General features: G+C 31.7%; 39 protein-coding genes and 1 other RNA gene (1 of these 40 only partly in view). 16 read left to right on the top strand and 24 right to left on the bottom strand.

The genetic code is table 11. From position 1 onward, the window contains the following. Nucleotides 1-110: 110 nt before the first annotated feature. The 3 genes from GGR97_RS13820 to GGR97_RS13810 form a co-directional block, all read right to left on the bottom strand. Entirely contained in the window at nucleotides 111-1,829 is a 1,719-nt protein-coding gene (locus GGR97_RS13820) for a phospho-sugar mutase (RefSeq protein WP_167899122.1), read from the bottom strand. A 65-nt stretch (nucleotides 1,830-1,894) separates the two neighbouring features. Continuing rightward, the gene (locus GGR97_RS13815; protein ID WP_167899121.1) at nucleotides 1,895-2,848 is read right to left on the bottom strand and encodes a glycosyltransferase family 2 protein; all 954 of its coding nucleotides are present in this window, start codon (nucleotides 2,846-2,848) and stop codon (nucleotides 1,895-1,897) included. Nucleotides 2,849-2,855: 7 nt separating this feature from the next. Further along, nucleotides 2,856-3,371 (bottom strand): DUF4199 domain-containing protein, encoded by a 516-nt coding sequence (locus GGR97_RS13810; protein WP_167899120.1) that lies wholly within the window; start codon nucleotides 3,369-3,371, stop codon nucleotides 2,856-2,858. 143 nt (nucleotides 3,372-3,514) lie between these two features. Between GGR97_RS13810 and ffs the strand changes: the two genes are divergently transcribed. Beyond that, nucleotides 3,515-3,612: signal recognition particle sRNA small type (gene ffs / locus GGR97_RS13805), an RNA gene on the top strand. Between the two features lie 84 nt (nucleotides 3,613-3,696). Here the strand turns inward: ffs and GGR97_RS13800 are convergent. Together GGR97_RS13800 and GGR97_RS13795 are read right to left on the bottom strand one after the other, a co-directional pair. Next, nucleotides 3,697-5,235 carry a DUF4955 domain-containing protein gene (locus tag GGR97_RS13800; protein ID WP_167899119.1) on the bottom strand — a complete coding sequence of 513 codons (1,539 nt, stop codon included), beginning with the start codon at nucleotides 5,233-5,235 and terminating at the stop codon, nucleotides 3,697-3,699. Between the two features lie 6 nt (nucleotides 5,236-5,241). Then, nucleotides 5,242-6,102: an RluA family pseudouridine synthase gene (locus GGR97_RS13795; protein ID WP_167899118.1), complete on the bottom strand. Its 861-nt coding sequence runs from the start codon at nucleotides 6,100-6,102 to the stop codon at nucleotides 5,242-5,244. Between the two features lie 175 nt (nucleotides 6,103-6,277). On the opposite strand from GGR97_RS13795, the gene GGR97_RS13790 reads away from it, so the two are divergent. Next, nucleotides 6,278-7,588, top strand: a complete 1,311-nt coding sequence (locus GGR97_RS13790; protein WP_167899117.1) for a DEAD/DEAH box helicase — start codon at nucleotides 6,278-6,280, stop codon at nucleotides 7,586-7,588. A gap of 57 nt (nucleotides 7,589-7,645) precedes the next feature. Here the strand turns inward: GGR97_RS13790 and GGR97_RS13785 are convergent, their stop codons facing one another. The 10 genes from GGR97_RS13785 to GGR97_RS13740 form a co-directional block, all read right to left on the bottom strand. After that, nucleotides 7,646-8,593, bottom strand: a complete 948-nt coding sequence (locus GGR97_RS13785; protein ID WP_167899116.1) for a DMT family transporter — start codon at nucleotides 8,591-8,593, stop codon at nucleotides 7,646-7,648. Nucleotides 8,594-8,611: 18 nt separating this feature from the next. After that, nucleotides 8,612-9,922: a DEAD/DEAH box helicase gene (locus GGR97_RS13780; protein ID WP_167899115.1), complete on the bottom strand. Its 1,311-nt coding sequence runs from the start codon at nucleotides 9,920-9,922 to the stop codon at nucleotides 8,612-8,614. Between the two features lie 97 nt (nucleotides 9,923-10,019). After that, complete coding sequence (locus GGR97_RS13775) at nucleotides 10,020-10,724, bottom strand: ZIP family metal transporter (RefSeq protein WP_167899114.1); 705 nt, start codon at nucleotides 10,722-10,724, stop codon at nucleotides 10,020-10,022. Nucleotides 10,725-10,804: 80 nt separating this feature from the next. Continuing rightward, entirely contained in the window at nucleotides 10,805-12,367 is a 1,563-nt protein-coding gene (locus GGR97_RS13770) for an NAD(P)/FAD-dependent oxidoreductase (protein WP_167899113.1), read from the bottom strand. Between the two features lie 136 nt (nucleotides 12,368-12,503). Next, nucleotides 12,504-12,950 carry a KTSC domain-containing protein gene (locus GGR97_RS13765; protein WP_167899112.1) on the bottom strand — a complete coding sequence of 149 codons (447 nt, stop codon included), beginning with the start codon at nucleotides 12,948-12,950 and terminating at the stop codon, nucleotides 12,504-12,506. 237 nt (nucleotides 12,951-13,187) lie between these two features. Further along, on the bottom strand, nucleotides 13,188-14,135 hold the full coding sequence (locus GGR97_RS13760; protein ID WP_167899111.1) for a tRNA dihydrouridine synthase: 948 nt from the start codon (nucleotides 14,133-14,135) through the stop codon (nucleotides 13,188-13,190). A gap of 84 nt (nucleotides 14,136-14,219) precedes the next feature. Continuing rightward, nucleotides 14,220-14,855 carry a hypothetical protein gene (locus tag GGR97_RS13755; RefSeq protein ID WP_167899110.1) on the bottom strand — a complete coding sequence of 212 codons (636 nt, stop codon included), beginning with the start codon at nucleotides 14,853-14,855 and terminating at the stop codon, nucleotides 14,220-14,222. An 80-nt stretch (nucleotides 14,856-14,935) separates the two neighbouring features. Beyond that, nucleotides 14,936-15,574, bottom strand: a complete 639-nt coding sequence (locus GGR97_RS13750) for a hypothetical protein (protein ID WP_167899109.1) — start codon at nucleotides 15,572-15,574, stop codon at nucleotides 14,936-14,938. 85 nt (nucleotides 15,575-15,659) lie between these two features. After that, nucleotides 15,660-16,826: a tetrahydrodipicolinate N-succinyltransferase N-terminal domain-containing protein gene (locus tag GGR97_RS13745; RefSeq protein ID WP_167899108.1), complete on the bottom strand. Its 1,167-nt coding sequence runs from the start codon at nucleotides 16,824-16,826 to the stop codon at nucleotides 15,660-15,662. 78 nt (nucleotides 16,827-16,904) lie between these two features. Further along, nucleotides 16,905-17,945: a substrate-binding domain-containing protein gene (locus tag GGR97_RS13740; protein WP_167899107.1), complete on the bottom strand. Its 1,041-nt coding sequence runs from the start codon at nucleotides 17,943-17,945 to the stop codon at nucleotides 16,905-16,907. A 168-nt stretch (nucleotides 17,946-18,113) separates the two neighbouring features. On the opposite strand from GGR97_RS13740, the gene GGR97_RS13735 reads away from it, so the two are divergent. From GGR97_RS13735 to GGR97_RS13710, 6 genes are read left to right on the top strand one after another with little or no spacing between them, the layout of a single operon-like run. Next, complete coding sequence (locus tag GGR97_RS13735; protein ID WP_167899106.1) at nucleotides 18,114-19,514, top strand: sulfatase; 1,401 nt, start codon at nucleotides 18,114-18,116, stop codon at nucleotides 19,512-19,514. 45 nt (nucleotides 19,515-19,559) lie between these two features. After that, nucleotides 19,560-20,972 (top strand): glucuronate isomerase, encoded by a 1,413-nt coding sequence (uxaC, locus tag GGR97_RS13730; protein ID WP_167899105.1) that lies wholly within the window; start codon nucleotides 19,560-19,562, stop codon nucleotides 20,970-20,972. A 10-nt stretch (nucleotides 20,973-20,982) separates the two neighbouring features. Then, the gene (locus GGR97_RS13725) at nucleotides 20,983-21,948 is read left to right on the top strand and encodes a TRAP transporter substrate-binding protein (RefSeq protein WP_167899104.1); all 966 of its coding nucleotides are present in this window, start codon (nucleotides 20,983-20,985) and stop codon (nucleotides 21,946-21,948) included. Nucleotide 21,949: 1 nt separating this feature from the next. Next, nucleotides 21,950-22,450: a TRAP transporter small permease gene (locus tag GGR97_RS13720; protein ID WP_167899103.1), complete on the top strand. Its 501-nt coding sequence runs from the start codon at nucleotides 21,950-21,952 to the stop codon at nucleotides 22,448-22,450. Further along, nucleotides 22,450-23,748 carry a TRAP transporter large permease gene (locus GGR97_RS13715; protein WP_167899102.1) on the top strand — a complete coding sequence of 433 codons (1,299 nt, stop codon included), beginning with the start codon at nucleotides 22,450-22,452 and terminating at the stop codon, nucleotides 23,746-23,748. The genes GGR97_RS13720 and GGR97_RS13715 overlap by 1 nt, the downstream gene beginning before the upstream one ends. A 28-nt stretch (nucleotides 23,749-23,776) precedes the next feature. After that, entirely contained in the window at nucleotides 23,777-25,969 is a 2,193-nt protein-coding gene (locus GGR97_RS13710) for a glycoside hydrolase family 2 protein (RefSeq protein ID WP_167899101.1), read from the top strand. Nucleotides 25,970-25,988: 19 nt separating this feature from the next. Here the strand turns inward: GGR97_RS13710 and GGR97_RS13705 are convergent, their stop codons facing one another. Then, nucleotides 25,989-26,378: a DUF2721 domain-containing protein gene (locus tag GGR97_RS13705; protein ID WP_167899100.1), complete on the bottom strand. Its 390-nt coding sequence runs from the start codon at nucleotides 26,376-26,378 to the stop codon at nucleotides 25,989-25,991. 155 nt (nucleotides 26,379-26,533) lie between these two features. Here GGR97_RS13705 and ychF point away from each other — a divergent pair, with 155 nt between their 5' ends. Beyond that, nucleotides 26,534-27,625, top strand: coding sequence for a redox-regulated ATPase YchF (gene ychF / locus GGR97_RS13700; protein WP_167899099.1), 1,092 nt, complete (start codon nucleotides 26,534-26,536; stop codon nucleotides 27,623-27,625). A 171-nt stretch (nucleotides 27,626-27,796) separates the two neighbouring features. Continuing rightward, nucleotides 27,797-28,249 carry a DUF1569 domain-containing protein gene (locus GGR97_RS13695; RefSeq protein WP_167899098.1) on the top strand — a complete coding sequence of 151 codons (453 nt, stop codon included), beginning with the start codon at nucleotides 27,797-27,799 and terminating at the stop codon, nucleotides 28,247-28,249. Between the two features lie 60 nt (nucleotides 28,250-28,309). On the opposite strand, the gene GGR97_RS13690 is transcribed toward GGR97_RS13695, so the two are convergent. Beyond that, complete coding sequence (locus tag GGR97_RS13690; RefSeq protein ID WP_167899097.1) at nucleotides 28,310-29,977, bottom strand: sulfatase family protein; 1,668 nt, start codon at nucleotides 29,975-29,977, stop codon at nucleotides 28,310-28,312. Between the two features lie 137 nt (nucleotides 29,978-30,114). Then, nucleotides 30,115-31,200: a T9SS type A sorting domain-containing protein gene (locus tag GGR97_RS13685; protein ID WP_167899096.1), complete on the bottom strand. Its 1,086-nt coding sequence runs from the start codon at nucleotides 31,198-31,200 to the stop codon at nucleotides 30,115-30,117. Between the two features lie 281 nt (nucleotides 31,201-31,481). Here GGR97_RS13685 and GGR97_RS13680 point away from each other — a divergent pair, with 281 nt between their 5' ends. The 5 genes from GGR97_RS13680 (at nucleotide 31,482) to GGR97_RS13660 (ending at nucleotide 39,242) form a co-directional block, all read left to right on the top strand. Beyond that, nucleotides 31,482-32,378 (top strand): DMT family transporter, encoded by an 897-nt coding sequence (locus tag GGR97_RS13680; protein WP_167899095.1) that lies wholly within the window; start codon nucleotides 31,482-31,484, stop codon nucleotides 32,376-32,378. Nucleotides 32,379-32,475: 97 nt separating this feature from the next. Further along, nucleotides 32,476-34,332: a DNA topoisomerase IV subunit B gene (locus tag GGR97_RS13675; protein ID WP_167899094.1), complete on the top strand. Its 1,857-nt coding sequence runs from the start codon at nucleotides 32,476-32,478 to the stop codon at nucleotides 34,330-34,332. Nucleotides 34,333-34,368: 36 nt separating this feature from the next. Next, on the top strand, nucleotides 34,369-36,945 hold the full coding sequence (locus GGR97_RS13670) for a DNA gyrase/topoisomerase IV subunit A (protein ID WP_167899093.1): 2,577 nt from the start codon (nucleotides 34,369-34,371) through the stop codon (nucleotides 36,943-36,945). Nucleotides 36,946-37,219: 274 nt separating this feature from the next. Further along, nucleotides 37,220-38,365, top strand: coding sequence for an MBOAT family O-acyltransferase (locus GGR97_RS13665; RefSeq protein WP_317165755.1), 1,146 nt, complete (start codon nucleotides 37,220-37,222; stop codon nucleotides 38,363-38,365). A gap of 1 nt (nucleotide 38,366) precedes the next feature. Beyond that, complete coding sequence (locus GGR97_RS13660) at nucleotides 38,367-39,242, top strand: hypothetical protein (RefSeq protein ID WP_167899092.1); 876 nt, start codon at nucleotides 38,367-38,369, stop codon at nucleotides 39,240-39,242. A 13-nt stretch (nucleotides 39,243-39,255) separates the two neighbouring features. Here the strand turns inward: GGR97_RS13660 and GGR97_RS13655 are convergent, their stop codons facing one another. The 6 genes from GGR97_RS13655 to GGR97_RS13630 all read right to left on the bottom strand — a co-directional run bounded on the left by GGR97_RS13655 (nucleotide 39,256) and on the right by GGR97_RS13630 (nucleotide 45,176). After that, entirely contained in the window at nucleotides 39,256-41,136 is a 1,881-nt protein-coding gene (locus GGR97_RS13655) for a DUF5060 domain-containing protein (RefSeq protein WP_167899091.1), read from the bottom strand. Between the two features lie 102 nt (nucleotides 41,137-41,238). After that, nucleotides 41,239-42,360: an ABC transporter substrate-binding protein gene (locus tag GGR97_RS13650; protein ID WP_167899090.1), complete on the bottom strand. Its 1,122-nt coding sequence runs from the start codon at nucleotides 42,358-42,360 to the stop codon at nucleotides 41,239-41,241. Between the two features lies 1 nt (nucleotide 42,361). Next, the gene (gene cobC / locus GGR97_RS13645; protein WP_167899089.1) at nucleotides 42,362-42,901 is read right to left on the bottom strand and encodes an alpha-ribazole phosphatase family protein; all 540 of its coding nucleotides are present in this window, start codon (nucleotides 42,899-42,901) and stop codon (nucleotides 42,362-42,364) included. Beyond that, complete coding sequence (locus tag GGR97_RS13640; protein WP_167899088.1) at nucleotides 42,898-43,650, bottom strand: adenosylcobinamide-GDP ribazoletransferase; 753 nt, start codon at nucleotides 43,648-43,650, stop codon at nucleotides 42,898-42,900. Before GGR97_RS13640 ends, cobC begins: the two co-directional genes overlap by 4 nt. Next, nucleotides 43,650-44,666: a nicotinate-nucleotide--dimethylbenzimidazole phosphoribosyltransferase gene (cobT, locus tag GGR97_RS13635; protein ID WP_167899087.1), complete on the bottom strand. Its 1,017-nt coding sequence runs from the start codon at nucleotides 44,664-44,666 to the stop codon at nucleotides 43,650-43,652. The genes GGR97_RS13640 and cobT overlap by 1 nt, the downstream gene beginning before the upstream one ends. A 6-nt stretch (nucleotides 44,667-44,672) precedes the next feature. Further along, a complete protein-coding gene (locus GGR97_RS13630) occupies nucleotides 44,673-45,176 on the bottom strand; it encodes a bifunctional adenosylcobinamide kinase/adenosylcobinamide-phosphate guanylyltransferase (RefSeq protein ID WP_167899086.1) in 504 nt (167 codons plus the stop codon). 89 nt (nucleotides 45,177-45,265) lie between these two features. On the opposite strand from GGR97_RS13630, the gene GGR97_RS13625 reads away from it, so the two are divergent. Further along, nucleotides 45,266-45,272, top strand: the 5' end (the start) of a protein-coding gene (locus GGR97_RS13625) for an ABC transporter substrate-binding protein (protein ID WP_167899085.1). The gene runs 914 nt beyond the window's last position; 7 of the gene's 921 nt are visible here — the first part of the coding sequence; its start codon is at nucleotides 45,266-45,268; its stop codon lies off the right edge, out of view.

The following is a 45,272-nucleotide window of genomic DNA, read 5'->3' as shown; positions in this document are numbered from 1 at the left end:
GGATAAAGAACCAGAGGTTACTCTTCCTTAGATGGTCAAAAATAAATGTTTTTTTTCAGTTTTTACTTGGATTTTAAAACAGTACCTTTTTTTGTTATAATTGATAAACCTTATTTAAGGTTTAATGTTTCTATAATGTTTTGAATTTTTTCATCAAGTTTAGCTTCTACTTGTTTAGCTTCTTTAGGATTGTTTAATTCTCCTTTAACTCCAAAGTAAAATTTAATTTTTGGTTCTGTACCACTAGGTCTTACACATAGTTTAGTACCGTCTTCTGTATGATAAATTAATACATTAGATTTAGGTACATTAATACTAGTTTCTTCTCCAGTAAGTAAGTTTTTTTGAATTGATGATTCATAATCGCAAACAAATTTAACTTTAGAACCTACGATTTCTTTAGGAGGATTTGCTCTAAAATCTGAAATCATTTGTTGAATTTGAGCAGCACCATCCATCCCTTTTTTAGTGATAGAAATTAAAGACTCTTTGTAGAATCCGTGTTCTTTGTAAATGTCTAATAATTGTTGGTACAAAGTTGTTCCGTTTGCTTTTGCATGTGCAACCATTTCACAAGCTAATAAACAAGAGGTAACAGCATCTTTATCACGAACAAAGTCACTAATCATGTAACCAAAACTTTCTTCACCACCACCTACAAAATCTTTAGTAGGGTTGTCGGCAATTGCTTTACCAATCCACTTAAATCCTGTTAAAGTAATTACGGTTTCTACTCCATAATGATCTGCTAAAACTTTTACCATTTCAGAAGATACAATAGTTGTTGCTGTAAATTGGTTTCCGTTTAATTTTCCTGCTGCTTTCTTTTGTTTAATTAAGAAATCAGTCATTAAAATCATGGTTTGATTTCCGTTTAACAATTTCATGTTTCCATCTAAATCTCTAACAGCAATTCCTAAACGGTCACTATCAGGATCACATCCCATTAAAATTTCTGCTCCAATTTTATCAGCCAAAGCAGTAGCCATTGCTAAAGCTTCTGGTTCTTCTGGGTTAGGAGAGGCTACGGTTGGAAAATCTCCATTAGGTTTAGATTGCTCTTCTACCAAATGAACATCGCTAAAACCAGCTTTGTTTAGTACTTGAGGAACAGACATAATTGAAGTTCCGTGTAAAGCTGTAAACACAACTTTAACAGCTCCTCTGTTTACATCTCCAAAAGTTCCGTGTGCTACAGATACTTCGTTAAAAGCTTCATCTATTTCAGCACCTATATAAGTTAACAAACTGTCGTTTGCATCAAACTTAATCTTATCAAAAGACACGTTGTTTACTTCGTTAATAATTAACCCATCGTTTGGAGGAGTTACCTGGCAACCATCAGCACCATATACCTTGTATCCGTTATATTCTGGCGGATTGTGAGATGCTGTTAATACAATACCTGCATCACATCCTAAATGACGAACGGCAAAAGATAATTCTGGAGTAGTTCTTAAATCATCAAACAAAAAAACTTTAATTCCGTTAGCTGTAAATACATCTGCTACAACTTTAGCAAACTCTTTACTATTGTGTCTACAATCAAAAGCAATAACCGTTTTAAGTTCTTTACCAGGGTTGTTAGCTAGTAAAAAGTTAGAAAGTCCTTGTGTAGCCTTTCCTAATGTATATTTATTAATACGATTAGTACCAGCACCCATAACACCACGCATACCTCCAGTTCCAAATTCCATGTTTTTGTAGAATCTGTCTGTTAGCTCTTCAGGAGAATTGTTAATTAAATCTTGAATTTCTTTTTGTGTGTCTTGGTCAAAAGTTGATGTCAACCATTGTTTAGATGCTTCTAAAATTTCGGTAGTTACCATAGTGAGTTTGAGTTCTATTAAATTTAGTATTCTGGTTTTGGTATTGTAAATATATGGATTGTAGTTTATATTTCTTTTTCTATATAATACAAATTGTTTGTTTTTTTATTCTTTAAAATCATTTCTCCAATAAATCCTGCTATAAATAACTGTGTACCTAAAATCATAGTGGTTAGAGCAACAAAAAACAAGGGGTTGTTGGTTACTAATCCAGCTTTTTGATGATAATAAAAAACAGTAATTAGTTTAGAAACTCCTATATAAGTGGTAGAAAAGAATCCTATTAAAAACATAAATGTACCCATTAATCCAAATAAATGCATGGGTCTTTTTCCAAATTTCGATAAAAACCATAGGGTGATTAAATCTAAAAATCCATTGGTAAAACGATCTATACCAAATTTTGTTTCGCCATATTTTCTGGCTTGATGTTGTACGGGTTTTTCACCAATATTTTTAAAGCCAACATTTTTGGCTAGTATAGGAATGTAACGGTGCATTTCGCCAGTTACATCTATTGATTTTATAACTTTCTGTTGATAAGCTTTTAAACCACAATTAAAATCGTTTAGTTCTATTCCTGATGTTTTTCTGGCAGCCCAATTAAAAAGTTTTGAGGGGATGTTTTTACGAATTTTAGAATCGTATCTTTTTTTCTTCCATCCACTTACCAAATCATAACCATGATCTATAACCATGTTGTATAAATCGGGTATTTCTTCTGGGCTATCTTGTAAATCAGCATCCATGGTAATAATTACATCACCTTGAGCTTTTTTAAACCCCGCATTTAAGCCTTGAGATTTTCCAAAGTTTTTTAAGAATTTAATTCCTTTTACATTTGGATTTACTGCTTGTAAAGAGGTAATGATTTCCCAAGAAGCATCAGAGCTACCATCATCTACAAAAATAAGCTCGTAACTATAGTTGTTTTGCTCCATTACAGATACAATCCATCTGTGTAATTCAGGTAATGAATCGGCTTCGTTTAATAATGGAATAACTATAGATAATTGCATATAAATCTTATTTATTTCGGACAAATATAGCAGTTATAACTGCAGTAAGAAAACCAATAAACAAATTGATAGCAATACTAAATAAAACAGTACCAGGAATAAAAGCATTTCTAGTTAGTTGTACAGCATCAGCTATGTCTTTAGCATCCGTAATATTTCCGCTAGCAATTAATCTTTGACGATTGATTTCATCAAACTGATTTAAAGTATCAGGTTCTATGCTAAACACAAATAGTAAAGTGTAGGCAATGTAAATTAAGGCTGTTAAAAAACCAATAATTAATCCTGGTTTAATTATTTGACCAAAACTTTCAATGTTGGTATTCTTTTTTAAAAATGTAATAGCTATTACAACCATAATTACGGGAATAACCAGTCCTATGATAGAAAGTTCTGATGTTCTTTCTCCAATATATGGGTTGGTGTTGGTAGAGTAATATAAAATCAGTTCGTTTAATACCAATAAAAGTCCAGAGATGGCTCCGAATTTTAAAACAGGTTTTGTGCTGAAAAATGAATTCATTTGAATGTTTTCTATTTAAAATTTAAGCGCAAATATAGGTATTTATTATGCTAAAGTGTAGTGTTAGAGTAAGATGAATTGAATGTTAAAAAATGATGGATTAAATGTTGTGAGAATTACAATAAGGTTGTAAATTTGCAGACGGGCAAGTCCTGCACAACTAGCTCCCTCGGAATCCCCCAGGGCAGGAATGCAGCAAGGGTACTTGGTTGAGCGGTGTGATGTAGGTCGCTTGCCCTTTTTTTAAGAACACAATTAGTAAGTTTATTTTACATAAAAACCCAGCTTTTAGCTGGGTTTTGTGTTTTTAGAATGTTTGTTTTATTTAAGGAATCCAATTAGGTATAAACCCCAATCTAAATTTAAGTTGTTCTGTAAATAAAGAAGTTGGTTTTACTGGAGTTCCAATACTTTCTGTGTATTGTGTTTGTGCTTTAAAAAAAGTAGTACCACTTCCATGAAATCCTACAATAATTGGAGGAACTACTCTCCAATACCAAGATTTTGTGGCAACAAATTTAAAGTTTTCTTCTTTGGAATCTGTTTCTTTGTAATTCCATAAAACCAAATATTTACCATGATTGGGTAGGTTTTGAATTGCACCACCAGCCCTTCCTGCAAAAAATCCACCTTCAACATTATCAAATAAAGTACATCTAGGTTGTGATGCATGCATTTCAAAACAAGTATTATCAGCATGTTTACATTTCCAAATAACAGTTCCTGTAGTAGCAGTTCCTGCCACTCCTGTAGTATGATGCATACCTGCTAAATCGTTTATTTTTGCTAACAAAATACCTGTTGATCCTGCATTTGCGTGTACGGATGAATGTCCTTTTTTTCCACTAATGGTAATATTAATAGCTGTGCTAGCTGCAGATTTACTAAAATCGATAGCGTTACTTATATTGATGAAATTGCAGTTTTTTACCCAAGAGTTTACAACGCTAGACAGTTTTAAAATACTCCAACCTCCATCATCTTGTGCCGATCTATGATGAACAAATTCTTTGGTCCAATTTCCTTGAAAATTTAAATTTTCAAACCCTATGTGGTGTAAAGGATAATAACGATAAATTTCCCAATTATATTTACTGTCTATAGAATAGTGTATAGGCTCATAAAAGGTAATAATGTTATTTTTTATCTTTTTTATTTGATGTCTTTCTATAACTTGAACTCCTTTATTTAAAATATTCGTCCATCTAGGATCTGCTTCTAAACCCGCAAGATCTTGTTTAATCAATTTTGGATCATTATCTGTCATTTTTAGTACAATCCAATCTCCAACCTTTAAATTTTTAATATCTTTTATTTCAATAGAAAAGGTTTCTCTTTGTGCATTTTTAGAAACTTTACTAATAAAAGTGTCTTTGGTTGTTGTTTTGGTAGTGATGGCATGTGGGCAAGACCAAAGCTTTTTAGGATCGGTAGGAGGTAAGTCTTTTTCAAAAAACAAGGTACTTAGATTGTTTTCTGATGACTCTCCTCTAAAGATAATTTTAGAAGAATTAATAAAAATACTAGTCAGCTCATCTTTAGCAGTATTGATAAAATATTTTCCTTTGGGAAAGTAGATAATTCCTGCTCCGTTTTCTTCAGCAGCTTCAATTGCTTTTACAATTGCATTTTTATCAGATATTGAATCATTTGGGATGGCACCAAAGTGAGTTACATCAAACATTTTATAGTGTAATGTTGGGATTTCTGTTTCACTGTATTTATATCCCGCATAGGAAAAATCGGGGAGTATAGGTTCAGATTTATTTTGTTTTGCTTTTATAAATTGTTTCCAAATTTTACTTTCTTGTGCAAAAATAGAGGTGCAGGTTAATATTAAAATAAATAATATTCTACTGTTCATATTGTGTCAATTTTTTAAAAATAAATGATGGTATTTTTTTGGTAATTCTTTTTCTATAGTTAAAGGTTGATTGGTGTATGGATGAGTAAACTCTAAAGAAGCAGCATGTAAATACAAACCTTTTCCTTTTAATATTTTTCCTTCTACTCCATGTTCTACATCTCCTAAAATAGGATTTCCTAGCTGTGCACAATGAATTCTTAGTTGATGTCTTCTACCAGTAACGGGAGCAAGTTTTACTAAATTCAAAAAGTCAAACCTTTCTGATGGAACTGATTTTATGATGCTAAAATTACTAATAGCTTCTTTTTCATCAATCGGAAAGTTTATAGTGCCTTCTGATTGCATTTTACCAATAGTAATTGCAAAATAATTTTTCTGAATGGTTTTGTTTTCAAACAATTTTCCAAGTGCTCTAATACTATCGGCTGTTTTTCCAATAAGCAACAATCCACTTGTGGCAAAATCTAATCTATGTACGGGTTGTGGTTTTACGGCATCAATTAAAATACTAGGTTTTAAATTGTATGGTAATGCGTTTGTTACTGTTTTAGATTTATTTCCGCTTACTAACAATCCAGCAGGTTTATAGATAACGGCTAAATAATCATCTTCCCAAAGTACTTCTAAGTCAAGGTCAATATTTTTTTTAATGAGCGTTTCATCTTCCAAAAGCTCAATAATTTCATTTCCATTAATAAACTGACCAGAAACTCCTCTTTGATGATTGACTGTGATTAATCCTTTTTTAATAGCTTTTTTAATCCCTGCTTTGCTAGGGATAGATGCAAAAATTCCAACGGCATAATCAGACAATCTGACTCCATAAGGAAGTGTAGGTACCGTATGCGTTTCTATTGTTTTCATTTATAACGAAGCTAAAGCATTCTAATTAAAAAGAATAGACTTTTTAAGAACTATTTTAGTTAGCTATCTGTCTCATTATCAAACTATACTAAAAATCAAGTGTAATATCGCTTATTAAGTCGTATCTTCGCACCCGCTACAGAATTGACGAGAAGTCAATTCTTAAAATATATTTATGACATTTGAATCTTTAGGATTATCCGAGGCTATTTTAAAAGCCATTAAAAAGAAGGGGTATACAGAACCTTCTACCATACAAGAAAAAGCAATACCATTAGTTTTACAAGGTAAAGATGTACTAGCATCTGCACAAACAGGGACCGGAAAAACAGCTGGTTTTACCTTGCCTATTTTACATAGTTTATCTACACAAAATAAGTGGAAACGTAGACCTATTCGTGCTTTGGTGCTAACACCAACAAGAGAATTGGCTGCACAGGTATACGAGAACGTAAGAGAGTACAGTGAGTTTTTAGATATTAAATCTGCTGTTATTTTTGGAGGAGTAAAACCAAAACCACAAATTACTACGCTAAGAAGAGGGGTAGATGTTTTAGTGGCAACACCAGGTAGATTATTAGACTTAATTAGTCAAGATGCGTTATCGTTATCTAAAGTAGAAGTACTTGTTTTAGATGAAGCTGACCGTATGTTAGACATGGGATTTCTACGTGATATTAAAAAAATATTGGCATTAGTGCCAAATGAACGTCAAAACTTATTATTCTCAGCAACATTTTCTGCGGATATTAAAGCATTGGCTAACACGTTTATGAAAAGCCCAGTAGAAGTTGAATCTGCTCCGCAAAACACAACTGCAGAAAGAGTAAAACAAACTTTTTACAATGTAAATAAAGGAGATAAACCTTTGGCTATTATTGGAATGATAAAGGCTGGAAACTGGAGTCAGGTTTTAGTTTTTACGCGTACCAAACACGGAGCTAATAAATTGGCAGAAAGATTGGCTAAAAGTGGTGTAACCGCTGCAGCAATTCATGGAAATAAAAGTCAAGCAGCTAGAACCAAAGCTTTAGATGGATTTAAGAAAAATTCAGTAAGAGTGTTGGTGGCTACAGATATTGCTGCTCGTGGATTAGATATTCCATTATTACCCCACGTAATTAACTACGAATTGCCAAACGTTCCTGAAGATTATGTACACAGAATTGGTCGTACAGGTAGAGCAGGAGCAAGTGGAGAAGCTATTTCTTTAGTTTGTGGAGAGGAAATTAAATTTGCTCTAGATATAGAAAAGTTGTTAGGCTTAAAATTACCGATGCAAGATTTAGCGGGGTATGATTTTAAAGCTCCAACAGCAGAAGAGTTAAAGGCCATGAAAAAAGGACCTTCTAGAACCAATTCTCCAAAAGCAACACAAAAGCCTAAAACGGCTAAAAAGAAAGCAAAACCAGGAGAAGCTCCAAAATGGGTGCAAAGTAAAAAAAGTGCAGCTTCTAAGTTAGGTAGAGGTAGAAATAGAAGATAGACAACACTTCTTATAAAATATAAAACTCCCAAAATGAATTTCATTTTGGGAGTTTTTTTATCTGACAATATTTCTAATAGTTGATGGTATTCGTTTTTTTCTACTAAATTTTCCGTTAATAATAAATACGGCTAAAATTCCTAAAGCACCACCCACAACGGTATTCCATAGAATACTTTCTCCAATAAAAAGCCAAGAAGTTAGCACTGCTGTACTAGGCACAATAAAAATATAAGTACTTGCTTTTTCTGCACCAATTTTAGCTGTTACATATAAAAATACGGTGGTTGCAAGTGCGGAGTTTACAATTCCAAAATATAAAATATTTCCCCAGAATTTAGCATCGGCTGTAGAAAACAATTGGACTAGTTCTTTAAAGTTGACAAAGAAAGACAAACCAACGGCAGCTACTATATGAGTCCAAAAACTAAAGCCAATAGCATTTCCAAATTTATTGGCATGAGAACTAATTTTACTCATTACTGCCCAAACAAAAGCAGCTAGTAAAAAGTAAATATTTCCTGTGTTTAAAATTTCGTGACCATTGTCCCAAACTTTTAAAAGGGTCATTCCGGCAATAAATCCAATAACTAACCCAATGTATTCTTGTTTTTTTGGTAATATTTTACTGATGAATAAACCAATAATATACGCAAAAATAGGATTGATGGTTGTGACTAAAACCCCACCAGCTCCTGCAAAACCTGTGTGTACTCCTTTAAAAAAAAACATAGTGTAGAGTAAAATAAAAACTGAAGCTCCTATTACATGAAACCATCCTTTTTTATGTACTGTATTTTGAATTTTCCCAAAATATGTAATAGGCAATAAGGTTAGCGGTACTAATACAAATCTTAAAAAACTTAAATTTAATGCACTAGTGTACGTTCCTAAAACTTTAGCACATGTCCAACTAGTTCCCCAGGTACACATGCTAATAATCATGGCAATTAAAAGTAGGTTTTCTTTTTTGTTGTTAGTAGCTGTTGTTTTTGTTTCTAACATGTTAAATGTTTGGGAGGTTTAAATTTCTGTAATTCTAACCTTCTTTTTCTTTAATCGTTGGTTATTGATTTGATCTAACAAAGCTTTAGTATTTCTAACTTGTACCGATACAAAGGCACAATCTTGTTTTAGTTCTATAACCCCTACTTGATTTCCAGATAAATGACCTTGTTTAATTAATAAACCGGCTATATCACCTTTAGAAATTTTATCTTTTCTACCTCCAGAAATAAACAAAGTTTTCCATTCCGATGGTTCGGGTAAACTATCCGCTTGTAAATGTTCTACCTCATCAATATTGATAAAATCAGGTAACGGTTCTTTTTTCCATTGAATTACATAAGCAGTTCCTTCTTTATGCATTCTTGCAGTTCTACCATTTCTGTGGGTAAATTCTTCTACTTTTAAAGGCAATTGGTAGTGAATTAAAAAATCAATTTCTGGCACATCTAATCCACGAGCCGCTAAATCTGTAGCAATTAAAATTCTGTGAGTTCCGTTTCTAAATTTAATCAAAGCACGTTCTCTGTCTTTTTGTTCCAATCCACCATAAAAACAACCGTGACTAATTTCGTGATCGGCTAAATAATCACTTACTCTAGCAATAGAATCTTTAAAATTACAGAAAATAATTCCCGACTTATTTCCTATATGACAAAGCGTATCTACCAACGTTTTAAGTTTGTCTTTGTCTGGAGATAATACTTTTTTAAGGACTAACTGAGATTTTTTCTCACTTAAGAAATTAATCAACTCAGGATTTTGAATTCCCACAAAACTAGGAATCTCAATTTCTTGTGTAGCTGAGGTTAATATTTTTTGTTGAACGTTAGGAAGAAATCTAATAATTTCACTCATCTCTTCTTCAAAGCCTACTTCTAAAGATTTGTCAAATTCATCTAAAATTAACGTTTCAATATATTCTGTATCAAAACTATTTTTACGTAAATGATCTGCAATTCTACCAGGAGTTCCAATCAACACATGTGGTGTGTGAGCCAATTCTATTTTGTCCTTAGACATAGGTCTACCACCATATACACAATTAGCTTTATAACCTGTTCCCATTTCTCTAAAAACTTGCTCTATTTGGATGGCCAATTCTCTAGAAGGAGTGATGATAATGGTTTGAACTTCTGAAATGTTAGCATTTAACTTTTCTATCATTGGTAATAAAAAAGCCAATGTTTTACCTGTTCCTGTAGGAGATAGCAACACAACATCTGTATTGGCAGCAATCCCTTTTTGAGCAGCTTCTTGCATTGGATTTAAAGCGTTAATCCCTAATTTAGAAAGAATACTAGCTTGATTTTTATGTATTGTAGACATGATTGTTTGTAGTTGATGTAATCTTATGCAAGGTAATGGAAACGAAGAAGAAATGACTAATGAAATAGTAGAATCTATTTTGATATAGAACTCAACTTTAAATTAATTTTTCTCCAATAATACCTACTGAAAAACCTAGAATTGCACCCAAAGATGTTAGGTAGTTTTTGTTTAATTTACTTTCGGGAATAATATCTTGAATTAGTAAATATAAAATTCCACCGCTAGCAAAAGTCATTAAATGAGCGGTTAGGTTAGGAGAGTTGCTCAATAAATAATGTCCGCTTAAGGCTGCTAAAGTTCCAGAAAAACTTAATAAGAAAAAGATAACAAGCGTTTTTTGTATTGTGAATCCACTTTGAACCAAATCTCTAAAAGCGTTAAAAGCTTCGGGTAAATTTTGCAAACCAATAAAAATAGCTAATAGAGTTGCCATGTTAGGTTCAATAGCAAATACAGCTCCTAACGCTATAGATTCAGGTATAAAATCCATTAACATGGCTAGTAACGTGGCCATTTGTCCACCCTTTTTTGCTAAATATTCATCTAAAAACAGAAATAACAATGCTCCTGTAAGAAAATAAATAATCAACGGAATTAAAGAGAGTTTTTCCATGCCTTTAGGAATTAGTACTAAGGCTAATGCCGATAAAATAATACCAGCACCAAAAGACATTAAAGTATGAGTAATTTCATACTTAATGGGAGTTTCTTTAATGTGATGATTAAAATAATTTGCTAAAAGTCCGCCTAAAAAAACTGTAATACCCGCAAAGCCAGAATATAGAATTAGTTCTTTCATATCTTAAGGATTAACTATTTGTCACAAATGTATTTCATCAACTTAATAGCGCATTAAAATTAATAATTTTTATAGATGTTCTAGTTCTTTAAATTCTGAATAGCAGCTTCTGCACAACGTTCACCATCCATAGCGGCAGATATAATTCCACCAGCATAACCACCACCTTCACCACAAGGAAACAAACCTTCAATTTCTGGATGTTCTAAGTTTTCTTTTCTTGGAATATTTACTGGAGATGAGGTTCTAGATTCTACTCCAATTACATTGGCTTGGTTGGTGTTATATCCGTGCATTTTAGCACCAATTTGTGCAAAACCTTTACGCAATCTACCTCCAATAGCTTTGGGTAATAAAGAATGTAAAGGAGCCGATTTTAATCCGGGTTGGTATGATGTTGAATTTAATTCTGGAGATAACTTCCCATCAATAAAATCAGTCAACCTTTGTGCGGGAGCTGTTTGCGATCTTCCTCCAGCAGTAAAAGCCAATCGTTCTAAATCTTTTTGATATTGCAATCCTTTTAAAGCACCGTATTGTTCGTATTTCTGTAAATCTTTTTGAGCGTTAATTTCTACTACAATTCCAGAGTTGGCAAATACGTTATTTCGTTTAGAAGGAGACATTCCGTTTACAACTACTTCACCATTGGCAGTAGCGGCAGGAACTATAAATCCACCAGGACACATACAAAAAGAGTACACACCTCTATCACGAACTTGTTCCACCCATCCGTAAGCTGCAGCAGGTAACAATTCATGTCTACTACCTTCGCAATGGTATTGAATACCATCAATAATTTGTTGCGGATGCTCTACACGAACGCCCATGGCAAAAGATTTTGCCTGTAAAGCAATTTCTTTTTTGTCTAACAACTCATAAATATCACGGGCAGAATGACCTGTAGCTAAAATTAAAGCTTTAGCGCTAAGTTCTCTACCGTCTTGTAATTGAATGGCTTGTAATTTGTTGTTTTTGGTAAGAATATCAACAACTCTAGATTCAAAATGAACTTCACCTCCGTAGTGAATTATGTTTTCACGAATCTTAGCAATTATCTTAGGTAATTTGTTGGTTCCAATATGGGGATGCGCATCAATTAAAATTTGTTCTGTTGCTCCGTGATAAACTAGATTTTCAAAAATTCTACGAACATCACCACGTTTTAAACTTCGGGTGTATAATTTCCCATCAGAATAGGTTCCAGCACCACCTTCTCCAAAACAATAGTTAGAGTCTTCGTTTACATCGTGAGATTGGTTAATTTGACGTAAATCTCTACGTCTGTCTTGTACATTTTTTCCACGTTCTAAAACCACAGGTTTGTATCCTAACTCTATACAACGCAACGCAGCATACATACCCGCAGGTCCAAAACCTACAATGTGTATTTCTGGTTTGTTAGAAACATCTTGATAGTTGAATTGATATTCCGATTGCTCAGGAGCCAATTCTTTTATATACACGGCTACTTTGTAATTAAAGTAAATTTGAGGTTTACGTGCATCTATAGATTTACGTAACACTTTTACCGATGTAATGTCTTTTCTAGGAACGCTTAACCATTGTGCAGCTTTTATTTCTAAAATATTAGCCTTGGTTTCTTCTTGTAATTTTATACGAAGTTGAATCTCTTTTACCATGTTGCAAAAATAGTTTATTTATTGCTAGTATTTTATAGGATGTGATGTGTTTACATACAAAAATGCAGATGATGATAAATAGCGAACTATTTAAAATTATCTGCATTTATATTTAATTAGGATGGTTTGTGTAAGCTTATGCTTCTACAGTTCCTTTTTTAGATTTTCTGTAAGTAAAAGAGTTGAAAATATTACGTTTTCCAAAGTTGTTGATAGATTTACTATTTACAAACTTTAAAAATAATTTATGATTTACTCCAAAGTATTCGTATGTATTACCATCTGTAAAAGTAACTTCTAATAACATACTTTTGTGGTGATAATCTGCAACTTGAGATTGTGTAATAGTTGCTGTATACGCTTCTAAGTTAGCTTCTTTAGTTTCTGGAGCAATACTTACTAAAAAGTGGTATCCGTCAATAATTTTTAAGCTTTGTTTTTCTGCTTCTATTTTTTCTTCTTCAACCTGAAATTTATCAGGATGGAATTGTTTTACCAATCCTCTATATGTGGTTTTTAGCTCTTTTAAGTTGATAGCTCCTTCTACGTTAAAAAGCTTTTTATATTCGTTAATACGTTTCATGTTTTGTTTTTTCAGGTTGCGGGTGCAAAGCTATTCATAATAATATAGAATACAGTATTTTAAAGTGTGTTTGTTGGGGTGTTTTTACTGTTATGATAAATTCATTTGAGTGTCATATTGTTGATAGAATTATTAAAGTTTTTTATGCGACCCTGAAATAAATTCAGGGAGACGTGATATGTATTTGTCTTTTCGTTATGCTGAAACAAGTTCAAGATGACGTTTTATAAATAATGCTTATCGTTGCTTCGCAAAAATCTCATTAACAGTAGCTCTATAATTTCTAGGACTCCCGTTTTTTTTGATGGCTTTGTACACTTTTCTAGGATCATCAAAAGATTGAGAAAAGTATTCCCAAAAACCTAACATTTTCATTTTAATAGGAGTAGGGCCAGACAAGGCTTCATCGTATTGCTGATAAATAGTATCGTGAAATTCTTTAAAAATTTGCCATCTGTTTTCTGGATATTCTATAGAATCGTTTTTAATCATACTTGGTAAAAAAGGATCAGAAATTAATCCTCTACCAATCATAAAATGATCTAAGACAGGAAAACGTTTTTGAATTTTTCTAAAAGCTTCTACGCTTGTAATATCTCCGTTGTAATACAATTTGTGTGGTGATTGTTCTAAACATTTTTCAAAAGCATCTAAATCTACTCCACCTTTGTACAATTGCTTACCTATACGTGCATGGATGGCAATATTTTTTAAAGGATATTTGGCAAGTGTTTTAAACGTTTCTAAAATTTCGGTAGGTTCATCGTACCCCATTCTCATTTTCATAGAAATAGTTAGGTCACTTTCTGTGTGTGCTTTGTGTAAAACCTCATCAATTTTTTGCGGCTGACAAATCATACCAGAACCCATTCCTTGCTTAGTAACCATTGGATAGGGACAACCTAAATTCCAATTTAGTTCTGTGTATCCTAAAGACTTTACATAGTTTAATGCAAATAAAAATTCATCAGGATTGTTGGTCATTACCTGAGGAATTAATTTAGAAACTTGATTGTTTGCTGGATCTAAGTCTCTTTGGTAATTATTTTTAATCACTAATTTACCATTCATTTTAATGTAGGGAGCGTAAAAAGTATCAATCCCGCCAAAATAATGATCAAAGGCATTACGAAATCTAAAGTCTGTAAAACCTTGTAAAGGAGATGATAAAAGAGTAATTGACATTTAAAAAATTTTTGCAAAAATACATAAAAGAAAACCATCCAATCAAAAAAGAAAGGATGGTTTGGTATAAGAGATTAAATAGTTTTAGTACAAGTGTTTTTCGTTTAGTTTTTTTACAAGATCCTTAGCAACATGCTTAGGAATATTGTTTACTAAATCATCAGCATTTTGTACATGATGTTCACTTTTAAAAACTACTGTATTATTACTAACATCTATTCCTGTAAAAATATAGGTATATTTAAGATTGCTAGAGTTTGTTGTGGCACTGTAACTATCGTCTTTAAAAACGGTTTGTTTGGTATTTAATTTATTGTAAACTCTTTTAATATCTTTTTGAAAAATGGTAACCATTAAATCTATATTGTTACTTAAGATTTGTTCATCTATATTTTGTTGAATTTCTTCTGTAGTTAATATTGTTGGGTGGTCTAAGTTGTTTTTAATAAGATAAGAATTGGCTTTTTTGTTTTGATAATTGAATTCTTCTTTAACTAATTCAACAATTTTAGTGTTGATTTTAGAAATAGTTAAATTGTTTTTTAGTTCTGTATTAAAAAGTTTTTTAACAATGTTTTTGTTGGTGTAATAGGCATCTGTTACAAGTAGAATTTTTTGATACTTAGGAGGTGTGTCATCTTTTGTTTGATAGGCAGTTGCTTTAGAACTACTACAACTAATGATTAGAAGCACAATTAAAGAATATAATATTTTTTTCATGGAAATTATTTTAGAAGCAAAACAACAATAATCAAGCCGATTTGTATGTGTAAACAAGTTAATTTACAAAGAATAATAATTTAGAAAATTCTATCTTTTAACAATTGTTTGTGTACTTTTTTAGCAATTTTTTTTGCCATTTTACCAAATAGAGAGTTCACTCCATTTACATCATATTTTGCTTTCCATACTTCTCTATGGGTATAAGCATCTTCTGCAATAATTAAATAATCAAAGTTATGAGCGTTGGCATAAGAAAATTTGCTAGGTCCACTAAATTGATCTTCTGCAATTCCAGAAGAAATTCCATCAATTTTAGTGTGAATTCCTACGGGAATTATTTTAATAATTAAATCGACACTGTTGGTGTAAGCAACATTTCTAATGGTTTTTATTTCTTTATTTTCATTAGAATTTAATACTAGATTTTTGCCAATTTCTACGTTTACAAAATGTGTTAATGTTTGAGTGTTATTTAGTAAAAAGTAACGTTGCAGATGACCTGCTAAACTTGCATTAATTTCTGATACCTGTTCGTAGTTTTTAATTTTTCGGCTAAATGTTTTAGCAAATCCAGATTTTGTACTGTAGTAGCTATTGGTAACTATTAAAGGTCTTTTGTATTTATGAGGAGCTACATTCCCTTTTACAGATTGTAAAGGAGAGCTACAACTAACTAACAGAATTAGTGCGAATAGGGGAAGTAGATATTTCGTCATCTCTTAAAAATAAAGAAATATTCTCAATAAAAAACCACCTATTCAAAAAAGAATAGGTGGTTGGAATGGTATTATATAACGAGTCTTAGTTTTTAACGTGTAAAGCTTCGTTTAATTCAATTGTTTTAGGGTTTGGTCTACAAGTTAAGTGTCCGTTAGTAGAATCTAATAAGAACAATAATTTGTCTTTTCCATTTAATTCAGCACCTTTTACAATGTTTTCACCTTCTGCAACAATGTTTCCGTTAATGTCTACAGGTTGTTTGTTAGCATCGTATAACCAAACTTTAGCAGCAGCAGTTACATAAACACCAGCAGCAATAGTACATCCAAATCCTAAAGAAATACCTGTACCTGCATTGGCTCCTAATAAACATTTATCTCCAATAGAAATTACGTTTTTGTTACCTCCAGATAAAGTTCCCATAATAGAAACTCCTCCACCTAAATCAGAATCGTGACCAACAACAACTCCAGCAGAAACTCTACCTTCTATCATTGCGTTTCCTTTTGTACCAGCATTAAAGTTAATGTAACCCGCTGGCATTACTGTTGTACCTACAGCACAGTGTGCTCCTAAACGAACTTGAGATCCGCTAGCAATACGAACTCCGTTTGGTACGTGGTAATTTACCATATAAGGGAATTTATCTACATGAGAAACAATAATGTTTTCTCCTTTAAATGTTGCTTTAATTCTTTCAGCAGAAACATCTTCGGGTAAAATTGGTCCGTGGTTGGTCCAAGCAATATTGTTTAATTTTCCAAAAACACCGTCTAAAGACAATCCGTGTGGTAATACGTGTAATTGAGATAAACATTGTAATTTAAAATATCCTTCTACAGCATCGGCAACAGGTTGGTCTTTATCAAATAAGAAATAAGCAACTACATCTACTTCTTGATAAGTGTTTGTAGGAACTGCAATATTTTCTAATAATTGTTGGATAACAACAATATTTGGGTGTTTTTCTATCTCTCCATGAAAAGCAGCAAAATTATCAAATGCTTTTTGTAATTGAGCTTTAGAAACGGTCACAAAACCATTTTCTCCTCCTTTAAAATTTACTACATCTTGTAATAAGGCAGCAGTTCCAAAAGCAGTATTCCAATTAATAGCAGGAAAGTTTACATCTAAAACCTTATCTCCTTTAGATCTACGGATTCCTAATCCAAATGCTAAAGGTTTTGTATATCCTTCTGTAGCTTCTACTTTAGCTACATATGCTTTAAAATCTTCTATTGTATTCATGTTGTTTGTTTTCAAAAAATGATGTGGCAAATATAAGGGATTGTGTTAAGCTATAAAAGCTGAGACAAATGTTGTTTGTTATAAATAATCTACATTTTCTTTTAGTACTATTTCAATAGGTAAATAATAGTTTTTTACGGGTGCTTTTTTGTTAATTAAATAATTAAATAACAATTTAATTCCATCATAACCTTGTTGTTCTGCTTTCTGGCTGATTAAGAAATCTACAATTCCATTTTTTAAATATTTTATGTTTTCAGAAATACTATCAAAACCACCTAATTCAAGATCTTCTCTTTTTATATCGATGATACTTTTGGCAATAATACTCACTTTACTAGAGGGAACAAATATTCCTTTAATAGTAGGGTGCTGATTTAAATACTCTTTTAATTGTAGGTTTATTGTTTCTTGATCTTCTATATTATGAATGCTAATTCTTTTAATATTGATGGCCTTTTCTGAATGTTGAAAGAAATCTTTAAATCCTTCTATTCTGTTGTTAATAGCGGTATAGTTTGAAATATTCTTACGAATTTCTACAATTAATACTTCTGATTTTTTAGGTAATACCCAGTTTAATAGTTTACCTGCTAAAAAACCTGCTTGCTTAGATTTTTGACCAATAAAAGAAATATTGTTTAAGCCTTCTGTTTCGGTATTTATAAAAACATATGGAATTTCTTTGTCTTCTAATAAAGAAATATTCTTTAGAGTCTCCATTTTAAATGTTGGAGCAATTAAAACAGCATTAGGTTCGCTATTCACCATTTCTTTAAAAGCACTAACATAAGAGTCAGAGTTAAACTGATCAAATTCAAAAATTTTGATTTTAAATCCTAAATCTTTAATTTCTATAAAAGCCTTTTCTATACCTTGTTTTGGTGTTTCCCAAAAATCAGAAGATTCTTTTGTTTTGGGTAAAAGCGTAGCAATAGTGTAGGTCTTTTTAGAAGCTAAAAGACTAGCAACAGTATTTACAGTGTAATTACTTTCTTTAATAATTTTTAAAATTTTCTTTTTTGTTTTTTCAGAAACACCTGGTCTGTTGTGTATTACTCTATCTACTGTACCTGTAGATACTTTTGCTTTTAGTGCTATGTCTTTTATACTGTTCAAAAGAGTTGGGTTTTAATAATTCAAAAATAAGTTATTATTTTTTAGTGTAATTTTAAAGATAAACAAATATTTGTGTAATTTCGTGTTCGTACACGAAAGGTGTGGGTAAAAAAACATCTTAATAGCTAAAGTTAAATAGTGTAAGTGTTTTCTGATAGAAATAAAAAGATGAAAAAAATAGAGATCATATTATTATGCATAGTAACAATGCAGTTACAGGCACAAACCAAAAAAAATGTATTGCTAATTTGCATTGATGATTTAAGAACAGAGTTAAAATCTTTTGGTGCGGATTATATTATTTCTCCAAATATTGATGCCTTGGCTAAAAAAGGAACAGCTTTTTACAATCACTATGTAAATTCACCTAGTTGTGGTCCATCTAGGTATACAATGTTAACCGGAACTTATGGTTTTTCTAAAAATGATGCACTTTTTCTTAGAGCAAAAAAGATTAAGGAGAATAAAGAAAACGTTAACATAACTATGCCCGAGTGGTTTAAAAATAATGGATATACAACTGTTTCTTTAGGAAAAGTATCTCATCATCCTGGTGGTTTAGGAGGTAAAGATTGGAATGATCCTAATGTAATTGAAATGCCCAATGCTTGGGATAAAAGTATGATGCCTGTTAAAGAGTGGCAACACCCAAGAGGAACTATGCATGGACTGGCAAATGGAGAGATAAGAGGAAAGTCCGGAACTATGGATGTTTTTCAATCTACCAAAGGAGAAGATACTATTTACCCAGATGGTTTGGTTGCTAATAAAGCTATAGAGGAGTTAGAAATTTTGAGTAAGAATAAAAAACCATTCTTTTTTGCAGTAGGAATTATCAAACCGCATTTGCCCTTTGGAGCTCCTAAGAAATATTATGATATGTATGATGGTGTACAAATTCCAGAAATTCCACATCCTAATAAACCTAACTATCCATCTACATGGCATGGGTCAGGAGAGTTTTTTAGATACAATACATGGAGTAAAGATCCTAGAAAAGATAAAGAGTTTGCTAAAGAAGTCCGTAAACACTATGCAGCTTGTGTAACTTATGCAGATGCACAGGTTGGAAAAATAATAGAAAAACTAAAAGAAACAAAACAATACAAAAACACCATTATTGTGTTATGGGGAGATCACGGTTGGAGTTTAGGAGACCATGGTATTTGGGGAAAACATAGTTTGTTTGAAGAAGCTTTACACTCACCATTAATTATTCTAGATCCTAGTATAAAACAGTGTGGAAAAGGAACCAAAGCAGTAGTAGAAACAGTAGATGTTTTTCCTACGTTGTGCGATTTAGCAGGATTATCAATACCTAATTTTACGCAAGGAGTTTCTTTAAAATCAATTCTAGAAAATCCCGTAGAAAAAGGACATATAGCTTATAGTTATAGGGGAGCTACTAAAACCATTAGGACAGATAGATATAGACTTATTCTGTCAGGAAATGGAACTGAATTGTATGATCATCAAATAGATCCATACGAAACTAAAAATATAGCATCAGAATATCCAAAATTGGTAAAAGAATTAAAGATAATGTTGAAACAGAAATATGCTAAATAAAATTCTGTTTGATAAGTATAATATTAGGAATAAAAGAGATCTAAAATGAAGCCAATTAAGAACGATAGCAATTTTATGAACAATGATTTTTTGCTAGAAAATGAAACAGCAAAAATATTATATCATCAATATGCAGCAAAAATGCCTGTGGTAGATTATCACAACCATTTGTCTGCAGAAAAAATTGCTAAAAATAAGGGGTTTAAAGATATAACAGAAGCTTGGTTGTCTGAAGATCATTACAAATGGAGGGGGATGAGAGCCAATGGTGTGGATGAAAAGTATATTACAGGAAACGCAACCTCTTATGAGAAATTTGAAAAATGGGCAGCAACCGTTCCTTATACCGTTAGAAATCCTTTGTTCCATTGGACTCATTTAGAATTAAAAAAGTATTTTGGAATTACAGATATTTTGCAACCTAGTAACTGTAAAGAAATTTACAATCAAACCTCTAAAGTTTTACAAAATACGACTCCACAAGATTTGTTACGTAAAGCAAATGTAGAAATTGTGTGTACAACCGATGATCCTACAGACGATTTAAAATATCACATTCAAATAGCAAAGGGAAATTTTAGTACCAAAGTATTACCAACTTTTAGGGCTGATAATATTATTCATATAGAAGCAGATAGTTTTGTGTCTTATGTAAATAAATTAGCCAAAGTAGCAGATGTAGATATAAAAGATTTACCAAGTTTATTAAAAGCCATTCAACAACGTATAGACTTTTTTGCAAGTGTAGGTTGTCGTTTGTCAGATTTTGGTTTAACAGGTTCTTTGGTTTTTAATGCTTTTGATGAAGATGAAGTTTCTAATATTATTCATAAAAAAATAAACGGAACAGAGTTATCTATACAAGAAAATGAACAATATCGTTCTTGTTTATTGTATCATTTAGCAGTCATGTATCATGCTAAAAATTGGGCACAACAGTATCATTTAGGACCTATTAGAAATAACAATTCTAGGTTGATAAAAGAATTTGGAGCCGATGCTGGTTGTGATTCTATTGGTGATTACAATTTTGCAACGCAATTATCTAAGTTTTTTGATAGATTAGATAGTGAAAATAAATTGGCAAAAACAATTACCTACAATTTAAACCCAGCGCATAATGAAGTGTTTGCTACCATGATGGGAAACTTTAATACCGGAGGAACACCCGGAAAAATGCAATGGGGTTCTGCTTGGTGGTTTTTAGATCAAAAAAGTGGAATGAAAGCACAGTTAGATATTTTATCAAATATTGGTTTGTTGAGTCGTTTTGTAGGAATGTTAACAGATAGTAGAAGCTTTTTGTCTTTTCCTCGTCATGAATATTTTAGAAGAATTTTGTGTAACGAAATAGCCAAAGATGTAGAAAATGGAGAAATTCCAAAAGACATGGGATTATTAGGAAAAATGATAGAAGACATCTGTTATAACAATGCCATTAATTATTTTAATTTTTAAAGAACATTTTATGAAAATAGTATCCTATCTATTAATCGCATTGCTAGGTTTTTCTTGCACTCAAATTTCTGATAAAAAAGTATTAACCTTAGCACATGGTTTGCCAATATCGCATCCGGTACATAAGGGAATTGTGGTATTTCAAAAAGAATTAGAAAAATTATCCGAAGGTAAATTAAAAATTAACATTTATGCAGACGGTCAATTGGGTGATGAGAGAGAGGTCTTAGAATTATTGCAAATAGGTAGTGTAGCTATGACTAAGGTAAGTGCTGCTACCATAGCCAATTTTGTACCTGAATATAGTGTGTTAGGGATTCCTTATGTTTTTAGAGATAAAGAACATTGTTTTAATGTTTTAGAAGGAGATGTAGGAAATGAACTACTAGAAAAAGGAGCAGAAAGATGGTTAAAAGGATTGTGTTTTTACGATGCTGGAAGTAGAAGCTTTTATACGTCTAAAAAACAAATTAAAACCGCTAAGGATGTAGATGGTTTAAAAATTAGGGTAATGAACGACCCTACGGCAATTAAAATGGTAAGTGCCTTAGGAGGTTCTCCAACTCCAATGTCTTATGGAGAACTGTATACTGCTTTGCAACAAGGAGTTGTTGATGGAGCAGAAAACAACGCACCTTCTTTTGTGACTTCTCGTCATTTTGAAATTTGTAAATACTACACATTAGATGGACATACTTTTGTACCCGACATTTTAATGATTAGTACAAAATTTCTAGAGAAGCTCTCTGAACAGGAAAAAGAATGGGTTTATAAAGCAGCTAAAATTTCTGCTCAGGCACAAAAAAAGTTTTGGGAAGATTCTGTAATAGAAAGTTTAGAAATTTTAAAAAATGCAGGAGTCGAAATTTATAGTCCTAATAAGGAAGATTTTGCAAAGAAAACAGCAACGGTATTAAGTTCATTTAGCAGCCCTGTAATGAAAGATTATATTCAGAGAATACAAAACACTAAGTAAAATGGAACAGCTTTTTAAAAAATTAAGTAAGTTTTTAGAATATACGTTAATCGTCATTTTTCTGGTGTTAGTGATTGATGTATTGTGGCAAGTAATTGCACGTTATGGAAAAATAAATTCTGGTTTTACAGAAGAATTATCAAGATTTTTATTGATTTGGTTATCTATTTTGGCAACTGCTTATTCTAGAAGTTATAAAGGTCAAATGGCTATTGATTTTGTTTATGCAAAATTATCACAAGCAAATAAATATAGAATTTCGTTGTTTATAGAAATTTGTATTATACTATTTGCCTTTTTTGTAATGATTGTTGGAGGGCTAAATTTAATGTACATCACCTTAAAGTTAAAACAATTGTCTCCGTCTTTAAATTGGCCTGTAGGAATTGTTTATAGTGTAGTTCCTATTAGCGGACTGCTAATTGTATTTTTTAGCTGTTATCATATCCGAACCTATCAACAAAACAGAACTACATTTTTATCATCAAAATCATCACACTAATGGAAATTTACGGAGTTATTATATTGTTTGCAGTTTTATTTGGTTTGTTGATGTTAAAAGTTCCTGTGGCTTATAGTGTAGGAATATCAACTATTGTAACCTTATTAATTTATTTACCTGTGTTACCTGCTATTACTACTATTTGTCAGCAAATGACAACTGGTATAGATAGTTTTGCTTTGCTTGCCATTCCATTCTTTATTCTGGCAGGAGATATTATGAATACAGGAGGAATAGCCAATAGATTGATTAATTTTTCTAAATCCTTAGTAGGAAGTTTTCCAGGAGGACTGTTGTATGTAAATGTAATATCAGCAATGTTTTTTGGTGCTGTTTCAGGATCTGCAGCAGCATCAGCAACGGCAATTGGAGGAGTTCTGTCAGATAGAATGGAAGAAGAAAATTATCCTAAACCTTTTAGTGCAGCTTTAAATATTACGGCTTCTACCGTTGGGTTAATTATTCCACCTAGTAATGTGTTAATTGTTTTTGCTTTGGCAAGTGGAGGAGCAGCCTCTGTTGAGTCTTTATTTTTAGCAGGTTATTTACCAGGTATTTTATTAGGACTAGCATTTATTACTTGGGCAGCCATTGTTGCCGTTAAACATAAATTTCCAAAAGAAGAAAGAGTTTCGTTAAAGCAATTATGGAACGATTTTAGAAAAGCTATTCTAAGTGTTTTAATGATAGTTGTTGTTGTTGGAGGAATTGTATTTGGAGTATTTACAGCAACAGAAGGAGCTGTAGTAGCTGTTTTGTATGCATTGTTATTAAGTTTTTTTTACGGAGAATTAACCCTTAAAGATTTAAAACAAATTTTATTAAAAAGTACAAGAACTGTGGCAATAGTTATGTTTTTAATATGTACATCTATGGCCTTGTCTTGGTTGTTTGCCTACAACAGTATTCCTCAGTTAATATCAGGATTAATGTTAGACAATTTTACCAGTCCTGTAGCCATGTTATTAGCTATTAATATTACCCTTTTAATAGTAGGTACATTTATGGATATGACTCCGGCAGTGTTAATTTTTACTCCTATATTTTTACCAATTACTACAGAATTAGGTTTAGATCCAGTTCATTTTGGAATTATTATGGTGCTAAATTTATGTATAGGACTTTGTACTCCACCAGTAGGAACACTTTTGTTTATTGGTAGTGGAGTTGCCAAAATAGAAGTAAGTAAAGTGGTTAAACCTTTGCTCCCTTTTTTAGCAGTTATGATTGTAGTGTTAATGTTGGTGACCTTTATTCCATCAATAAGTATGTTTTTGCCTAATTTATTTGGGAAGTAATGTTTAAATTTTAAAATTATGAGTTATTATGTATAGAAAATTAAAAAATGTATTTAAGGTTACTGTTTTAGTAAGTTTTTTGAATTTAAATTTTGTTTATAGCCAAGGGTTAAAAACGGAAAGTAGAATTGATAAAATCATTAATGATGGTTGGGCTTTTAAAAAAGGTGATTTTTTAAAGGCCCAAAATAGAGATTTTGATACTTCAAGTTGGGAAATTGTAAATATCCCTCATAACTGGGGATGGGAAAAAGCAGAGAAAGGAGATAATAAGTTTTATAGAGGCTCTGGCTGGTATCGAAAAAAAATTGTAATCAATCCTAAAGAAAACAAAAGATATTATATTCGTTTTGAGGCTGTTGGTTATAAAGCTGAAGTTTATCTAAATGGAAAATTAGTAGGGAATCATTCAGGAGGTTTTGGAGCTTTCTGTTTTGAAATCACTAAGTATGCTACTAATGGTAATAACATTTTAGCAGTAAAAGCTTCTAATAAAAAAGATATGTCTATTGCTCCCCTAGGTGGAGATTTTAATGTGTACGGAGGGATTTATCGTTCTGTTCATTTAATTGAAGCTTCTGATATTTCATTTAACCTTACAGATTATGCAAGTTCAGGTGTAAAATATTTACAAACTAGCGTTTCTAAGGAAAAAGCTGTTTTAGATGTTATTGCTTGGATTAATAATGGTACTAAACAAGGATTAAAATTCGATCACTTTCCTAAAGAACTAGACCAAGTAATACCTGAAGGATTGTACGATTTAGAAGCAAGCGTTTATGATGATCGAGGAAAGTTAGTTACATCAGGAAAAAGACAAATCAACTTATCTCCTAAATTGACTGTTCCCTTTAAATTAAAATTACAAATTGATAATCCTCATTTATGGCAAGGTACTATTGATCCTTATTTATATAAAGCAGTAATTGCTATAAAATCTCAAGGAAAAGTCATAGATGAATTAATACATAATATTGGTCTAAGATCATATAAAATTGATCCAAAGAAAGGTTTTTTTCTAAACGGTAAACCATATCGTATCAAAGGAGTATCTAAGCATCAAGATAGAAAAGGAAAAGGATGGGCTGTTTCAAATAAAGATCTAGAAGAAGATATTGCTTTAATTATGGAAATGGGAGCCAATGGCTTACGTTGTGCACATTATCAGCACAGTGATTATTTAATGGAATTATGCGATAAAAATGGGATTTTGGTTTGGTCGGAAATACCTCAGGTTGGAGGTATTATGAATAAAGAAGACTTTATTAAAGTCTCTAGAGATCAACTTTTAGAATTAATTAGACAACAAGTTAATCATACAAGTGTATTTGCTTGGGGATTGTTTAATGAAGTACATACTTCTAAAGAAGATCCGCATAGAAGTTTTGTAGATTTAGAAAATATGGCCTCTGTAGAAGACCCTACAAGACCTACAATAGCGGCTACGAGTCATTATGCAGCACCTGAAATGAACAGGATTCCAGACCTTTTAGGATGGAATAGATATCCAGGATGGTATGATCCTATTGCTGACTTATACAATCCCAATCAGTGGGATAAGTACGTGCCAACAAGTCAATCAGGAGGTTTTTGTTTTAGTGAATATGGAGCTGGAGCAAATATTGAACACCATGAACAAAATCCGTTACAACCTATACCTAGAAGTTTTTGGCATCCTGAAGAATGGCAAAGTATTGTACATGAAGCTGCTTGGAAACGCTACAGTACTACACCTTATATTTGGGGGTCATTTGTTTGGAATATGTTTGATTTTAGTGCGGCTAAACGTAATGAAGGTGGGCAAAAAGGAATTAACGATAAAGGTTTGGTAACTTTTGATAGAAAGATTAAAAAAGATGCTTTTTTCTTTTATAAATCAAATTGGTCTAAAGAACCTGTATTATACATAACTAGTAAACGTCATAAAATTAGAAATAAGGCTATAACACCTATTAAAGTTTATTGCAATGTTGCTAAAGAAGTGAAATTAAAAGTAAACGGAAAAACAATTGGTACGGCTAAAGTAGATGATTATAAAACTGTTATTTGGAAAGATATTGTGCTTAAAAAAGGTAATAATAAAATAGAGGTTTCTGTTAAAAAAAATGGAAAAACGATTAAAGATAAAACGGTATGGAAGTTTGATCCTAAATCGAAATCTATAAAACCCGAAGAAAAAATAAAAACCCGTGTTAAAGGAGATGGTGGTTTTGGACAATAGTACCAAAAATTAGGTGCAATTAAATTTTAATATCCTTTAACTGTACTTGTAGTGCTTTGGTAGAAACCTGAATTTCTATAAATAATAAAATCAAAGAAAGCATCATACAGCTAAGGCTAAATATAAAAACAACATCAGCAGTAATAGGTAGCGTTAAAAACAATAGTAGCATGGTAAGTACACTTCCCATAAAACTTAAGATAGCAAAACCTTGAGTAGCTCTTATTAAAGTTAATCGTTTACTAAGTATTTTTATTTGTACGCCAATATTTTTTTCATGAGAAGTTTTGTACTCTTTATGTAACTGTCTAACCAAGGCAGCAATAGCTAAATAACGAGCATTGTAAGCTAACATGGTTAAAGAAATGGCAGGAAACAAAAGGGCGGGAATGCTCATTGTTAAATTCATGGGAACAGTTTTATAAAATTGATAGTTAAAAGTACAAAGAATCTAATGGATAATAGAGCATTTAAAATATGTCTGTTTGAATTTTTAGCAGGTCTAATAGTTTCAAACTTTGGATTATAGATTGTATCTTTGCCACTTCTTAAAATAAATAACTCATGAAAGCAGGTATTGTAGGATTACCAAACGTTGGAAAATCAACTTTATTTAATTGTTTGTCTAATGCAAAAGCTCAAAGTGCAAACTTTCCGTTTTGTACTATTGAACCAAACATTGGAGTGGTAAATGTTCCAGATCCAAGATTAGAAAAATTAGAAGAATTGGTAAATCCAGAAAGAGTTGTTCCTGCAACTGTAGAGATTGTTGATATTGCTGGTTTGGTAAAAGGAGCTAGTAAAGGAGAAGGGTTAGGAAATCAGTTCTTAGCAAACATTAGAGAAACAGATGCAATTTTACATGTATTGCGTTGTTTTAATGATGATAATATTATTCATGTTGATGGTTCTATTGATCCTATTAGAGATAAAGAAACTATTGATATTGAATTACAATTAAAAGATTTAGAAACGGTAGAAAAACGTTTAGAAAGAGTTAAAAAATTAGCTAAAACAGGAAATAAAGAAGCTCAGGCTGAATTTGATGTTTTAGATAGAATTAAAACTTCTTTAGAATCTGGAATTTCAGTTCGTGCTTTAGAGTTTACAGAAAAAGAATTAGTGTTTGTAAAGCCTTTACAGTTTATTACCATTAAGCCAGTAATGTACGTTTGTAACGTAGATGAAGAAGCAGCTGTTGATGGAAATGAATATGTAGAATTGGTAAAAGAAGCTGTTAAAGATGAAAATGCTGAGGTATTGGTGTTAGCAGTAGGTACAGAGGCTGATATTAATGAATTAGAAAGTTACGAAGAGCGTAAAGAATTTCTATCGGATGTTGGATTAGAAGAGCCAGGAGCTGCCAAATTAATTCGTTCTGCTTACAAATTATTAAACTTACAAACTTACTTTACTGCAGGTGTAAAAGAAGTAAGAGCTTGGACTATTAATATTGGAGACACAGCACCACAAGCTGCTGGAGTTATTCACACAGATTTTGAAAAAGGATTTATTCGTGCAGAGGTAATTAAATATAATGATTACGTTGCTTTAGGAAATGAAGCTAAGGTAAAAGAAGCGGGTAAATTATCTGTAGAAGGTAAAGAATACATTGTACAAGATGGAGATATGATGAACTTTAGATTTAATGTTTAAGTATCTGTAATTAGTTATATAAATTAAAGAGAGAGCCTAAAAGCTCTCTTTTTTGTTATTATAGAGAGTTTTATTTTATCTGTATTTAATTATAAGGTTACATTAGTTTTTTTTAAAAAGAATATATTTAAATCCATAATAAACATCTATCTAACAAACCATCATCATAAAATGAAAAATGTATTTAAAATAACTGATACTGCTGAAATTATTAAGCGTATAGAAAAATTAGAACCTAGTAGCCAACCTAGTTGGGGAAAAATGAATGTAGCACAAATGTTAGCGCATTGTAATGTAACTTATGAATTTATATATGATGGCATTCATCCTAAAGCAAAAGCGATAAAAAAGTTTTTATTAAAATTATTTGTGAAAGGAATTGTGGTTGGAGACAAACCTTATAAAAAGAACAGTCCAACAGCACCTGAGTTTATTGTTGCTGATGAGAAACAATTTGAAGTTGAAAAAAAACGTTTGATTGAGTATATAAATAAGACTCAGCAATTAGGAGAAAGCTATTTTGATAAAAAAGAGTCTCATTCTTTTGGAGTTTTGTCAAAAAAAGAATGGAATACCATGTTTGCCAAACATTTAGATCACCATTTAAGTCAGTTTGGAGTATAATAAAAAAGAGAGCTATTGTAAAATAGCTCTCTTTTTTTATAGAATGTATTTGAAAAGAAATTAATCGTTCCAGTGTTTATCAATCACTTTCTGAATGTGAGGAAATTTGTCTCCATCTTCTTCATTTAATTCCTTACGTTTTGCTTTTAATTGCTCTTTTAAGTCCGCAATAACATCTTTATATTTAGGATCGTTGTAAGCATTATTCATTTCTTTAGGATCTATACTTAAATCGTAAAACTCCCAAGCTACAGGTGTATCCATTGTAAATCTGTTACCCCAACTTTTTTTATTCCATTCAGCACCAGGTTTGTGAACATCTACCCAATATTTACCGTAAAAGAAAATCAATTTATATTGTTTGGTTCTAATACCAAAGTGAGCAGGATTTGCATGTGCATGTGCCATGTGCATCCAATATCTGTAGTAAGTAGATTGTTGCCAATTTTTTGGTTCTTTTCCTTTTTTAAGAATGTACTCAAAACTGTTTCCTTGCATTTTTTTAGGAGCTTTTCCTCCTGCTAAGTCAATTAATGTTGGAGCAAAATCTGTATTGTTAATAATAGCATCTGTTCTTGTTCCTGCTTTTATCTTTTTAGGGTATCTAACAAAGAAAGGCATTCTCATAGATTCTTCGTACATCCAACGTTTGTCAATATAATCATGTTCTCCTAACATAAATCCTTGATCACCTGTGTATACAATAATAGTGTTATCGTACAATCCTTCTTTTTTAAGATATTCTACTATTCTAGCTACGTTATCATCTACACCTTTTACACAACGTAAATATCTTTTTACGTATTCTTGGTAGGTTTCATGAGTATACTCGTCACCTTCTAACCATTTAGGCGATTCAATGTCTAAGTTAGGATTGTTGTTTTTGGTATATGTTTTACTCCACATACGCATTCCCATGTGTCTAATGGTATTTCTTTTAGAAACAGAAGAACCAATGTCGTGAATTAAAGAATCGTCTTTACCACGAGTAGCAACAGAACCGTTGTTTCCGTTGTTGTATAAACTTGCTGGTTCTGGAATATGAACATTTTCTAAGTAATCTTTGTAACGAGGAGCGTATTCAAAATCATCATGAGGAGCTTTAAATTGATGCATTAAAAAGAAAGGTTTGTTTTTATCTCTCTTATTTTCTAACCAATCTAAAGTAATATCTGTAATTACATCAGAACTATGTCCTTTGTGAACTTTTCCTTCGTAATTTTTAGAACCATATTTTGCATAGTTCATTCCTGTTTCTGTTAAGTTAGGATCAAAATAAGAACCTTGCTGACCGTGCTCCATAAATACATTATAGTAATCAAAATCGGGTCTATTTCCTAAGTGCCATTTTCCTACTAAGGCAGTTTGGTACCCTAATTTTTTAATTTCTTGAGGTAAATAATGATGAGCAGTTTCTACATCTCCTTCTAAATCTAAAACTCCATTTTTTTGACTGTATTGTCCTGTAATAATAGAAGCTCTACTTGGAGTACAAATTGAATTGGTTACAAAACAATTGTCAAAAATCATTCCTTCGTTGGCAATTTTATCCAAGGTTGGAGTTGGGTTTAACGGAGCTAATCTACTTCCGTAAATTCCAAAGGCCTGAGAAGTATGATCATCAGACATAATGTAAAGTATATTTGGCTTTTTTTGAGCCATAGTCTGGTGTTGTACCGAGATGAATAGTAAGGTTAAAAAACCTAATAACAGTGATTGTGTTTTCATGTACTTAATTTTGTCTTGTAAAATTAGAAGTATTCCTTCTAACTAAGGAAAACAGATGTTTTTTTTAGTGACAATATCCGTTAATAAACAAAAAAGACGACCAAGAGAGGTCGTCTTTTTTATAAAAAATCTTAAAATTAATTTTTAATGATTTTTTTATATTTTCCATTGTTTGTTAATAAAATATAAACTCCAGGAGTTAAATCAGAAATATTAATAGTGCTTTTAACATCAAATTCTTTTACAACTTGCCCTGTTAAAGTAAGGATAGAAATAGATGTTACTCCGTCTAAATCTGCAATATTAAGAATTCCAGTAGTAGGATTAGGAGATACAGCTATTTTGCTTAATTCTGCTTGATTAGTACTTAAAGATTCTGATATTGTAAAATCTGTACTACCCGGTTTTACCTGAAAACTAGCATCTGTTCCTAGAGCTGTTCTAAACTGGTATGTGTAGATAGGAGCAGGAGTTGTTTCATGATCCACATAGTTTCTTCCTGCATCTCCAGCATTTGGATCCCAAGTTGTTAAGTCAGAAGATAAATACGTTTTACTAGTAGATGGATTGATCATTCCGTTTGGAGCTGTAATTGTAATAGTAGTTTCTACATTTGTTCCTGCAGGTAATATACTAGGGTTTGAAAATGCACCATACCAAATATCAGAGAAAAGGTTTACATCATTTACAGTTCCTCTTGTTTCTGTCCAAATAACAAATTTAATACCTCCCGCTGCAATATCTTCCTCAGAAGTATATTTAATAGGTACATCTAGAGTTGTTCCAGGAGTAAATACTAAGTTGTCTCCCCATGACCAAGATTCTGTTACGGGAGCAGGAGTAATATCTATTGATTGAGTGTTTCCTGGACCCCATGCTGATCCAATTTTGTAGTTTACAACTATTTGATAATCCTTAGTGTCATCTAAATCTACTCCTCCAGAAGTTGTAGGAATGGTAAAGTTAGTTGTACTATGTGTTCCAGAACTAGCAGCAGTAATTGAAAGTAACTGAGAATATTTCCAAAGGCTAACTCCTTCGGTAACATCTCTTAATTCATAATAAATTTCGGTTGCTTCATCGGTATTTCCAGTATCAAAAGTAATTGCTATAGTAATAGTTTCTCCAATTTCAGCACTACTAGGAGCAGTATCAATAGTAACAGATTGTGCTGTAATTAATTGCGAGGCCATAATTCCGACCATTAAAAGTAGTTTTTTCATCATATAAAAAATAAATAGTTAGTTAATAGTTGTAAAATTAAATGATAAAAGAATAATTGAATAGATGATATGTTCTAATCACTATAACAGATTAACTAAAATTATTTGTTAGTTAGCTTATATGTAGGTTTTTATGTGTTTTTTCTTGTTAGAGTGTTGAAAAAAAGTTGGAGGGGTTTACAGTAAAAAAATATTGAATAACTACTTGTAATAAACAACGAAAACTAGTTTTTAATTTCTCATTTTTGTCAAAGATTTCAATCTTTCCTTCCCAAATAATCATGAAAAAAGTATCTCAAAATACCTTAGGTATTTTAATAGCTTTGTTAGCTGTTTTTTTATTTTCATCAAAAGCAATTATTGTAAAGTTGGTTTATCAGTTTGATGTACCTACTATTCACGTTTTGTTATTAAGAATGCTTTTTGCAATTCCTTTTTACATTGCTGTTTTGCTGGTAAAACAAAAGGAGCAAAAAATAAATGTAGAAAGAAAACACTATATATGGTTACTGTTTTTAGGAGTAATAGGTTATTATGTAGCTAGCTTTTTTGATTTTTATGGATTAAAATATTTAACGGCTAGTTTAGAACGAATTATTTTATTTGTGTATCCAACTTTGGTGGTGTTAATTGGAGCCGTTTTCTTAAAAACAAAAATTACCAAACAGCAAATTTGGGCAATTTTAATTACCTATTTTGGAGTATTTTTAACATTTGCTTCAGAATTACAAATTAACAATAATGAAAATCTGTTTTTAGGAGCAGGGTTTATCTTTATAAGTGCCTTAACCTATGCTTCTTATTTGGTGGGAAGTGGTTGGTTAATTCCAAAGTTTGGAACGTTAAGGTTTACATCTTTAGCAATGATAGTTGCTTGTAGCTCTGTATTTGTACATTATTTATGCACCAATAGAATATCTATTTTAAATTATCCAAAAGAAGTTTATTTTTACGGCTTGGCTATGGCTTTTTTCTGTACAGTTTTACCTTCTTATTTGGTGTCTTTTGCTATTCAAAAACTAGGAGCCTCTAAATTTGCAATTATAGGAAGTATAGGTCCTATTTTTACTATTTTATTGGCAACTTTAGTATTAGGAGAAAGTATTACTTTTGTACAATCTATAGGAGTAATTGTGGTTATTATAGGAGTAAGAATTGTATCAAAAAAAGAGAAATAACTCCGTTAAAAACCTGTTAATAATTACTTGTAGACTACTGTTGATGAAGTCTTATAAAATCTTAAATTTAACAATAACCTAAATCAGAACTTTGTTCATGAGTGAAGAAACTAAATACACAGAAGATAATATACGATCGTTAGACTGGAAAGAGCATATTAGAATGCGACCAGGGATGTATATTGGAAAGCTAGGAGATGGTTCATCGCAAGATGATGGTATTTATATTTTGATTAAAGAGGTGATAGACAACTCTATTGATGAGTTTGTTATGGGAGCAGGAAGAACAATAGAGATTTCTGTAAAAGATGAAGAGGTTAAAATTAGAGATTACGGACGTGGAGTTCCTTTAGGAAAAGTAGTAGATGTAGTTTCTAAAATGAATACCGGAGGTAAGTATGATTCTCGTGCTTTTAAAAAATCTGTAGGATTAAACGGAGTAGGTACCAAGGCTGTAAATGCATTGTCTAGTAATTTTTCTATCCAATCTATTAGAGATGGACAAACAACAACGGCTGAATTTCAAAAAGGAGAATTAATCAATCAAACTCCTTTAGAAACAACTACCATTAGAAGAGGAACTAGGGTAATCTTTAATCCTGATGCTTCTATTTTTGTAAATTACAAATACCGTAAGGAATATGTAATTAAAATGATTAAAAACTATGTGTACTTAAACCCAGGTTTGACCATTGTTTTTAACGGAGAAAAATATTTTTCGGAAAATGGATTGAAAGATTTATTAGAAGAAAACATTCATGAAGATACCATGGCATATCCAATCATCCATTTAAGAGGAGATGATATTGAAATTGCCATGACTCATAGTAAAACCCAGTATAGTGAAGAATATCATTCTTTTGTAAACGGACAACATACTACACAAGGAGGAACACATCAAAATGCATTTAGAGAAGCTATTGTAAAAACAATTAGAGAGTTTTTTGGGAAAAGTTTTGAAGCTTCGGATGTGCGTAAATCCATAGTGTCTGCTGTTTCTATTAAGGTAATGGAACCTGTTTTTGAAAGTCAGACCAAAACCAAATTAGGATCTACCGAAATGGGAGGTGAGTTGCCAACGGTTAGAACTTATATTAATGATTTTGTTAAAACACAGCTAGATAATTATTTACATAAAAATCCTACTACTGCCGAAGCTATTCAGCGCAAAGTAATGCAGGCAGAAAAGGAGCGTAAAGAATTGTCTGGAATTCGTAAAATAGCTAGAGAACGTGCCAAAAAAGCAAGTTTACACAATAAAAAGTTAAGAGATTGTAGAATTCATTTGGCAGATTCTAAAAAAGAAGGACACTTAAACACTTCTTTATTTATTACCGAGGGAGATTCGGCAAGTGGATCTATAACCAAATCTAGAAACGTAAATACACAGGCAGTATTTAGTTTAAAAGGAAAACCTTTAAACTGTTACGGATTAACCAAAAAAATTGTTTACGAAAATGAAGAGTTTAACCTGTTACAAGCAGCGTTAAATATAGAAGATGGTATAGAAAATTTACGATACAACAATGTAATTATAGCAACCGATGCCGATGTGGATGGTATGCACATTCGTTTGTTGTTAATTACGTTCTTTTTACAATTTTTTCCAGAGGTAATTAAAGAAGGACACTTATATATTTTAGATACTCCGTTGTTTAGAGTTCGTAATAAAAAAGAAACCATTTATTGTTATTCCGAAGAGGAGAAACAAAATGCGATTGAAAAGTTAACAGGAAAGCCAGAAATTACCCGATTTAAAGGATTGGGAGAAATATCTCCAGATGAATTTCAACATTTTATTGGAGACAACATTCGTTTAGATCCTGTAATGTTAGATAGGGAACAATCTATAGAATCTATGTTAGAATTCTATATGGGAAAAAATACACCTACTCGTCAAGAGTTTATTATAGATAACTTAAAGTATGAGTTAGATATTATTGAAGAAGAGTAAAGAATAAACAATTATAAAAAGCATCATAAAAAAAGTATGCAAGACGATATCAACAATCAAGAAGAAAACGAATTTGAAAATCATGAGGTAGAAAGTCAAGAGACCATTACCAAAGTTACAGGAATGTACAAAGAGTGGTTTTTAGATTATGCTTCTTATGTAATCTTAGAACGTGCAGTACCTGCTATTGCTGACGGTTTTAAACCCGTGCAAAGACGTATTATGCAATCTATGAAAGATTTGGATGATGGTCGTTACAACAAAGTAGCCAATTTGGTAGGGCATTGTATGCAGTATCATCCGCATGGTGATGCTTCCATTTCTGATGCCATGGTGCAAATTGGTCAGAAAGAATTGTTAATAGATATGCAGGGAAACTGGGGAAATATTCTTACAGGAGACCGTGCAGCAGCAGCTCGTTATATAGAGGCTCGTTTGTCTAAATTTGCTTTAGAAGTTGTCTTTAACCCTAAAACAACTCAGTGGCAATCTTCTTACGATGGTCGTAGAAAAGAACCTATTAATTTACCTGTAAAATTCCCAATGCTATTGGCACAAGGGGGAGAGGGGATTGCTGTAGGTTTGTCTACCAAAATATTACCACACAACTTTAATGAGTTGATTGATGCTTCTATTAAAATTTTAAAAGGACGAAGCTTTACCATTCTTCCCGATTTTTTAACCGGAGGAATTGCCGATGTTACCAATTATAATGATGGTAGAAGAGGTGGAAAAGTAAGAGTAAGAGCCAAAATATCTCAGTTAGATAAAAAAACATTGGTGGTTACAGAAATTCCATTTAGCACCACTACATCTTCTTTAATAGAATCTATTATCAAAGCCAACGATAAAGGAAAAATTAAAGTAAAACAGATAGAAGACAATACGGCCAGAAATGTTGAAATTTTAATTCACCTACCATCAGGAATTTCACCAGACAAAACCATTGATGCCTTGTATGCATTCACCAATTGCGAAATTTCTATTTCTCCGTTGTGTTGTGTTATTCAAGATCACAAACCAGTGTTTGTTGGAGTGTCCGATATTTTAAAAATATCAACAAACAATACCTTGCATTTGCTAAAACGAGAATTAGAAATTCAGTTAGGTGAGTTGCAAGAAAAATGGCACTTTGCTTCTTTGGAACGTATTTTTATAGAAAACAGAATTTATCGAGATATTGAAGAAGAGAGTACTTGGGAAGGGGTAATTAAAGCCATAGATAAAGGATTAAAACCACACATAGCACATTTAAAGCGAGCTATTACAGAAGAAGATATTGTTCGTTTAACAGAAATAAGAATTAAACGTATTTCTAAGTTTGATATTGACAAAGCCAAACAAATCATAGAAAGTTTAGAAGATGAAATTGCTAAAGTGAGACATCATCTTGATAATTTGGTTGAGTTTGCCATTGATTATTTTAAAAGTTTAAAAACAAAATACGGAAAAGACAAAACCCGTTTAACCGAAATTAAAACGTTTGACGATATTGAAGCTACTAAAGTAGTAATGCGTAATGAGAAATTGTACGTAAATAGAGCCGAAGGTTTTGTAGGTACATCGTTAAAAAGAGATGAATTTGTTGCAGATTGTGCAGATATTGATGATGTAATTATTTTCCGTAAAGACGGAGTAATGATAGTTACCAAAGCAGCACAAAAAACATTTGTAGGTAAAGATATTATACATATTGCCATCTTTAAAAAAGGAGACAAACGTACCATTTACAACATGATGTATAGAGATGGACGTAGCGGACCTAGTTATATGAAACGTTTTAATGTAACTTCTGTTACCAGAGATCGTGAATACGATTTAACAGCTGGAAGCAAAGGGTCTGTAGTTTGGTATTTTACAGCCAATCCAAATGGTGAAGCCGAAACTGTTACCATAGAACTAAAAGCGTTAGCAGGGCTTAAAAAAACAAAATGGGATATAGATTTTTCTGACTTGTTAATTAAAGGTCGTTCTTCAAAAGGAAATTTAATGACCAAATATCCTGTAAAAAGAATTGAATTTAAATCGGCAGGTACTTCTACCTTAAAGCCACGTAAAATTTGGTTTGATGATACTGTACAACGTTTAAATGTAGATGGTAGAGGAGAGTTGTTAGGAGAGTTTACTTCTAAAGATAAATTATTAATAGCAACGCAATCTGGAAAAATAAAAACCATTACTCCTGCTTTAACCACACATTTTGATGATGATATGGTTGTGTTGGAAAAATGGCAACCTAACAAGCCTATTTCTGCTGTTTACTACGAAGGAGAAAAAGAAAAATATTACGTAAAACGTTTTGTAATAGATGCTCCAGACAAAGAAGAGATGTTTATTAGCGAACATCCTAAAACACAATTACAAATTGTAGTAACGGATTTTAGACCTAATGTAGAGGTAGTGTTTAGCAAAAGAAACATAGAAAATATGGTAGTTGATTTGGAGGACTTTATTGCTGTAAAAGGGATTAAAGCCTTAGGAAATCAATTAACAGAAGATAAAATAAAATTAGTGAATAGATTAGAGCCTTCACCTTATGAACCTGCTGAAGATGAAATTGAAGTAGAAGATGAAGAAGAGGTAAATGATAAAGATCAACCAACGTTGTTTTAATATGCTATTTAACTCTTTAACGTTTTTAGTTTTTATAATTATTGTTTTTTTTGCTTTTTGGTTCTTGTTTAAGAGTGTTAAAAAACAAAATATATTTATACTTGCTGCCAGTTATATCTTTTATGGTTGGTGGGACTATCGATTTTTATTTTTAATTCTATTTAGCACGCTATTAGATTTCTATCTTGCTAAAAAAATATACAAATCAACAAATAAAAGAAAACAGAAGAATTATTTATGGCTAAGCCTTATAGCTAATTTAGGGCTCTTGCTTGTGTTTAAATATTATAATTTTTTCACCAATAGTTTTCAGGATTTATGTTCTGTTTTAGGTGTACATCTAAAACTATCAACATTAAATGTTATTTTGCCTGTAGGTATTTCATTTTATACATTTCAAACATTAAGTTACACTATTGATGTTTATAGAGCTAAATTAAAACCCACAAAAGATTTTATAGCTTTTGCATCGTTTGTAACTTTTTTTCCACAATTAGTGGCGGGACCTATTGAGCGAGCTACTAATTTATTACCTCAGTTTTATAAGAACAAAAAGTTTAATTTTGACTTTGCAAAAAGTGGCGTAGAGTTAATTATTTGGGGTTTATTTAAAAAGGTTGTAATTGCAGATAGTTGTGCCGTATATGTAGATTATATTTTTAGTGAATATGAATCACAGAATTCAATAACTTTAATATTAGGAGCTGTTTATTTTGCTTTTCAAATTTACGGAGATTTTAGTGGGTATACAGATATTGCTATTGGAACAGGAAGATTGCTTGGTTTTAATTTACTCCCAAACTTTAAAACTCCCTATTTTTCAAGAAATATTGCAGAATTTTGGAGAAGGTGGCATATATCCTTAACCACATGGTTTAAAGACTACATTTACATTCCTTTGGGAGGTTCAAGAGGGAGTAAAAGATTACAAGTTAGAAATGTATTTGTTATTTTTTTAATAAGCGGGTTTTGGCATGGAGCTAATTGGACTTATCTGTTTTGGGGAGGTTTAAATGCAATCTATTTTATACCATCTATGTTATTAAACAATAATAGAAAATATACAGATAAAATTGAGTTTTCAGTTCTGTCAATTCTAAAAATGATGATGACTTTTGCGATTACCTGTTTTGCTTGGATATTTTTTAGAGCAAATTCGCTAACCATTGCTTTTGGCTACATTAAAAAAATATTTGAGTTTGATATATCTAATCCTATAAAATACTTGAGTATTGATAGATACAATATTGAAATGATTCCTTTAATAACATTGTTTTTAATTTTAGAGCTAATAGGGATAAATAAAGAAACACCTTTATTGGGTAAGTACTCTTATTTAAAAACAGTAAGTGTTCTTTTGTTAATTATAATGTTAGGTGTTTTTTCAAATCAAAAAGACTTTATTTATTTCCAATTTTAAAATGAAAAAATTCTTAAAATATATTATCAGTATTGTATTCTCGTTATTGCTTATTGCTGTTTTACTAGATATTGTCTACACAACTGTAATAGAAAAAACAATTCCTAGAAACAAGGTTAGGTATGCATTGTCTTTAAAAGATAAACATTATGATGTTTTGTTCTTGGGGTCTTCAAGAGTACAGAATTCAATAGTAACCTCTATGTTTAAAGAAAACAATATTACAATTCTTAATATGGGATTAGAAGGGGCAACTTTAGGTGATAATTGGTTAATGTTAGATTTGCTAAAAAAAAACAAAGTTACTTTTGACAGAATATTTGTACAGCTAGATTATATGTATAATTCAAAAGATAATTCTTTTTCAGACAGAAGTAAGAGTAACCTTTTACCACTAATAAGAAAAAAAAATATTAGAGAAATATTTAAAAAAACAGATACAGATTTTAATAAGAACTATTACATACCTTTTTACAGGTACTTAACAAATAGTTACAGTATTGGTTTTAGGGAGTTTGTTAGTTCTTTGTTGAATAAAAAGCCACGAATCTCTTTTGAGGATGGTTTTACACCAAAATATGGCAATTCTAAATTAGCAAAAGAACAATTACCTAAAAGCATTATTAGTCATTCAAAAATTTACAATAAAATTAACAATACCTGTATAAGCATGGGGGTTGAGCCTATTTATTTTATAGCTCCCTACTGTAGTAAAATGATAGATAACGGCTTTGTTAAAAAGTTAGATTCTGTAGTTAATAATTTTTATGATTATTCAAGGTCTATCAAAAATGATAATAACTTCAGTAATTGTTCACATTTAAATATTGATGGAGCAAAGGAGTTTACCGAAGTTATTATCAATGATTTTTTTTAAAAGTAGAGGCTATTCACCTCATAATTAAAGCTATCCAATCATTTTGATGGTCAGGAGCATTTAGAATATGTTCTTTGTTTAATTTTTCTTTGTTAGACATTGTACCGTTTCTAGGGTTATACCATTGAATTTTCCATCGCTTGTTAGCTAATTTAATTTTTGTACTTCCTCCTTTAGGTAAGTATACCACATAAGCTTTTCCATTATTAGCTAATACGTAATCATTTTTGTTTTCTGTTAACTCATCGTTACTAACAGCATCAATTAAATAGTTTTGAAAGTAGGTATTAAAAAAGTGAATGGCATAACTCCCTTCTTTGTATAAATCTCCTCTTAATCTATGGTCTTGATTGTGAATATCACCATCATTGTCTGTATAACCATAATAATACTCTACACCAGCACCACCTGCCATTAAAGTAGCCCATAAAACTTGGTGTCTTATAACATTTAATGGAATTCTAATTCCTTGTCCAGCACTTCCTTGTTCATCATTAGCAACCACCCACTTTTTACCTGCTTCTGCAGAAGCTTGAATCCATGTTTTTACACTTTGGTGAATTAAATGTCTGTCTTTTTGAATAGAGGCTCCTGTTAATTTTGATTTGTTTCCTAGTAGCTGAGGATATTTTTGCTTTTGTTGACCAGGAAAAGTATGTAAAACTAGGTTATGATGATAAGGATCTATACTACTGATATATTTAGAAATAGAAATCACTACATCATCTGGAATTACGGTTTCTTCTGTAATGTTCCAATTTAAGGCTAGATGATGAGAAAATCTTGCAATTAATTCTCTGTAATACAATTTACGTTCTCTACCATTTTTGTTGTTATCCATAAACTTACAGTTTTCATTTTCCATGGTTTTAAAATGTAGATACAAACCTTTAGTGTCAGCATATTCCAGAATTTTTTCCCATTGTGCTAGTTTGGAAACATCAAACCTGTCTTTTTGTAAATGATCCCATAAGTCTTTACGTTCTGCATAACTCATTTTTTTGTCATGACCATTAGGCAAGTCTTCATATGCTTGTATGGGAATATTCATTAAATGAGGAAATATATTTTGATCGTCACCACCGGCATTAAAAGTTAAAAAAGACATAGCATTAGCACCTTGCGAACTTAAATAATTTACAACTCCTAATAGTTCTGTACCCTTTCCGTTTTGCCAAGTATAGCTACTCGCTTCTTGCGGGTTGTAATCTTGTTGATGAGCATTCCACGATTTACGAGTTCTTTTAAAACTAGCTAATGTTCCTTTTTTGTTATTCCATCTAGAGAATCTTCTGTTGGGAGTTGCATCAAAATCATCATAAGCAAAAGTGTTTTCGGGTGAATCTGCTCCTGCTTTTATAAACCATTGTCCGTTAGGATTCTTAGGGTTGGTTCCAGAAAATCTTAAATATCTTTCTCCAACATATTGCAATCGTCCTTTGTTTGGTGCTCTAAAATCTTTGCCTGTTTTATCAGAAGCTTGAATTTTAAAAGTACCTGTAGCTCCATCCATAAATCCTGCGCTTTTTGGATGTATAGTTTCAGTAATAGCTACATCTTTTCCCGTTTTAAAAGAAACTTTGTAAGTCCATGTCCCTTTGCTATCTGGAGCAAAATGTACGTTCCATTTGTTACCAGAAGTACATCCTTCTGCAGGATTGTCACAAGCTGCGTAATAACCTGGAACGGTATAAGATGTTTTTCCTTTTGTAAACGTTACATCTAGTTTGTAATCTGTAAAAGGATTTGGAGTTGCGGTTTCAGAGGTGTTGGGTCCGTTAAAAGTAAGTGTTACTTTGTGCCAGGTTTTTAACTCACCTGATATTTTTTGAGCATGTAAAGTTGCTATAAAAGCAAACATAACAAAGAGTACTAATTTTGATTTTTGTATCATTAGAATGGTGTTTAAATAGAAATAATCAATTGTGTATTAGAGTACAATTGTTGTTTTTTCTTGCGAAAAACACACTAAAAATAATCAAAAATCACTTAGCCTTTAATTTAAACTATTAAAAAAGGTAGTTTTATAAGTAGGTAAGATTTCTGGATGACAAATTTTAATAATATCCTTTAGAATAAAGTCAGGTCTTAAAGCTCCTAATTCAAAAAATAATAAGCCACCTGTTGGTCCTGTTGTATTGGTGTAGGTGTATATTTTATGATGAGTGTAGGGAGCAAATTGTGTATAGTGTTTGTTATTGTTAGCCAAAGCTTGTTTGTTGGCAGCATAACCTGGAGCAAACCAATAATCGGCATTTTTTGCTTTTATAAATACATCTTCAAACTGCAAAGACAAGCTACCTGTTCCTGTAGTTTCTTTCCATAGATAATTTGTTTTGGCATCACTTAAAATTTTAGCTACAAAACTATCTCCTGCAGGTGTGTACCATATTCCGTTATAAATAGATCCGTACAAAATACGGGGTTGTAATGTTACATTTTGGACTAATTCCTTGGCTTGGTTATAATTGTTTTCTATTTCTTTAAAAATAGCATTGGCTTCCTGTTCTTTGTTTAGAAATAGCGCAAAAAACTTAATCCATTCTGCTCTACCCAAAGGAGATTCTTCTAGCCAACTAGCATCTACTACAATAGGAATTCCAGCTTTTTTTAAGGTATTAAAGTTTTTGTTTAAGTTATTTACGGCAAAGGCAAATAATACGTCGGGTTTGATGTCTAAAATTAATTCGGTGTTCATGTGTTCTTCGTGTCCCACATCTGTAATAGTTCCATTATCTATCAATTTTCTGGTTTTTAACGAAGAAATAAAATGAGTGTTTGGGTAACCTTTTAAAAGATGTTCAGAATTTAAAGCCTCTAACACAGGGATTTGAGTGGTTGAGGTGGCTACAATTTTTTGAATAGGAGTTTGTACCACAATTTGATTGGGGTTGCTAGGTGTTATAATAGTGTCACCTTTTATTAAAATATATTCATAAGGAGTAGTAGCTCCTTTGTAGGGAGTGGGTACAATTATTTTAATGTATTTGTTAAATTTTTGATAGCTAAATCCTTTTGCGTATTGAATGTTATGATTGTTTAAAACAACAGTCTTCTTATCTGATTTTGGTTGACATGCTACTAAACTAAAAAAGATGAAAAAAAGGAAAAATCTCATGTTATAAAATATTGTATTCGTTGCTTTCTGTATCTATTTTAACAATAGTTCCGTAAGGGATTTTAAAGTCAAAAGAATCGTTTAAATCTGTATTGGTTATATGTGATAATACACTTCTAATAATTCCAGAATGTGTAACAACAATGGTGTTGTTGTTTTGGATGTTTTTGTAGGCATCTATAGCTCTAGCAAACAAATCTAAATAGCTTTCTCCATTGGGTACAGGAACGGTAACAAAGTCATTCATCCAAGGAGAAGTTTCTTCATCTGGAATGGTATTCCATTCTCTTAGCTCCCAATCTCCAAAATCTAATTCCATTAAATCTTTAGAGGTTTTGTAAGTAGTATTTAGTTTAGAGGCTAATTTAGTACATCGTTGTAAAGGGCTACTAATAACAATATCGGTATCTACATATTGTAGTTTGCTTAGTAAAAAGTTAGCTTCATCTTCAAAATTATCAGCTACATCAATATCTGATTGTCCGTAACAAATACCTCTCTCAATATTAGGAGTGGTGTGTCTTATAAAGTATACAATCATAGTAAAATTATTAAGCTTAAGTAAAATACAACTTCGGTAAGTTGTTGTGTAGCACCAGCACAATCACCTGTGTGTCCGCCAATCCATTTGTGAAAGTATTTGGCTAATAAATATTTGGTGATTAATACAGGTATAAAAGTTAAAAATACCCAACTGTTTAAGAAAAAAAGTAAAGGAATAATGGCAAAAAGACCACAAATAAGGACGTCTTTTTTTGTAATTCCTACTGCTGATGGTTTTATTTTACTTTTATCAATATCTTGTACGTAAGGTTCTGTGTAAATAAGAGTTGTAGCTGCAAAACGGCTAATGGCATGTCCCGAAATAATAGCCAAAATACAAGTAAAAATGTCTAATTCTGCTAGTGATTGGTGTTTGATTGCTAATAAAATTCCGAGTCCTACAATTCCGTATGTTCCTACTCTAGAATCTTTCATAATGGTTAGAATTTTTTCTTTGGTCCAACCTCCACCAAAACCATCACAAACGTCGGCAAAACCATCTTCGTGAAAAGCACCTGTAATCCAAATGGTAGCAGCAATGCTTAATAAAATAGAAATAGAATCGTTAAATAAAAATTGAGACAAATAATAAATTAAGGCACCAAAACTACCTACAATAATTCCGACTAATGAAAAATAGCGACTACTTTTTGTTAAGATTTCTGGAGAATGATCTATGTTTTTAGGACAAGGAATTCTTGTAAAAAACATGATAGCCGTTAGAAAAATAGCAATTTCTTTTTTCATTAATCTTTTGTGTTGGTTATTTCGGTAGATTCAAAACTAGCCATTTGATTTAAAAAATTAACCGATGCTTGTACAATTGGATAAGCTAAAGCTGCTCCTGTACCTTCTCCTAGTCTTAATCCTAAGTTTAAGACAGTATCGGCTTTTAAAAAGTCTAACATTTTAGCATGTCCTTGTTCGTTAGAGCAATGCGAATAAATACAGTTGTTAAGTACAGATTTGTTAATGGCTTGTGCAGCTAATAGGGCAGATGTTACAATAAATCCATCAACTAAAATAACCATACCCAATTTAGCAGCTTGTAAAAATGCTCCGGTCATCATTGCAATTTCATATCCGCCAAAGGTGGCTAAAATTTCTATAGGGTTGTCTGAAAGTTGGTGATTGTTTCTGGCTTTGTTTAAAATAGCCGTTTTAGCACGTAGTCTTACAGAAGTCGTATCGGTACCTTTTCCTACACATTCTTGAATAGGAAATTGGGTAAAAGCACTCATTAATAAGGCTGCAGAAGAAGTGTTACCAATTCCCATTTCTCCAAAACCAATTACATTGGTTCCTTCTGTAAATTGTTTGGTTACCAGTTCTTTTCCCTTTAAAATAGCTTGGTTGCAATCTGCTATACTCATAGCAGGTTCATTACAATAGTTTTTGGTTCCCTTGTTTATTTTTGCATGTATTAAGTTAGGAACTCCATTAAAATCAAAATTAACTCCAGCATCTACAACTTTTAAATGAATGTTATTTTGTTTGCAAAAAACATTAATAGCAGCTCCTCCTTGTAAAAAGTTAAAAACCATTTGCGAGGTAACTTCTTGTGGAAATGGACTTACAGGTTCTACGTTTACAATTCCGTGATCTCCTGCAAAAACAATAATAGTGGGTTTGGATAAAATGGGAGTGGTCGTTTTTTGAATTTCTCCAATTTTAAGTGCAATGGTTTCTAAAACACCCAAAGAACCCATAGGTTTTGTTTTGGTGTTTATTTTATGCTGTAATTCAGATTGAATGTTGTCCATAAGTATTTATTTTAAAATCATTGGAATTCCAGAAACCATAAACGTGGCTTTGTTACTTACTTTGGCAATTTCTTGATTTACCCATCCTTGTAGTTCTGTAAATTTTCGTCCTATGTGTGTTTCGGCATGTACACCCATTCCAATTTCGTTAGAAATTATGATTAAGGTAGCTTCTATTTGAATTAATTTTTCAATTTCTGCTTTTACAAGTTCTAAACATTTAGCAACATTGTAGTTGTTATCCGTATAAAAATTGGTTAGCCATAAAGTCACACAATCAATTAGTACGACAGAATCTTTTGGAATTACAGCACTTAAGTTTTTTTCTTCTTCAATAGTAGTCCAACGCTCATCTCTGTCAGATACATGTCTGTCTACACGTGTTTTAAAATCATCATCCCATATTCTAGAAGTTGCTAAATAATAAGGGTTTGGTGAGAGTTCTTCGGCTAATTTTTGAGCATAGCTACTTTTACCCGAACGTTCTCCTCCAGTGATGTAATAAATCATACTTTAATTTTTAACAAAGATTGCTAAGTTTTAACGACAAAAAAAATGGATTTGAAAAAAAGACTAGTTTTGCAGAAAAATAAAAAGATATGATAG

Source organism: Wenyingzhuangia aestuarii, assembly GCF_011927765.1.
Lineage (GTDB): Bacteria > Bacteroidota > Bacteroidia > Flavobacteriales > Flavobacteriaceae > Wenyingzhuangia > Wenyingzhuangia aestuarii.
Note: the sequence above shows the minus strand (reverse complement) of the source record. Positions and strands in the feature narration are given on the sequence as shown.

Excerpts from the sequence above, each read along its gene's own strand:
- GGR97_RS13695 (WP_167899098.1), top strand. The coding sequence starts at position 27,797 with ATGAAAAATGTATTTAAAATAACTGATACTGCTGAAATTATTAAGCGT.
- uxaC (WP_167899105.1), top strand. The coding sequence starts at position 19,560 with ATGAAGCCAATTAAGAACGATAGCAATTTTATGAACAATGATTTTTTG.
- GGR97_RS13655 (WP_167899091.1), bottom strand. The coding sequence starts at position 41,136 with ATGATACAAAAATCAAAATTAGTACTCTTTGTTATGTTTGCTTTTATA.
- GGR97_RS13775 (WP_167899114.1), bottom strand. The coding sequence starts at position 10,724 with ATGAAAGAACTAATTCTATATTCTGGCTTTGCGGGTATTACAGTTTTT.
- GGR97_RS13770 (WP_167899113.1), bottom strand. The coding sequence starts at position 12,367 with ATGGTAAAAGAGATTCAACTTCGTATAAAATTACAAGAAGAAACCAAG.
- GGR97_RS13675 (WP_167899094.1), top strand. The coding sequence starts at position 32,476 with ATGAGTGAAGAAACTAAATACACAGAAGATAATATACGATCGTTAGAC.
- GGR97_RS13765 (WP_167899112.1), bottom strand. The coding sequence starts at position 12,950 with ATGAAACGTATTAACGAATATAAAAAGCTTTTTAACGTAGAAGGAGCT.
- GGR97_RS13710 (WP_167899101.1), top strand. The coding sequence starts at position 23,777 with ATGTATAGAAAATTAAAAAATGTATTTAAGGTTACTGTTTTAGTAAGT.
- cobT (WP_167899087.1), bottom strand. The coding sequence starts at position 44,666 with ATGGACAACATTCAATCTGAATTACAGCATAAAATAAACACCAAAACA.
- GGR97_RS13800 (WP_167899119.1), bottom strand. The coding sequence starts at position 5,235 with ATGAACAGTAGAATATTATTTATTTTAATATTAACCTGCACCTCTATT.
- GGR97_RS13680 (WP_167899095.1), top strand. The coding sequence starts at position 31,482 with ATGAAAAAAGTATCTCAAAATACCTTAGGTATTTTAATAGCTTTGTTA.
- GGR97_RS13650 (WP_167899090.1), bottom strand. The coding sequence starts at position 42,360 with ATGAGATTTTTCCTTTTTTTCATCTTTTTTAGTTTAGTAGCATGTCAA.
- ychF (WP_167899099.1), top strand. The coding sequence starts at position 26,534 with ATGAAAGCAGGTATTGTAGGATTACCAAACGTTGGAAAATCAACTTTA.
- GGR97_RS13790 (WP_167899117.1), top strand. The coding sequence starts at position 6,278 with ATGACATTTGAATCTTTAGGATTATCCGAGGCTATTTTAAAAGCCATT.
- GGR97_RS13750 (WP_167899109.1), bottom strand. The coding sequence starts at position 15,574 with ATGACGAAATATCTACTTCCCCTATTCGCACTAATTCTGTTAGTTAGT.
- GGR97_RS13795 (WP_167899118.1), bottom strand. The coding sequence starts at position 6,102 with ATGAAAACAATAGAAACGCATACGGTACCTACACTTCCTTATGGAGTC.
- GGR97_RS13705 (WP_167899100.1), bottom strand. The coding sequence starts at position 26,378 with ATGAATTTAACAATGAGCATTCCCGCCCTTTTGTTTCCTGCCATTTCT.
- GGR97_RS13640 (WP_167899088.1), bottom strand. The coding sequence starts at position 43,650 with ATGAAAAAAGAAATTGCTATTTTTCTAACGGCTATCATGTTTTTTACA.
- GGR97_RS13715 (WP_167899102.1), top strand. The coding sequence starts at position 22,450 with ATGGAAATTTACGGAGTTATTATATTGTTTGCAGTTTTATTTGGTTTG.
- GGR97_RS13755 (WP_167899110.1), bottom strand. The coding sequence starts at position 14,855 with ATGAAAAAAATATTATATTCTTTAATTGTGCTTCTAATCATTAGTTGT.
- GGR97_RS13725 (WP_167899104.1), top strand. The coding sequence starts at position 20,983 with ATGAAAATAGTATCCTATCTATTAATCGCATTGCTAGGTTTTTCTTGC.
- GGR97_RS13780 (WP_167899115.1), bottom strand. The coding sequence starts at position 9,922 with ATGTCTACAATACATAAAAATCAAGCTAGTATTCTTTCTAAATTAGGG.
- GGR97_RS13815 (WP_167899121.1), bottom strand. The coding sequence starts at position 2,848 with ATGCAATTATCTATAGTTATTCCATTATTAAACGAAGCCGATTCATTA.
- cobC (WP_167899089.1), bottom strand. The coding sequence starts at position 42,901 with ATGATTGTATACTTTATAAGACACACCACTCCTAATATTGAGAGAGGT.
- GGR97_RS13720 (WP_167899103.1), top strand. The coding sequence starts at position 21,950 with ATGGAACAGCTTTTTAAAAAATTAAGTAAGTTTTTAGAATATACGTTA.
- GGR97_RS13810 (WP_167899120.1), bottom strand. The coding sequence starts at position 3,371 with ATGAATTCATTTTTCAGCACAAAACCTGTTTTAAAATTCGGAGCCATC.
- GGR97_RS13630 (WP_167899086.1), bottom strand. The coding sequence starts at position 45,176 with ATGATTTATTACATCACTGGAGGAGAACGTTCGGGTAAAAGTAGCTAT.
- GGR97_RS13820 (WP_167899122.1), bottom strand. The coding sequence starts at position 1,829 with ATGGTAACTACCGAAATTTTAGAAGCATCTAAACAATGGTTGACATCA.
- GGR97_RS13685 (WP_167899096.1), bottom strand. The coding sequence starts at position 31,200 with ATGAAAAAACTACTTTTAATGGTCGGAATTATGGCCTCGCAATTAATT.
- GGR97_RS13760 (WP_167899111.1), bottom strand. The coding sequence starts at position 14,135 with ATGTCAATTACTCTTTTATCATCTCCTTTACAAGGTTTTACAGACTTT.
- GGR97_RS13670 (WP_167899093.1), top strand. The coding sequence starts at position 34,369 with ATGCAAGACGATATCAACAATCAAGAAGAAAACGAATTTGAAAATCAT.
- GGR97_RS13735 (WP_167899106.1), top strand. The coding sequence starts at position 18,114 with ATGAAAAAAATAGAGATCATATTATTATGCATAGTAACAATGCAGTTA.
- GGR97_RS13660 (WP_167899092.1), top strand. The coding sequence starts at position 38,367 with ATGAAAAAATTCTTAAAATATATTATCAGTATTGTATTCTCGTTATTG.
- GGR97_RS13690 (WP_167899097.1), bottom strand. The coding sequence starts at position 29,977 with ATGAAAACACAATCACTGTTATTAGGTTTTTTAACCTTACTATTCATC.
- GGR97_RS13785 (WP_167899116.1), bottom strand. The coding sequence starts at position 8,593 with ATGTTAGAAACAAAAACAACAGCTACTAACAACAAAAAAGAAAACCTA.
- GGR97_RS13745 (WP_167899108.1), bottom strand. The coding sequence starts at position 16,826 with ATGAATACAATAGAAGATTTTAAAGCATATGTAGCTAAAGTAGAAGCT.